Genomic DNA, 56,857 nt, shown 5'->3' with positions numbered 1-56,857 from the left:
ACCGCGCTCAGCTTCGAACCCGTGTCGGCCGCGCCGCCGGTGCCGGCCTGATAGCTCGCGGTCATGTCGCGCAGATTGATCGAGACCGTATCGCTGCTGGTCGCGCCGGTCTGGATCGAGACCGTGGAGGCCGCATTGAACAGCGCCGTGCCGTTGAACTTGGTGTTCTTCACGACCGAGCTGATCTGATCGGCGAGCGTCGTCTGCTCGTTGGTGATGTTCTTCTTGTCGTCGGCCGAATAGGTGCCGTTCGACGACTGGACCTTCAGCTCGCGCATGCGCTGCAGCATGTTGCTGACCTCGTTCAGCGCGCCTTCGGCCGTCTGCGCCATCGAGATGCCGTCATTGGCGTTGCGGATGCCCTGCGCCATGCCCTTGATCTGCGCGGTCATCGAGTTGCTGATCGCCAGACCGGCGGCGTCGTCCTTTGCCGAGTTGATGCGCTGGCCGGTCGACAGGCGCTCCATCGAGCTGCTGAGGGCCAAGGACGCCGAGGTCGACGCGGCGGTAGCACGCAATGCACTGATATTGCTGGCAATAACGGTCATGTGATGTCTCCAAATCTGCTCGGCGATCCGTCTGTGTCCCCTCTGGATCACCGAGCCGCCGAGTGGAGTAACGGCCGCTTTCCGGCAGGCTTTAGCCGGTGGCATGCAAATTTTTGCCGGTTGGCTTGCCGGTTTTGCCGGAACGGTCGCGCGCGCAGCCGGGCGTCGCGAGCACACATACGGGCGCGCGTCGCGCCCGGAAAAAACTTGCCGTTCGCGTTGCCGCATTAACCACGGTTTTACCAAAGAAGGGGCATTGGAGAGTCACGAAAGGACTCAAGCCCGATGTCGTCGATTTTCCCCTCCGCTGCGCTGGTTAAGCAGAAATACGCGCTGATTTCCGCGCTGCGTGCCCAGGGCCTGGCGATCGCCGAGTCGGGTGCTGTTCCCCAGGCCGGGGACATGTTCCTGCTGGCCGAGGGCGACCCGGTCGAGCATCCGGCACGCTCGGTCGTCGTCATCGACGGCCCGGTCCCCGCCATCGTCCCGGCAAGCGCCGGCCGCCCCGCCACCGTGACCTATTCGGCGGCAGAAGCGGGTGTGGGCAACAGCTTCGTGCGCGCACTGGTCGCCGGGCCGACCGTGCCGACCGCCGCCGACCCGGAGAGCCTGGCGCTGTTCACCCTGGCCGAGCGCGTCGCCCAGTCGGACATCACCGTCCTCATCAACGGCCCGACCGGCACCGGCAAGGAAGTGGTGGCCCGCGCCATCCACGCCCAGTCGGCCCGCGCGGCCAAGCCCTTCGTCGCGATCAATTGCGCGGCCCTGCCCGAGTCGATGCTCGAGGCACTGCTCTTCGGCCACCAGAAGGGCGCGTTCACCGGCGCGGCGCAGGCGGGCGAAGGCTTCTTCCGCGCGGCGGACGGCGGCACGCTGCTCCTCGACGAGATCGCCGAGATGCCGCTCCAGCTCCAGGCCAAGCTGCTCCGTGTCCTCCAGGAGCGCGAAGTGATCCCGCTCGGCGCGTCGATGCCGCAGTCGGTCGATGTCCGCGTCATCGCCTGCGCCAATCGCGACCTCCAGGCCGAAGTGGCGGCGGGCCGGTTCCGCGCCGACCTCTACTACCGCCTGTCGGTCTTCCCGCTGACCACCAAGGCGCTGGGCGAGCGCCGCATGGACATTCCCGCGCTCGCCGCGACGATGATCCTGCGCCACGCCGCGGGCCGCACCGTGATGCCCTGGCCCAGCACCGCCGCGATCGAGAAGCTGGCGATGCACAACTGGCCCGGCAATGTCCGCGAGCTGGAGAATGTGATCCAGCGCGCGCTGCTCTTCGCGGGCGGTGCGACGATCGAGGCCGAGCATATCGTGTTCGACCGCCCGATGGTCGCCAACGACACCGATGACATGCCGCTGACCGTGACGACCGCGGAAGCCACGCTGGGCAAGGTCGTGCAGATGAGCGAATTCGCCGCGATCCGCGAGATGCTGGCCGCGTGCGGCGGCAACCGGGTCGAGACCGCCAAGCGCCTGGGCATTTCCGAGCGCACGCTGCGCTACCGCCTCGCCAAGGCGCGCGAGCAGGGCGAGGAGATCATCCGTCCCTCTAGCCGGGCCATGATGGCATGAGCGTCGGCGGTGTCGGCGGCGCGATGAGCGTCGACCGGGTGATGGCGCTTCGTGCCCAGATCCTGGAACGCAATCAGGCGCTCAAGGCGGCAAGCCAGGCCGGTGCCAACCAGGCGGCACAGGCCGCCCAGACTCAAGCCCCGGCGGCGCCGGCGACCTTCGCCGACACGCTGGAGTCCGCGCTGAAGGGCGTGAACGAGGGCCAGCAACAGGCCGCCCGCCTGTCCGAATCCTACGAACGCGGCGAAACCGTCGACATCGCCAAGGTGATGATGGCCCGCCAGCAGGCGTCGGTCGGGTTCGAGGCGACGCTGCAGGTCCGCAACAAACTCCTGTCCGCCTACAAGGACATCATGAGCATGCCGGTGTAAGATGAGCACTGCCCTCACCCCCGCATCGACCAATCCCGCACCGGCCCTGCCGCCGCTGCCGGAAAAGTTCGCCAACCCGCTTCGCCAGATCAAGTCGGTGATGGCGCAGCCCGCCGTCCGCCGCTCCGCGCCGATGGCGCTGCTGATCGGGCTGATCGCGGCCGCCGCGCTCGCCTGGATGGCGCTGTCCAGCCCGACGCAGAAGACGCTGTTCGAGAATCTGTCGGACGCGGACAAGCAGGCGGTGACGACCGCGCTGTCGGCGGCGAACATCAAGAGCAAGATCAACGACGGCACCGGCGCGCTGACCGTCAACGAAGAGGATTATTCCCGGGCGCGGATGCTGCTGGCGGGTCAGGGGCTCCCGAAGCAGGCGCCCGGCGGCTATGCGATCCTCGACCAGTTGCCGATGGGCGTCAGCCGCGCGGTCGAGGGCGAACGGCTTCGCCAGGCGCGCGAGAGCGAACTGGCCCGCTCGATCGAGGAGATCGACGCGGTGGCCGAGGCGCGCGTGCACCTCGCCACGCCCGACGCCTCGCCCTTCATCCGCGACAAGTCCTCGCCTTCCGCCTCGGTGGTGCTCAAGCTGAACGCCGGGCGCTCGCTGTCGGAATCGCAGGTCCAGTCGATCGTCAACCTCGTCGCCTCGTCGGTGCCCGGCATGAAGCCCGAGGATGTGACCGTGGTCGACCAGATGGGTGGCCTGTTGTCCAAGAAGGGCGCCGACGGCGCGACCGGTGACGATCGCCGGATCGATTTCCAGCGCCGCATGGAAGAGAAATACCGCACCCAGCTGATCCAGCTGCTGACCCCGCTGGTCGGCGCGGGCAATTTCACCGCCGAGGTGCAGGCCGACGTCAATCTCGACGAGACCAGCGCCACGAGCGAGCGTTACGACAAGGACGGCGCGCTGCGGGCCGAAACCGGCAACTGGACCGGCAACCAGAAGGACCCGACCACCCCCGGCGGCATCCCCGGCGCGCTGTCCAACACGCCGCCGCCCGCCAGCACGCTGCAACAGCCCCAACCCGCGAACGGCGCGAGCGGCAACCCGCCCGCCGATGGCAAGCCGGTCGCCGGTGGTCCGGGCCTCAATCCGGAAAAGCAGTCCGACGCCTTCCAGCGCGCCTACGACCTGAACAAGGAGGTTTCGGTGACGCGGGCCACGCCGGGTTCGATCAAGCGGCTGACCGTCGCGGTCCTGCTGCGCGATCCCGCCACCGGCAAGCGCAGCCAGATGGAGATCAGCCAGATTTCCGACCTGGTGAAGTCGGCGGTCGGCTTCGACCAGCAGCGCAACGACAATGTCACCGTCATCAGCCGAAAGTTCGCCGACGCCAGCCTGGACGACAAGCGCGCCTGGTACGACAATAGCTGGCTGCCGATCGTCGCCCGCAATGCCACCGCGCTGGTCATCGCGCTGCTGGTCCTGCTGCTGGGCGTGCGTCCGCTGGTCAAGGCGATGACCCGCAAGAAGGCCGAAGCCGAGGCGGCCAAGGCGCTGCCCATGGGCGCCGCCGACGGCGCGGGCCAGGGTGTCGGCGAAGTGCTGATGGGCGCCGATGGCCAGCCGGTGATCGGCCCCAACGGCGAACCCGTGCGGATCGGTCCCGATGGCCAGCCGGTGTGGGTCGGCGCGGACGGCCAGCCCCTGCCCGGCATGATCGGCACGCAGCCGCCCGCCGTGACGCTCGACGAGATCGAGGACACGAACAATTTCAGCGATCGCATCACCAAGGTGCGCGGCTTCACCCGTGACAATCCGGCGCGCGCCGCGCTGGCCGTCCGCGACATGATCCGTTCGGAGGCGCAGCAATAATGGCTTCTGCCGAAGAAGGGCGCGTCTATTCGGGTGTCGAGCGCGCCGCGGTCCTGATGATGCTGGTAGGCGAGGAAGAAGCCGCCGCGATCCTCCAGAAGCTGGAGCCCGACGAGGTCCGCGAACTGGGCAAGGCGATGTATTCGATCGCCGATGTCAGCGAGCAGGATGTCGGCTTCGTCCTGGACGATTTCGTCGGCTGTGCCCGCGCCCGCGCCTCGATCGCGTTCCAGCCCAAGCCGATCGTCGAGAATCTGATGAACCGCGCGCTCGGCCCCGAACGCGCCGGCAGCGTGCTGTCGCGCATCGTGCCCGCCGAGGCGCAGTGCGAGATCGAGATGCTCGGCTGGCTCGATCCCGTCGACATCGCCAAGATCGTCGAGAAGGAACATCCGCAGATCGGCGCGGTCCTGATCGCCAATTGCGATCCCGCCGTCGCGGGCAAGGTGCTGGAACTGCTTCCCGACGTGATGCAGCCCGACATCCTCCACCGCGTCGCGCGGCTGGGGCCGGTGACGCCGCAGGCGATCGACACGCTGAACGAGATCCTCAAGCGCTGGAGCGAGGGCAGCGGCAGCGGCCAGGGTCTGGCGCTGGGCGGTTCGCGCGAGGCGGCCAAGATCCTGTCGAGCGCGCGCAAGGCGACCGAGCAGCGGGTCATGCCCAAGCTGTTCAAGATCGACCGCGACGTCGCCAAGCAGATCGAGGAGGCGCTGTTCATCTTCGAGAACCTGCTCGACATGGACGACAAGAATCTGGGCACGCTCATCCGCAACGTCGATGGCGAAATCCTCACCCGCGCGCTCAAGGGCGCCGAAGAGGCCGCCCGCGAACGCTTCCTGGGCTGCATGTCGGCGCGGGCGGCGGCGGGTATCCGTGACGAGATCGAGTCGCGCGGGCCGATGAAGCTGTCCGAGGTGCTCGAGGCGCAGAAGGCGATGATCACCGTCGCGCGCAATCTCGCCAAGGAAGGCACGATCATGATGGGCGGAGGCGAGGACGACTATGTCTGATTTCGTCGCGGGTTTCTCCGCACGCCAGAATGCCGCCGCAGCCGCGCTGCACCAGGCCTTCGCCCCGCCGGGCGGCTTCGCGCCGTCCAACATGGCGGGACTGGGCATCGACCTGGGTTCGGGGCCGATCTCCTTCCGGCCGCAGGGACCGGCGGGCACGGGCGCGGGCCAGACCGGCGGCGCGCCCCGGCAGGCCGACGGGCAACCGCGCCACTTCCACCCCGCCAATCGCGACCAGGACCCGACCGAGGGCTGGGACCCGTTCGCGGCGTGCGAGGACGCGGCGGCCCCTGCAATCGATCCGATCACCGCCGCGCACGACGCCGGTCATGCCGAGGGCTATGCCGCCGGGCTGGCCGCCGCCGCCGCGCAGTTCCAGGCGCGGGCCGAGGCCGAGGCGCGCGACGGCCGGATGGTCGATGCGATCGCGCAGGCGCTGTCCTCGCGCGTCGACCGGTCGATGATGGCCGAACAGCTGCGCCAGACCGTCCTCGCCCTGGTCGGCAAGCTGGTGGGCGAAATCGGCGTCGATGCCGACCGGCTGACCGGCCGGATCGAGGCCGCGATCGACCTGCTCGCCGATACGCAGGAAGCCGCGATGCTGCGCGTCCATCCGGACGATGTCGCGCTGCTCGAAGGGCGCCTGCCCCAGACCGTCTTCCCGGTCGGCGACCCCGCGGTGGAGCGCGGCGGCTTCGTCCTCGAAAGCGCGTCCACCATCGTCGAGGACGGCCCCTCGCTGTGGCTCGACCAGCTTTCCGCCGCGATCGACAAGGTGCCCGTTCCCCAATGCTGAACCGTTTCACCGCCGATTATCTCGATACGCTGGCCCAGGCCGATTTTGCGCCGCGTCCCGTGGTGGCGGGGCGGCTGGCCTCCTATGACGGGTTGCTGATGGAGGCGGTCGGCCTCTCGCTGCCGGTCGGCACGGTTTGCGCGATCGGCGAGAAGGGCGGATCGTGCGTCGAGGCCGAGGTGATCGGCTTCCGCAACGGCCGCACGCTGATGATGAATCTGGGCGGCCCCGCCCCCCTGCTCCCGCGCGCGCCGGTGCGCCCGCTCGGCCCCCCGGGCGAGGCGGAAGTGGGCGCGGCGATGCTCGGCCGCGTGGTCGACGGATCGGGCAAGCCGATCGACGGCCTGGGCCCCATTCGCGGCGCGGGCCGCTGGCCGCTGGCGGGCCGGATGCAGTCGCCGCTCGACCGGGGTCGCGTGCTGGAGCCGATGGATGTCGGCGTGCGCGCGATCAACGGCCTGCTGACCATCGGCCAAGGCCAGCGCGTCGGCATCATGGCGGGATCGGGTGTCGGCAAGTCGGTGCTGCTGGGCATGATGGTCCGCGCCGCGCGCGCCGACGTCATCGTCATCGGCCTGATCGGCGAGCGCAGCCGCGAGGTCGCCGACTTCCTGGAAACCAAGGTCGCGGGCGAGGCACGCGCGCGCTCGGTGGTGGTCGCGGTGCCCGCCAACCATTCGCCGGTGTTGCGTATTCGCGGCGCATTGCGGGCGACCGCCATTGCCGAGGCGTTCCGTGCCGAGGGCAAGAAGGTCCTCCTCATCATGGATTCGCTGACCCGCGTCGCGCATGCCGGGCGCGAGATCGGGTTGGCGCTGGGCGAACCCGCCTCGGCGCGCGGCTATCCGCCCTCGGCCATCGCGATGCTGCCCAATCTGATCGAGCGGGCGGGCGCCGATGCGCATGGGCCGGGATCGATCACCGCCATCTACACCGTGCTGGCGGACGGCGACGACGGCAACGACCCGGTGGTCGACTCGGCGCGCTCGATCCTGGACGGGCATATCGTGCTCAACCGCCATCTCGCCGAGCGCGGCGTCTATCCCGCGATCGACATCGGCCCCTCGGTCAGCCGCGTGATGACCGACATCGTCGGCAAGCCCCATGCCCAGGCCGCGCGGACGCTGCGTCGTCATCTGGCGACCTATGAGGAAAACCGCGATCTCGTCCTGATGGGCGCCTATCGCGCCGGCGCCGATCCCGCGATCGACGCCGCCATCGCCTGCCATCCGGCGGTGATGGAATATATCCGGCAGGACGCCGACGAGGTCGTGCCGCTCGACCATGCGGTCGAGGAACTGGTGGGCATTTTCGGCCAGCCGCTCGGCTGAGCCCGGTAAAGGGGGACATCCATGGCATCCCGGCAACAGACGATGCTGAACCGGCTCCACCGGGTCCGCACGCTGCAACTCAACCTGACGATGGCGGAGGAAGCGCGCGCGCAGGAACGCGTCGCCACCGAACAGCAACTCTCCCAGCGTATCGGCCAGTTGATCGAGGCGGTATCCCCCGCCCCGACCGCCAGCGCCTCGGCGGGGTCGCTGATGGCCAATGCGCATTTCCGCAACCGGCTGCTCGAATCGGCCGATGCCGCGACCATGCGCATCCAGGTCGCCGAACAGCGCGCCGCCCATGCGGGCGAACAGACCAAGGCCGCCAAGCGCGACCAGACGGCGGTCGAGAAGCTGCTCGACCGCGCGCGCCTCGCCGCGATCCGTGCCGAGATGCGCGCGCTGGAGGACATGCCGTCCAGCGGCGGCAACCGGCGCAATCGGCACGAACCTTGCTGACATGTCTGTCATGATGTCGCCCCTCGCCTCCGTCCCCGCTTCCGGCCCCTCCGCCGTCCGCTCGTCGCTGACGGCGGGCGCGGGCAATGCGATGAGCTCCGCCTTCGCGATGCTGTTCGCGCTGGTGCCCGGCATGGGCGGGGACGCCACGGCGGAGACGGGCGAGGCCGCGAAACAGGGCAAGGGCAAGACCGGCGGCGAGACCGCCGGGAGCGGCAGCGAGACGGACAAGGACGGCAAGCCCTTGCCGAGCGACGCCACCCTCTTGCCGATGGCGGTGCCCCCGCTCCCGATCCTTCCGGTCGAAGAGACGACCGTGGCGGCGCCGACCGATGCGGTACGCGCCTCGGCCGCCCCGATCACGACGCTGCTCGCCACCATGCCGGTTTCGCCGGAACAGGCGATGCCCGTGGCCGCCTCCACCGGCGACGGCACGGCACCCGCCGATGCGGTCGCGTCGAGCGGCACGACAGGCCTGGCGAAGGCGCCCCGCTTCCCGTCCGAAGCCCTGCCGGTCGCTGCGGACATACCGGCACGGGCGATGGCGACTTCCGGCGACGGGACGGTAACCGCCAATGCGGTCGCGTCGAGCGACACGACAGGCTTGGCGAAGGCGCCCCGCTTCCCGTCCAGAGTCCTGCCGGTCGCTGCGGACATACCGGCACAGGCGATGGCCGCTCCCGGCGATGGGCAGGCCCTTGCGACCACGGCATCCGCGACACGGACCACCGCCCCCCTGCCCTCCGGTACGGGGTCCACCCTCCGCTCGACGGGGGAAGCGGCGTTGGCGGCCATGTCGACCGATTCGACCGTGACCCAAGCCACTCGGGAGCAGGGCCCGGCGCTACGCTCGGACGTGCCGGCGCGCTTTGCCGCCACGGCGCAGGCGGTGCCGCTCGCCGCGCCGCCGACCGCCGAAGCCTCCGCCCCGATCCTGCAGACGGGCCAGACCGCGCCCGCCATCCAGCTGTTCGCCGGCGCCATGCGCGCGGCGCAGGACGAACCCGAGGAGCGGTCCGGCCGCCGCAAGGATACGGGGCTGGGCGCCATCGACCCCGCGACGCTGACCCGCGCCGATTCGCTGACCGCCGCGCCGGTCGCGGCGATGACGGGCGCCGAGCAGGCCCCGCTCGACATGACGCAAGGCCACTGGCCGCAGGGCATGATCGACCGGATCGAGCGGATGCGCGAGGACGCCGCCACTGCCGACACCCGAATCCAGCTGTCCCCCGACGCGCTGGGCGGCATCGCGGTCGCGCTGCGCCATGAGGACGGCGCGACGCATATCCACTTCACCGCCGACCAGGCGCAGACCGCGACGATGCTCGCCGATGCGCAGCCGACGCTCGCCCGGCTTGCCGAGGAAAAGGGCATGCGGCTGGGCCAGACGGCGGTCGATCTGGGCCAGTCGGGCGGCGGCGGCGGCGAGCGCCAGCCGCAGCGCCAGCCCGAACCCGTTCTGCCCACCCGCCCGGCGCTTGCCGGGGGGACGGCCTCCAGCGACGCCGGGGATGCCCCCGCCGACGCCACCACCCGAATCGCCTGAGGATTGAGACATGAGCGACGCCAAGGAAACCGAAGAGAAGGCGCCCAAGAAGAAGGGCAAGCTGGGCAAGATCATCGTGATGGTGGTCGGCGTGCTCGTCCTGCTGGGCGGGGGCGTCGGCGCGGGGCTCTATGCCGCCAATTCGGGCCTGATCGGCGGCGGCCATGCCAAGGAAGAGGACCATGGCGAGGCCGAGGCCGAGGCCAACCACCCCGGCCCCAAGCTGGTGCCCAAGTCCGAGCAGAAGCGCGCGGGTGAAGGCGGCGAGAGCGAAGGCGGCGAGGGCGGCGGCCATGGCGGCGGCGAGGGCGGCGAAGGCGGCGAGGCCAAGGAGCATGTCGGCATGCCGACCCCGGTCGGCGACGGCGGCGAACGCTATGCGTCCAACTATTACGAGATGCCCAAGGACTTCACCTCGAACCTGCGCGACTCGGTGCATGTCATCCAGGTCGGGCTGGCGGTGTCGACCCCCTATGACGACACGGTCATCAACAATCTGAAGACCAACGACCTGGCGGTCCGCTCGGCGATCCTGATGGCGCTGGGCGATGCCAATGAGGAACAGGTGTTCAGCAGCGAGGGCAAGCGCCAGCTGCAACGCAAGCTGGTCGACGCGATCAACGAGATTCTTCGGCAAAAGGAGGGATTCGGGGGTATCGCTAACGTCTACTTTACCAATTTCGTTGTTCAGTGAGGCATGGTTAACGCCCCCGCCCAGGCCGACGAACGCGAGCGTCTTCGTCCCCAAAGCGCCGATCACGGCGTGCTGGGGACGACGAAGCTCAATCCGTTCGGCGACCTGCACACGATGCAGCATCTGTCCGCGCGCCTCGCGCGGTCGCTGCGGGGGCTGTTCGAATCGCTTCTTCGCGAAGAGCTGCGCTGCTGGGCCGAGCCTTTGGTCGTCCAGCGTTTTTCCGACTATCGCGCGGAGCGCGGCGACGGCCTGAGCGCGTGGTTGCCGATGGCGATGGTGTCGGTCGGCGGCCCCGCGATCCAGGACAATGCCCATGCGCTGTGCGTGCTGGAGGGCGGGTTCAGCCTGTCGCTGATCGACCTGCTGTTCGGCGGGAACGGCACCGCGCCCGACACGCTGCCCGGCGAGTTCTCGCCCGCCGCCGACGCGATGATCCGCCGCCTGGGCGGCATGATGGCCGAGCCGCTGCGCCGCGCCTGGGAATCGCTCGCCCGGATCGAGTTCACCGCGGGCCCGCCCGAATCCTCGCCCGCGATGCTGCCGGGCCTGGAGGGCGAGGATGCGATGATCGTCACCCGCTTCGGCATTGCGGGGCATAACCGCCGCCCGACCATGCTCGACATCCTCTATCCGGTCGCCGCCCTGAAGCCGCACGGCTCGGCGCTGACCGGCAAGGTCGTCGACAAGCAGGCCGAGGCCGATCCGACCTGGCGCGGCGACCTGACCCGCGCGGTAATGACGGTGCGTTTCCCGGTCCGCTCGGTGCTGGCCGAACCCGTCGTCTCGCTCAGCCGCCTGATGGAGCTGAAGATCGGCGACGTGATCCCGATCAGCTTCGGCCCCGGAAGTGCCGGTGATGGTCGGCGGTGACCTGCTCGGCATGGGCACGGTCGGCACCGCCAATGGTCGCGCCGCCGTCCAGCTCACCTCGCTTGCCCGCTCGGCCGAAGGTCTGGCGCAGAATTTCCACGAAGGACCCGTAGAATGAACGATATGGCCGGGGGATTCCCCGTCGACACGTCGGTCGCCGCCAATTTCCGGCTGCTCCAGGATGTCGATGTCAAGCTGACCGTCGAGATCGGCTCGACCCAGCTGTCGCTCCGCGAGCTGCTGGCGCTGTCCGAATCGAGCGTGATCGAGCTGGACCGCCAGGCCAACGAACTGCTCGACGTGCTGGTCAACGGCACGCTGATCGGCCGTGGCGAGGTGGTGACGGTCGGCGACCGTTTCGGCGTGCGCATGACCGAGCTGGTCAACCCCGACAAGCGCGGCTGATCCCCCCGATGCTCTGGTCCTACATCCTGAAGCTCGCCGTCCTGCTGCCGCTGATCTGCGGGCTGATGATCGGGTGCCTGTATCTGTGGCGGCGGCTGGAGAGCCGGATGCCGGGCCGTCCCGCGACGCGGCTGATCCATGTCCGCGAGACGATGATGATCTCGCCCGGCCTGCGGCTGGCGGTCATCGAGTTCGAGGGGCGCAACCTGCTCGTCTCGGTCGGGCGCGGCGGCGTCCAGCTGGTCGACAAGGTGGAGGGCAAGGGCCAGGCCCCGATTGCCCCCGCGCCCGTGCCGCCCACGCCCCCGCGTCGCGGCGACTTCGTCTCGCGCTTCGCACCCAAGCCGACATCGTTCGACCAATGAGCATTTCCGTCACCCGTCGCGGCACCGGCCCCGCGCTGATCCGCGCCCATAGCCAGGGTGCGCCGCGCCGCAGCCTGAAGCCGCTATGGATCCTGCTCGCGCTGCTGCTGGCGCTGGTCATCGCGATGCCCGCCTTCGCCCAGGCGACACCCGCCGCCGCCCCCGCACCGGGGGTCGGCGACGCGGTCGACCGCGCGCTGGGCCAGCTGGGCGGCGGCGCCAATGGCGGTTCGGGCTCGCTGAGCCTGTCGCTCCAGGTCCTCATCATCATGGGCCTGCTGACGATCCTACCGGGCATCATCCTGATGATGACCAGCTTTACCCGGATCGTCATCGTGCTCGCCATCCTGCGCCAGGCGCTGGGCCTGCAACAGACCCCGCCCAACCAGGTGCTGATCGGCCTGTCGGTGTTCCTGTCGCTGTTCATCATGGCGCCGACCATCAGCCAGATCAACGCGAACGCGATCCAGCCCTATGCCGAGGGTCGCCTGCCCGGCACCGAGATGATCAAGACCGCTGGCGCCCCGCTCCACGCCTTCATGGCCAAGCAGACGCGGGTGAAGGACGTCACGATGTTCGCCGAAATGGCCAAGTCGGGTCCCTATGCCAGCCCCAACGACATTCCCTATGCCGTGCTGCTGCCCGCCTTCGTCACCTCGGAGTTGAAGACCGCGTTCCAGATCGGCTTTCTCATTTTCCTGCCCTTCATCGTCATCGATCTGGTGGTCGCCACCGTGCTGATGGCGCTGGGCATGATGATGCTGTCGCCCTCGATCATCTCGCTGCCGTTCAAGCTGCTGCTGTTCGTGCTGGTCGACGGATGGGCGCTGACCATGGGCAGTCTGGCGAACAGTTTCGCGACTTGAGGGGTGGGGCGTGGGCTTCGACTTCGCTCAGCTTGAACGGCTGCAGGGAAGAGCCCCCTCCCCTCATCGGCTCAGCCTGAATGGCCGCAGCGGAAGGCCTTCGTTAACCATTTTCGGACCATAACCCCGTTCAGCCTGAGCGAAGTCGAAGGCCATGGGAAACCCTGACCCACACGGGACAAAGACCGCATCATGGACGCCCAATATTTCCTGACGCTGGCCAACCAGACCATGTGGGTGCTGGCGCTCGCCGCCGCGCCGATCCTGCTGCCCGTGCTCGTCTCGGGTCTGGTGATCGGCATGATCCAGGCCGCGACCTCGATCAACGAGCAGACGCTGTCCTTCGTCCCCAAGCTGATCGTCGTCGCCGTCTCGATCCTGATCTTCGGCAGCCTGATCGTCGGGCTGCTGAGCGATTTCACCGTCAGCATGTTCGAGCGCATCCCGGATCTTGTAAAGTAACATGCTGGGCTTCGGCCTCTCGATCGAGCCGCAGGCCTGGGCGATCCTGTTCCTGATGATCCGCATCGGGGCGGCGTTCATCACCGCGCCCGTATTCGGTGCGGTGTCGATCCCCCTGCCCGTCCGGATCAGCCTGGCCGGGGCCATCGCCTTCCTCGTCCATTCGGTCCATCCGGTGGTGCCGCCGCCGGTCATCTTCTCGGTCCCCACCATCCTGTCGGTCGCGGCCGAGGCGATCGTCGGGCTGGCGCTGGGGCTGATCCTCCAGGTCGCGTTCACCGCCCCGCTGGTCGCCAGCGAGCTGATCGGCGGGTCGATGGGGATCAACTTCGCCGCGACCATCGATCCGCTCAACGGCCGTTCGACCCAGGCGCTGGGTCAGTTCTTCACCGTCATGCTGACCCTGTTGTTCCTGTCGGTCGACGGGCATCTGGTGCTCGTCGAGACGATCGTGAAAAGCTATGAGGCGCTGCCCCCCGGCCAGGCCTGGATGGCCCCGGCGCAGTTCAAGGCGATCGCGCTGTTCGGCGGCTATGCGTTCCTCGCCGGGCTGCTGCTGGCGTTGCCGGTCGGGTTCCTGCTGCTCTGCCTGAACCTGGTGGTCGGCATGATGAGCCGCGCCGCGCCTGCGCTCAACCTCTTCTCGGTGGGCCTGCCCGCCGCGCTCGGCGTCGGGGTGATCGCCATCGCCGTCGCCTTCCCCGCCATGGGCGATTACATGCTCGTGATCATCCGCGAGGCGCTGTCCGCCACCGAAACATTGGTGATCGGCTGATGTCGGAGGGCGGCGAGAAAACAGAAGCCCCAACCCAAAAGCGTCGCGACAAAGCGCGCGACGACGGGCAGGTGCTGCGCAGCCGCGATCTGGCGGCGGCCCTGGTGATGATGGCGGGTATCGCCTGGCTGATGTTCGCGGGGCCCACCTTGCTCGGCGCGTGCAAGGCGGTGATGGCGACCAGTTTCCAGTTCACCCATGCCGATGTCGAGGATTTCGAGCCGTTCCGCCCGCTGATGGAGGCGGGATGGAAGCTGCTGCCCTCGCTCGCCTCGCTGTTCGCGGTGACCATCGTCGCGACCATCGCGTCGCAGGCGGGGCTGGGCTCGCTCCACTTCAACGCCAAGGCGCTGGCGCCCAAGCCGTCCAAGCTCAACCCCGCCTCGGGGCTGAAGCGCATCTTCGGGATGCAGGGCTGGACCGAGCTGGGCAAGTCGCTGCTCAAGGTCGTGCTGCTCGGCGCGATCGGCGGCGTCCTGTTGTGGCGCTCGTCGCGCACCACCATGGGGCTGGCCCAGTCCGACCTGAACAGCGCGATCGGCTCGCTCGGCGGCACCTTCACCACCATCCTGCTGGTGATGGGCATGGGGCTGGTCCTGATCGCGGGCTTCGACGTGCCGATCCAGATCTTCCAGCTGATGTCCAAGCTCAAGATGACCAAGCAGGAGGTCAAGGACGAGCATAAGGAAAGCGAAGGCAACCCCGAGGCCAAGGCGCATATCCGCGGCAAGCAGCGCGAGATGTCGCGCCGGGCGGTGCGCGCGGCGGTGCAGGAGGCGCATGTCATCCTGACCAACCCGACCCATTTCGCGGTCGCGCTGCGCTACGAGCGGGGCCAAGACGAGGTGCCGGTCGTCGTCGCCAAGGGTCGCGGCGCCACCGCGCTGGCGATCCGCGAGCTCGCCGCCGAACTCGACACGCCGGTGCTGGAATATCCGCAGCTCGCCCGCGCGGTCTATTATACCAGCCGCGAGGGGCAGGAAGTGCGCGCCGACCTGTATCAGGCGATCGCGGTCGTCCTGGCCTTCGTCTTCGGGCTCAATGCGGGCGCGGGCGGCACCGCCCAGCCGCCGGTCGAAGTGCCGGAGGGCGCCCGCTTCGACGAAAACGGCGTGGCCCAGCCATGAGGGGCAAGGCCGTGATCGCCGCGCTCCATTCGCCGCATCCGCCTAAAGTTCGGACGCAGGCGGTCGTTAAGGATGTCGGGCGCGTGCCGAAGGATTGCCGATGACTGATGTTTCCGTGACCGCGTCGTCGACCAGTACGACGACCAGTACGACCGCCAGCACCACCAAGACGGCCGCCCAGGCGCTGTTCAACTCGCTGCAGACGGGATCGGGCATCGACCTGTCGTCGGTCGTCCCCGCGCTGATCGAGGCCCAGTTCGCCGCGAAGACGGCGGCGCTGAAGACCCAGTCGGACACGCTGACCTCGCAGATTTCGGACGTGTCCTCGATCAAGAGCAGCATCACCGATTTCGCCTCCGCCCTCGCCTCGCTGGCAAAGGGGGGGACGCTCGCGACGCAGGCGGTCAGTTCGGACCCCAACAGCCTGTCCGTCACCACCTCGGCGGGCGCCAAGCTGGCGGGCATGTCCAAGTCGATCACCATCAACGCGCTCGCGACCGCGCAGGTCTCCTCGACCAAGTCCTCCTACTCCTCGACCGCCTCGCTGGGCACGGGGAGCCTGTCGATCAAGGTCGGGTCGAAGGATGCGATTTCGGTCACCATCGACAGCGCCGATTCGACCCCGGCGGCGCTCGCGGCCAAGGTCAATGCCGCCAATACCGGCGTCAAAGCCGCGGTCATCACCGATTCGTCGGGCAACGCCTATCTGTCCTTCTCGGGCGCGACCGGCAAGGACAACAGCTTCACCATCACCGCGAGCGAAGGCGACACGGCCGGCCTGTCGCGGCTGAACGTGGGCAACAATGCGAGCGGCACCTCCACCTCGTCGACCGCGGCCAATGCCAGCATCACGATGGACGGCGTCACCGTGGAGCGCGCGTCGAACACCGTCAGCGATCTGGTCCAGGGCGTGACCATGACCCTGTCGGCGGTGACCAGCAAGGCGGTGTCGCTGACCGGTTCGTCGCCGACCGCCGCGCTCAGCAATGTCGTGTCCAACTTCGTGTCGACCTTCAACGACAATATGAAGGCGATCACCAAGGCGACCGATCCGATCACCGGCTCGCTGCGCGCCGACCCCGCCGCGCGTTCGCTGGCCCAGACGCTGCGGACCATCACCACGACCAAGCTGGTGCCGGGCGATTCGGCGGCGGGCGCCCCGCTCACCCTGGCCGATCTGGGCGTGAAGACCGAGAAGGACGGCACGCTGACCGTCGACCAGACCCGCCTGTCGCAGGCGCTCAGCAAATATCCCGACGTGGTCGAGAAGATGTTCCGGGCCAGCGACGACAATGTCATCGGCCTGTCGGCCCAGATGAACACGATCCAGATGTCGTCGACCAGCAGCATCTATGGCCTGACCGCCTCCTATAACAATCTGACCCAGCAGAAATCGGATACGGCCCTGGCGCAGACCAAGCTGGCGGACTCCCGCCAGACGGCCAGCGACGCGCTGACCGCGCGCTTCGCGCAGATGAACAGCCGGGTCACCGCCTATAAATCGGTGCAGAGTTTCATGGACCAGCAGGTGAAGATGTGGACGAAGGGCAATTGAGATGACGTACGCCTCCGCCCTTCTGACCGATCCTGCCGCCGTCTATCGCCAGATCGACGTGGTCGGCCGCACCGCCATGGCCGATGGCCCCGCGCTGGTCACGCTTCTCTACGAGGAACTGGTCGCCGCGCTCCGCTCCGCCGCCTGGGCGACCGAGCATGGCCAGCTGGCGCGCAAGAGCGAGCGGGTGACGCGCGCCACCGCGATCCTGTTCGCGCTGGAGGCGGGGCTCGATTTCGAGAATGGCGGCGAGATGTCGATCACCTTCGCCAAGCTCTATGGCGGCGCGCGCAAGCAGATCGTCGACGCCTCGCTGGGCCAGAACGCCCAGGTGTTCCGCAACGTCGCGGCCAGCATCGCCGACATCGCCGAGGCGTGGGAGACGGTGCGCAAGATGAACAACCCCAAGAAGGACAGCTGAGGCCCTTTCCCCCGCTTCTCCCCGGATCCCTTCCCTCCGTTCAGCCTGAGCGACGTCGAAGGCCACGGGATGACAGGGGGTTCCTGGCAAAACGCAGGACGTGCGCTTCGACTTCGCTCAGCGTGAACGGCCGTTGGGACCGTAAAGCGGTATGACCTACCGCCGGAACCAGTGCTTCTGCACGAAGTAGATCACGATCCCCGCCGCAATCAGCGCGCAGGCGCCCAGGATCGCGTCGAACGCCCAAGGCTCCTCGGCATAGGGCAGGTTCTTGACGTTCATCCCGTACAGCCCGGTGATGAAGGTCAGTGGCAGGAACACCATCGCCACGATCGAGATGACCAGCGCGCGATTGTCGATCTGTTCGGCGCGCAGGTCGGTCAGCGTCTCGTGGATCAGCGCCGAGCGTTCGCGGATCGACTCGAGCTCCTCGGCCATGCGCGCCGCGCGGTCGGCGGCGGCGGACAGGTGCAGCCGGTCGTCATCGGCCAGCCAGTCGCCGGGCAGCGCCGCCAGCTTCTCCAATGCCGCACGCTGCGGGTTGAGGAAGCGGCGATAGCCGATCGCGGCGACGCGCACCCGGCTGACCGTACGGCGAAGCTGAAAGACGCGGCGTTCGTCCAGCTGCTCCTCGCAATCGTCCAGATCGTCGCCCAGGCCCGCGACATCGGGGTCGAGATCGTTGGTGATCGCGGTGGCGAAGGCGGTGATCAGGTCGCCGGGATCGTCGATCGCGCCCTTCTCGACCTCCTGCCGCACCAGATCGACCGCCAGCAGCGGACGGCGCGTCACCGAATAGACCCGGCCCTTCACCGCCCAGATCCGCACCGAGGCGAGCATGTCGGAGCCGTCGAGCGGTTCGCTGCTCCGCCCGCGAAGATTGACGAACGCCCCCTCGCCCACCGCCTCGCACCGGGGGCGCGTCTCGGTCGCGGTCAGCGCGTCGACGACATAATCGGCGACATGCGCCGAATCGCTCAGCCAGCGCTGCGCGACCGCGTCGTTGGTCTCCAGATGCACCCAGACCAGCCGGGCCTGGGTCGCGACCGCCTCGCGGATCGGGATCGTCGTCGCCTGGCCCTGATCGACGCGATAGGCAAAGCCGGTCATGCCGGGATGGCCATCGCCAGATCGACCACCTGCCCCTCGCCCGGATCGGCGGGGGCGGTGTCGCTGGCGATCCGCACCGCATCGGCGCGCGCGCGGTCGAGGATCGCGCCCGGCACGTCGGCGCGGTGATAGACCCGGTCCGCCGCAGCGAGCGCGCGCGCCTGGCGCAGCGTCAGGTCGTCGGGATCGGTCGAGGTCAGCACGAACGCCTCGAACCGCGCCGCAGGCCGGTCGGCCCCCGCCAGCCAGGCGGCGACATCGCCCTCCGCCTTGAGCGGGTCGAGCGGCCCGCCCGGCGACAGCGCCGCCCCGATCGCCCGCCGCCGCTCCGCCCCGTCGGGAAAGCGCGCGCGCAAACCCGCCCGCGCCGCATAGAGTCCCTCGGCCAGCGCCCCCAGCCCGGCGGGCAGCAACGCCTCCAGCCGCTGGCGCAGCGCCGCCGCCAGTCCGGCCGACACGCCGCCGGTTCCGACCGCGACGATGACCGGCCCCCGCTCGACGATGGCGGGCAGGGTGAAGTCGCACGCCGCCGGGCGATCGACCGCATTGACCAGCACGCCGCGCGCCTTCAGCCGGGCGATGGCGGCCTGCGCTTCGTCCTCCTCCTCGATCGCGACGATGGCGAGCGCGGCCTGCGCCTCTTCACCGACGACCAGCGCGCCCGCCCGGTCGAGCAGGCGGCGCTTGGCCTCGGCGGGCTCGCCCTCGCCCAGCAGGATCACCGGACGGCCACCCAGCCGGACGAACAGCGGCAGGCTGGCGAGGCTCAACGCCCCGCCCCCGCACCGTCGCCCCAGCGCAGGCTGGGGCCTATGGCGACGGAGGCTCCGAAAGCAGTCAGAGATCCCAGCCTGCGCTGGGATGACGGCTGAGACGGCGACCCCGCCCGGCGCATCACTTCTTCAGCCACTCCGGCACGCGCTCGGCGGCGATGATCGTCTCGGCGGCGATGCGGTCGGCGACGACGGCGAAGCGGTCGCCCTCGACCATCACCTCGGGCACCAGCGGGCGGCTGTTATAGGTCGACGCCATGGTCGCGCCATAAGCGCCTGCGGTGCGGAATACGGCGAGGTCGCCCGACTTCACCACATCGATCTCGCGGTTCATCGCGAAGGTGTCGCCCGTCTCGCAGACCGGCCCCGCGATATTCGCCATCATCGTCTCGCCGGTCGGCCGGACCGCGACGAAGTCATGCCAGGCATCATAGAGCGCCGGGCGCGCCAGGTCGTTCATCGCCGCATCGACGATGACATAAGGGTTGGCGACGCCGGGCTTCACCCAGACGACCTCGGTCGCCAATACGCCCGCATTGCCCGCGATCACCCGGCCCGGCTCGAACATCAGCTCGACATCCCAGTCCTTGGTCACGCGCGCCACCATCTCGCCATAAGCGGCGGGGGCGGGCATCACGTCGCCGGGCTTGTAGGGGACGCCCAGACCACCGCCCAGATCGACCCGGGTGATGCGGTGCCCCGCCCCGCGCAGCTCGGCGACCAGCTCGCCGACGCGCTTATAGGCGGCCTCGAGCGGCGCGAGATCGCCCAGCTGGCTGCCGATGTGGCAGGCGACACCCTTCAGGTCGATGCCGGGCAGCCCCGCCAGACGGTCGAACATGCCCAGCGCCTGGTCGATCGGCACGCCGAACTTGTTCTCCTTGCGCCCGGTCGAGATCTTCGCGTGCGTCCCCGCATCCACGTCCGGGTTCACGCGCAGCGTGGCGGGGGCGACCAGCCCGCGCTCATGCGCCAGCTCGGCCAGGACCGCGCCTTCTTCCTCCAGCTCCAGGTTGAACTGGCCGATCCCGGCTTCCAGCGCGGCGACCAGCTCTCGCTTCGTCTTGCCGACGCCCGAGAAGACGATGTCCTCCGCCTTCATCCCCGCCGCCAGCGCGCGGCGCATCTCGCCGACCGAGACGACGTCGGCGCCATAGCCTTCATCGGCCAGCACGCGCAGCACGGCGAGATTGGGGTTCGCCTTGATCGCATAGGCCAGGTGGACGCGCGGCAGGCCCTTGAGCCCCTCGCGGAACACCTGCGCATGCCGCCGGAAGGTCGAGGCGGAATAGATATAGACCGGCGTACCGACTTCGGCGGCGATCCGGGACACGGCCACGTCCTCCACATGGAGTTCGCCGTCTTGGAAATGAAAATGGTCCATCAGCGGGGGGGCAAATCAAATTCGTCCGAACGCCGTTCCTGCGACTGGGTCATCAGTTCGTCGGAGCGTTGCGGGCGTTGTTGGGGGGTCGGCGTCAGCAATTGCTGCGCCGTGGGGCGGACGGTGGCGCCGCGCGGCGCGACGGGCAGTTGCTCGCCCTTGGGCGGTTGCAGCCGGTTGGCCGCGCCGCAAGCACTCAGGCCCAGCGCGACCAGCAGGACGAGCGCCCGCCTCATGCGGGAAGGCCCCGCGCGGTCGCGATGGCGGCGCGGACATTGGCGGGCGCGGTGCCGCCGAAGCTGACCCGGCTGGCGACCGAGGCGTCGACCGACAGCACGTCATAGATGCGCTCATCGATGCGCGCGTCGATGCCGGTCAGCTCGTCGATTCCCAACTGGTGCAGCATCAAGCCCTTCTCCTCGGCCAGCTTCACCGCGCGACCGGTGATGTGATGCGCCTCGCGGAAGGGGATGCCGCCGACGCGCACCAGCCAGTCGGCCAGGTCGGTCGCGGTCGAGAAGCCCGCCTCGGCGACGCCGCGCATCCGTTCCGTGCGGAAGGTCGCGCTCTGGATCATGCCCGTCATCGCCGCGATCGACAGCGCCAGCAGGTCGTGCGCCTCGAACACCGGCGGCTTGTCGTCCTGCATGTCCTTGGAATAGGCGAGCGGCAGGCCCTTCATCGTGACCATCAGGCTGGTCATGCAGCCCATGATCCGCCCGGCATGGCCGCGCACCAGTTCGGCCGCGTCGGGGTTGCGCTTCTGCGGCATGATCGAGCTGCCGGTCGACCACTGGTCGGACAGCGCCACGAAGCCGAAGGGCTGCGACGCCCAGAGCACGAATTCTTCCGCAAGCCGCGACAGGTGCAGCGAGCAGTTGGTCGCCGCCTGCAGATAGTCGATCGCGAAGTCCCGGTCGCTGACCGCATCGAGCGAGTTGCGCGTCGGCGCATCGAAGCCCAGCGCCGCCGCCGTCATGTGCCGATCGACCGGAAAGCCCGTCCCCGCCAGCGCCGCCGAGCCCAGCGGGCACTGGTTCATCCGCACACGCGCATCGGCGAAGCGGCTGGCGTCGCGCACGATCATCTCGTGATAGGCCATCAGGTGATGGCCCAAGGTCACCGGCTGCGCGGATTGCAGATGGGTGAAGCCGGGCATCACGCTGTCGGCATGCTCTTCCGCGCGGATCAGCAACGCCTCGCGCAGCGCGCCCAGCGCAGTCAGCGTCTCGTCGATCGCGTCGCGCACCCACAGGCGGAAATCGGTCGCCACCTGGTCGTTGCGCGACCGCGCGGTGTGCAGCCGCCCCGCGACCGGGCCGATCAGCGCGGCCAGCTTCGCCTCGGTCTGCATATGGATGTCTTCGAGGGTCAGGTCCTCGGCCACGCCGTTCGCGGCATAATCCTCGGCGACCCGGTCCAGCCCGGCGGAAATCGTCGCGGCGTCCTCGGCCGAGACGATGCCCTGTTTGCCCAGCATGGCGACATGCGCTTTCGACCCGGCGATGTCCTGTTTCCACAGTCGCTTGTCGAAGGGGATGGACGCGTTTATCTCGCGCATCACCGCGGCGGGACCTTCTGCGAAGCGCCCGCCCCACATTGCGTTGGAGCCGCCCATGTCGTCGCGTACCGTGATCGCCTGTCTCCTGGGGCTGATGGTCGCCGGGTGCGATAAGCAAAGCCCCGCGCCGGAGCAAGCCGCCAACACCGCCACCGGCGAAGTTTCGAGCGGCGAAGTGACCGGCGGGGAAGTGATCGGCGGCGAAGTCGCCTCGACGCCCGACGCGCCCAAGCCCGCCGGGGCGGTGAACCGCAGCCACAAGGGCGAAGCGGCTCCGACGCTGGGCTTCACCACGCTCGACGGCAAGCCGACGACGCTGGCCGATTTCCGGGGCAAGCCGGTGCTGGTCAATCTCTGGGCGACCTGGTGCGGGCCGTGCGTCGCCGAGATGCCGACGCTGGCCGCCACGGCCGAGCGGCTGAAGGGCAAGGTCGCGGTGATCGCGGTCGCGCAGGACGAGGCGGCCAAGGTGAAGCCGTTCCTGGCGGGCCGGACGCTCGACGCGCTGCCCGTCTATCTCGACCCCAAGCTGGGGTTGAGCGTCCATTACCAGGCCAATCTGCCGACCACGATCCTCTATGGCGCGGACGGCAAGGAGATCTGGCGGGTGACGGGCGGATTCGACTGGGCCGGGGCCGAGGCCCAGAAACTGCTGTCCGAGGCGAAATAACCGTCACAGCGACGGAAATATTTGATACCCGGCGGGGGAGCGCCGTTCGCGATACGCGAAAAAAGCCCCGCCCGGCACGAACCGGGCGGGACAGGCTGGGGTAAACGGTCGACGAAGCGGATCGCAAACGGCGCTCGCCCGCTTTCGTCCTGACAAGACAAACAGATGCCGCGCCAGCCATCGGCCGCCGAACAACATCGTCGGCGCATCGCAAGGATGCGCGACTTCATCATTGTCTGTTATGTAAGGGAACGCGACGGACGGATCGAACACAGGATCCGCCTGCACTTTTCGGTCATTCAAGAGCCCCCCTCTTGATTTGCCTTAGTCATAATCGATCCCGTCAGCCCGGTCAAATATATTATACTTTCCTTTGCTGCCGTTGGTTCGACAGTAACAGAGCAACCGATCATCGCATGCTGCGTTGCACCACGAGCCATGTCCCGCCAGCGAGGGACGGATGGATTCACCGATGGAGACGCCGAGCCGATGATGCAGGCCAATCGCCGTGAACTGGTCGCGGCCCTCGCCATTCTGGGCGTATCGCCACGCCTCGCCGCCCAGGCGCTTGCCCCCGGTGGCGCGACCGGCGCCCCCCAGCCCTTTTCCTGGACCGCGCTGCAAAGGCGGGCGGAAGAACTGGCGCGCCAGCCCTATCGCCCCCAGGTCAAGGTCGAGGCGGCGGCGGCGATCGACTATGACGCGGTGGGCACGATCCGGTATCGCGACGACCGCACGCTGGCGGGCGGCATCCGCCTGTTCCCGCTGGGCCGCTATGCCCCCAATCCGGTCGGCATCAACATCGTCGCGAACGGCCAGGCGCGCGCCGTGCCCTTCTCGCCCGCGCTGTTCACCGCCGAGGCGGGCCATGCGCCGCCGCTGGGCATCGCCGGGTTCCGCGCGATGACGGCCGACGGCAAGAGCGACTGGCTGGCCTTTCAGGGCGCCTCCTATTTCCGCACGGCGGGCGCGCAGGACCAATATGGCCTGTCGGCGCGGGGTATCGCGATCGACACCGGCATCGACGGGCGCGAGGAATTTCCCGCCTTCACCGACTTCTGGATCGAGCGGACCGGCGCGCAAGGCTATACCGTCCATGCACTGCTCGACGGGCCCAGCGTCGCGGGGGCGTATCGGATCGAGTCGCAAAAGGGTGCGGCGGGCGTCGAGCAGCGCGTCTCGGCGGTGCTGTTCTTCCGCCGCGATGTCGAGCGGCTGGGCATCGCGCCCGCGACCAGCATGTTCTGGTATGGCGAGGGCAACCGGGCGGCGGGCAGCGACTGGCGGCCCGAGATTCACGATTCGGACGGCCTCGCGCTGCTGACCGGCGCGGGCGAGCGGCTGTGGCGGCCTTTGGTCAATCCGCCGCGCCCGACGCTCGACAGCTTCGCCGACACCGATCCGCGCGGCTTCGGCCTGCTCCAGCGCGACCGGGACTTCGATCATTACCAGGACGACGGGGCCTTTTACGACCGCCGCGCGAATCTGTGGGTCCAGCCGCAGGGCGATTGGGGCCGGGGCCAGGTGATGCTCTATGCCTTTCCCACCGCATCGGAGACGGTCGACAATATCGTCGCCTTCTGGAACCCCGCTGATGCGCCCAAGGCGGGGCAGAAACGGCAGTTCGACTATCGCCTGAGCTGGGGATCGACCGATCCCACCATCGTCCCGGCCGTCGCCCATGCGGTGGACCTGTGGACCGGCGCGGCCGGGCGGCCCGGTGCGGAGCCGACGCCGGGCGCGCGCAAGCTGGTGGTCGACTTTACCGGCCCCGTGCTGGCCGGGCTCGACCGGCAGAGCGGCGTGACGGCCGATATTTCGGTCACGCGCGGCAAGCTGCTGACCCAGGCCGCCTATCCGGTGGTGGGACAGCCCAATCGCTGGCGCGTCACCGCCGACATCGCACCCGAAGGTCAGGGCCCCGCCGATGTCCGCCTGTTCCTGAAGCGCGGGACCAGGGCGCTGACCGAGACGGTGCTTACCCCGGTCTTCCTGCCGTGACCCATCCGCGCGCCATCATGCCGCCGCCCGCACCGCTGACCATGGCGGTGCAGCGTTTCGATGGCCCGCCGCCGCCGCACTCCGCGCCCGAGCCGCGCGCCGGGGTCAATCTGGCGCCCGACGATATCCTGACCCGCCGGCTCCTGCTGGTGCTGCTGACCGGGTTGCTGGCGACCGCCGCCTCGGCCGCGGTCAAGGAAGCCCTGTTGAGCGACGGGCTGAACCTGCTCGACGGGCTGTTGCTGCTGCTGTTCTTTCCGCTGTTCGCCTGGATCTCGTTCGGCTTCGTGACGGCGGCGATCGGTTTCGTCCTGCTGATCTCGCGCGCGCATCCGGGCATCACCCCCGCGCCGAAGGGGGCGGCGCCGCCGACCGCGCGGACTGCGGTGCTGGTGCCGGTGCATAACGAGGATGTCGATGCGGTGTTCGACCGGATCGCGCGCATGGCCGTCATGATCGACCGGGCGGGGGCGGCCGACCGTTTCGCCTTCTTCGTCCTGTCCGATTCGGGCGAAGCCGCCGAGGCCGAGGAGCGCGCCGCCTGGGAAAAGCTCGCCCCCTGGCTGGCGGTGCCGCTCTATTATCGCCGCCGGACCGAGAATGTCGGGCGCAAGCCCGGCAATGTGGCCGATTGGATCCGCAACCAGGGTGCGGCCTACGACTTCATGCTGATGCTCGATGCCGACAGCCTGATGGGCGGCGACACCATCGTCGGCATGGCGCAGATCATGGAGCAACGCCCCTCGATCGCGCTTCTCCAGACCGTGCCGATGATCATCGGCGCGACGACCTTCTTCCAGCGCTGGATGCAGTTCGCCAGCCGGTTCTACGGCCCGATCTCGACCGCCGGGCTGGTCTGGTGGTCGGGATCCGAATCGACCTTCTGGGGACATAACGCGCTGATCCGTATCCGCGCCTTTGCCGAGAGTTGCGGCCTGCCCGACCTGCCCGGCCGTCCGCCCTTCGGCGGCACGATCATGAGCCATGACATGGTCGAGGCGGCGTTGCTGCGGCGGCGCGGCTGGCGGCTGCACATGCTGATGGTCGAGGACAGTTTCGAGGAATATCCCCCCACGCTGATCGACCAGGCGGTGCGCGACCGGCGCTGGGCGCAGGGCAATACCCAGCATCTGAAACTGCTGGGCGCGAGCGGTTTCCACTGGATCAGCCGGTTGCAGCTGCTGATCGGCGCCTCGGCCTATCTGACCTCGCCCGCTTGGCTGATCCTGATCGCCACCTCGATCGCGCAGAGCCTGTCCGACGATGCCGCGACGGTGCGTGCGGTGACGTCGGCGCGGGTGCTGGTCGTGACGCTGATCCTGCTGTTCGGGCCGAAGCTGCTGAGTATCGTCTGGGCGATGGCCGACCGCGAACGCCGGGCCAGCTATGGCGGCGCGCGCGCAATCCTGGCCTCGGTGGCGCTCGACGTGCCGCTGTCGATCCTGACCGCGCCGGGAATCGCGCTGACCCAGACGATCGACCTCGTCAACATCATGCGCGGCAAGCCATCGGGCTGGAACCCGCAGAGCCGGGTGCGCGACGGGCTGGCGGCGGCGGATGCGATGCCGCGCTATCGCTGGCATCTGGCGCTGGGCGTGGTGTTCCTGGGGGTGTCGTTCCTGAACCCGGTGCTGGGCGCGTGGCTGTCGCCGGTGACGCTGGGGCTGCTGCTGGCGCCGTGGCTGGCGATGGAGACGGCCAAGGTCCGGCCCGGCGAGCGGTTGGCGAAGAAGGGCGTGTTCGCGGTGCCGGGGTCGGTGGTGGCGGATCCTGCCCGGCCTTTGGCCTTGGTGTGAGGGATTGCCTTGGGCTTCGACTTCGCTCAGCCTGAACGGGGTTAAGGGACAAATCTCCGTTCAGCCTGAGCGAAGTCGAAGGCCACGTTCCCGCCCCCTCAATCATCCTCATCCTCGAACCCCACCAGCGCCAGCGCCCGCGCCTTCATCTGACGCGTCTCGCACCAGTGGACCAGAGCCTCTTCGCGCCCATGCGTCACCCACACCTCGCGCGGGGCGATTTCGGTCAGCGTCCGGGTCAGTTCGTCCCAATCGGCATGGTCGGACAGGATCAGCGGCAGTTCGACATTCTTCTGCCGCGCGCGCTGGCGCACCCGCATCCAGCCGCTGGCCATGGCGGTGATGGGCTCTGGCAGCCGCCGCGACCAGCGATCGTTGAGCGCGCCGGGCGGGCACATGACCACATGCCCCGCCATTTCCGCCTTGGGCGTGTCGGCCACCATGCGCAGTTCGCCCAGATCGACCCCAAGCTCCTGATAGAGCGCACATAGCCGCGCCAGCGCGCCGTGGAGATAGATGGGCGCCTCATGCCCACGCACCCGCAACTCGGCGATCACCCGCTGCGCCTTGCCCAGCGCATAGGCGCCGACCAGCACGCAGCGCGTCGGATTGGCGTGGAGCCGCGCGATCAGCTTGTCGATCTCGTCCCCCGTCTCCGGGTGGCGAAAGACGGGCAGCGCGAAGGTCGCCTCGGTGACGAAGACGTCGCACTTTATCGGCTCGAAGGCCGCACAGGTCGGGTCGGAGCGGCGCTTGTAATCGCCCGACACCACCACCCGCTCGCCGCGATAATCCAGCACGATCTGCGCCGATCCCAGCACATGCCCCGCGGGCACGAAGCCGACCTCCACCTCGCCCAGCCGGATCGTTTCGCCGTAAGCGACCTCGACGCCGTTCTGCGGGCCATAGCGCGCCGCCATGATCGCCAGCGTCTCGGGCGTCGCCCAGACGGTGCCATGCCCGCCGCGCGCATGGTCGGCATGGCCGTGCGTCACCAGCGCCTTGGCCTCCGGTTCGGACGGGTCCACCCACACATCGGCGGGGGCCACGTAAATCCCATGTTTATGGGGCTGTATCCAGTCGCCGAGCTTGACCATGATACCTATATCCTTCGGGATGCTCCCCGGTTCCCTTCCGCCCGCCCTGACCGACTGGTTCGCCGCCAAGGGCTGGCACCCGCGCACCCATCAGTTGGCGATGCTGGAGGAAGCCCGCGCCGGCCGCCACGCGCTGCTGGTCGCCACCACGGGCGCGGGCAAGACGCTGGCGGGGTTCCTGCCGACGCTGACCGAGTTGATCGAGCAACCGAGCGAGGGGCTGCACACCCTCTACGTCTCGCCCCTGAAGGCGCTGGCGGTCGATATCCGCCGCAACCTCGTGACCCCGATCGAGGAGATGGGCCTCGACATCCGGGTCGAGACGCGGACCGGCGACACCTCGTCGGACAAGAAGGCGCGGCAACGGGTGAAGCCGCCGCACATCCTGCTGACGACGCCCGAATCGCTGTCGCTGCTGCTGAGCTATCCCGATGCCGCGACCATGTTCGCAGGACTCAAGACCATCGTGGTGGACGAGGTCCACGCCTTTGCCACCGGCAAGCGCGGCGACCTGCTGTCCTTGTGCATGGCGCGGTTGCAGCACCTGTCGCCCGGTCTGCGACGGGTCGCGCTGTCGGCGACGGTGGCGGACCCCGACGGCTATCGCGCCTGGCTCGCGCCCGATGGCGATATCGACGCGGTCGGCCTCGTCGCGGGCGAGCCCGGCGCGCCGCCGGACATAGCGATCCTGCTGCCCGAGGACCGCATTCCCTGGGCAGGCCATTCGGGCCGCTATGCCGCCGCGCAGGTCATGCGCGTCATCGAGGCGAACCGGACCACCATCGTCTTCTGCAACACCCGCAGCCTGGCCGAGCTGATCTTCCAGGATCTGTGGAAGGCGAACGACAAGAGCCTGCCGATCGGCGTCCATCACGGCTCGCTGTCCCTGGAAGCGCGGCAGAAGGTGGAAGGCGCGATGGCCGACGGGCAACTGCGCGCGCTGGTCGCGACCGCCAGCCTCGACCTGGGCGTCGACTGGGGTGATGTCGATTGCGTGATCCAGATGGGTGCGCCCAAGGGCTCGTCACGCCTGCTCCAACGGATCGGTCGCGCCAATCACCGGCTGGACGAATCGAGCCGCGCGATCCTGGTCCCCGGCAACCGCTTTGAATATCTGGAGGCGCGCGCCGCGCTCGACGCGGTGGAGGCGGGCGAGCTGGACCCCGACCTCTTCCGCCCCGGCGCGCTCGACGTGCTGGCGCAGCATGTCATGGCCTGCGCCTGTGCCGCGCCGTTCGAACAGGGCGCGCTGCTGGGCGAAATCCGCTCGGCCATGCCCTATTCGGCGTTGGACGATGAGACGTTCGACCGGGTGCTGCGCTTCATCGCGGACGGCGGCTATGCCCTGCGCGCCTATGACCGGTTCAAGCGGCTGGTGCAGCAGCCGGACGGGACGTGGCGCGTCACCCATCCGCAATTCGTCGCGCAGCACCGGCTGAACGCCGGGATCATCGTGGAAGCGACGATGCTGAAGGTCCGCTTCCGCAACGGCCGCCAGCTGGGCCGGGTGGAGGAAGGATTCGCCGCGACCCTGGCGCCGGGCGACACCTTCTTCTTCGCCGGGTTGAGCCTGGAGGTGGAATCGATCGACGGCGAGGACCTGATCGTCCGCGCCACCTCCCGCCCTGCGCGCATCCCGACCTATGGCGGCAGCCGGATGCCGCTGTCTACCAGCCTGGCCGACCGGGTCCGCGAATTCCTGGCCGACCGGCGCGAGTGGGATCGCTTCCCGGCGGACGTGCATGCCTGGCTGGAGATGCAGGACCGCCGCTCGGTCCTGCCCCGCCCCGGCCAGTTGCTGGTCGAGACCTTCCCGCGCGAGGGGCGGCATTATATGGTCGCCTACAGCTTCGAGGGGTGGAACGCGCACCAGTCGCTGGGGATGCTGATCACAAGGCGGATGGAGGCGCAGGGGCTGAAGCCGCTGGGCTTCGTCGCCAGCGACTATGCGCTGGCATGCTATGGGCTGGAGAAGGTGACCGACCCGGCCAGCCTCTTCTCGCCCGACATTCTGGAAAACGAGTTCGTCGACTGGGTCCAGCAATCGCACCTCCTCAAGCGCGCCTTTCGCGAGGTCGCGGTGATCGGCGGGCTGGTCGACCGCCAGCATCCCGGCAAGCGCAAGACCGGGCGGCAGGTGACCTTCTCGACCGACCTGATCTACGACGTGCTACGCAAGTACGAGCCCGGCCATCTGCTGCTCCAGGCGGCGTGGGACGATGCGCGGGCGCGGATGACCGATGTGGGGCGGCTGGCGAATTTGCTCGACCGGGCGGGCGGCACGATGCTGCATGTCGATCTGGAGCGGGTAAGCCCGCTGGCGGTGCCGGTGCTGGTGCTGATCGGGCGCGAGAAGGTGGCGACGGGGACTGCGGACGACGAGTTGCTGATCGAGGCGGAGGCTCTGGCGGCGGAGGCGATGGCGGGGTGATTCCCGTGGCCTTCGACTTCGCTCAGGCGGAACGGAGGTTGGTATAGGCCTTCCTCACCTCTAGCCGCTCCCCTCCCGCAGGCGGGAGGGGATGGGGGAGGGCACGGGGTCTCACAGAGACCAGCCCTCGTGGCTCTTGCCCCTCCCCAACCCCTCCCCCTGCCGGGAGAGGGGCTTGAAGAAGAAAGCGGCTTGAGAAGCCCACCCGATCACCCTGATCGCATCAAAAATGTTGCAATGGTCATCCCACCCACGCAAATCTGATCCCGTGCTCCGCCAGTATGAACTCGTCGACCGCGTGCTCGACTATGACCCCCAGGCCGATGAGGCGCTGCTGAACCGCGCTTACGTCTTCTCGATGAAGGCGCATGGCAGCCAGAAACGTGCCTCGGGCGATCCCTATTTCAGCCATCCGATCGAGGTGGCCGGCATCCTGACCGACCTGCATCTGGATGACGAGACGATCGCGACCGCCATCCTGCATGACACGATCGAGGACACGGTCGCCACCTATGACGAGATCGAACGGCTGTTCGGTCCCAATGTCGCGCGGCTGGTCGATGGCGTCACCAAGCTGTCCAAGATCGAGGCGCAGACCGAGAGCGAACGCGCCGCCGAGAATCTGCGCAAGTTCCTGCTCGCCATGTCGGACGATATCCGCGTCCTGCTGGTCAAGCTGGCCGATCGCCTCCACAATATGCGCACGCTCCATCACATCGCGAAGCCGGAGAAGCGCCGCCGCATCGCGAAGGAGACGATGGACATCTATGCCCCGCTCGCCGAGCGGATCGGCATGTACGAGTTCATGAAGGAGATGCAGATGCTCTCCTTCCAGCAGCTCGAACCCGAGGCGTATGAGTCGATCACGCTTCGCCTGGCGCAAATGAAGGAAGGCGGCGGCGACCGGATTTCCAAGATCGCCTCGGGACTGAAGCTGCTGATGTCGCGCGGCGGGGTGGAGGCCGAGGTGACGGGGCGCGAGAAATCGGCCTTTTCGATCTTCCGCAAGATGAACGAGCGGCACATCAGCTTCGAGCAGCTGTCCGACGTCATGGCGTTCCGCGCGATCGTGCCGACCGAGGAGGATTGCTACCGCGCGCTGGGGCTGATCCATCGCCGCTGGCCGATGGTGCCGGGGCGGTTCAAGGATTATATCTCGACGCCCAAGCGCAACGGATACCGCTCGCTCCACACCAGCGTCATCCACGCCGACAATGCGCGTATCGAAATCCAGATCCGCACGCCGGAAATGCATGCCGAGGCCGATTTCGGTCTGGCGGCGCACTGGACCTATAAACAGGCGACCCGCCACGATGCGCAGGTGAGCTGGATTCGCGACCTGGTCGAAATCCTCGACACCTCGGACAGCCCCGAGGAGCTGATCGAGCATACGAAGATGGCGATGTACCAGGATCGCATCTTCGCCTTCACGCCGAAGGGCGAGCTGATCCAGCTGCCCAAGGGCGCGACGCCGATCGACTTCGCCTATGCCGTGCACACCGATCTGGGCGACCAGGCGGTGGGGGCCAAGCTCAACGGGCGGGTGGTGCCGCTGTCGACCGTCATCTCCAATGGCGACCAGGTGCAGATCCTGCGCTCAGCCGGGCAGACGCCGCAGGCGAACTGGCTGAACCTGGCGATCACCGGCAAGGCGCTGGCCGCGATCCGCCGCCATCTGCGCCATGCCGAGCGCGCCGAGCAGGTGACGCTGGGCACCAAGCTGTACGAGGATATCGTCCGGCGTCTGCCCGCCCAGATCGGCGCGGACGCGCTGACCCATGCGCTGCAACGGCTGAAGATGCCCGACGAGGCGCATCTGATGATCGCGATCGCCAGGCGGACCGTGTCGGATGCCGCGGTGATGGAGGCGCTGATGCCGGGCTCGGCAGGCGCGGACGTCGCCGCGCTGCCGCCGCAGTCGAGCGCCATCTCGATCAAGGGGCTGACGCCCGGCGTCGCCTATGACCTGGCGCAATGCTGCCACCCGGTGCCGGGCGACCGCATCGTCGGGCTGCGGCGGCCGGATGCGGGGATCGAGGTGCACGCGATCCAGTGCCCGGTCCTCGCCGAGCTGGCCGACCGGACCGACGAGGAAACCGACTGGGTCGACGTGTCCTGGGGCGACGACAGCGAGGGCGCGACCGCGCGAATCTCGGTGATGGTCAAGAACGAACCCGGCGCGCTGGGCATCCTGGCGACGATCATCGGCCAGCATAAGGCGAACATCATCAACGTCCGGCTGGATACCCGCGACACGCGCTTCCACACGAACCTGATCGATGTGGAGGTGCATGACCTGCAACACCTGATGCGCCTGATCGCCGCCTTGCGCGCGGCGGATGTGGTGAGTTCGGTCGAGCGGGTTTAGGTTCGCGCAGAGGCGCGGAGAACGCAGAGAGGTCCGGCGCGCGGAACGCGCGTCCTGTCATCTTCGACGGTGCATGATGACCGTCGCCAAGGTGGTTGAACGAACCCCCTCTGCGTCCTCCGCGCCTCTGCGCGAACAGAATCTTCTTCGTTCCCCGGCGAAGGCCGGGGCCCAGTAGGGGTGAATGATCGAGAACGCGGGGCGTTTGCCTTCCCACGCATCGTTTCGCGCGCCTTTGGCCGCGAGGAAACTGGACCCCGGCCTTTGCCGGGGAACAATGCGGCATTGGATTTCCTGACATCCGGAGGACGCCTGCGTAACAAAAAGCTGGAACCCCCGACGCGCCTGCGCTTTGGAGACCCCAAACAGGGGAGCCTTAACATGCGTTTCGTCACCGCCGCCGCCATGCTCGCGCTCGTCGCGGCCCCCGTCATCGCCCAGCAGACCCGGTCGATCTCCGCCTCGGACAAGGCGCAGGGGGCACAGGCCAACCCGGAACTGGTGAAGCAATATGGCGGCCGCTACACCGGCCCGCAGGCCGCGTTCGTCGAACGGGTCGGCAAGCGGGTCGCGGTCCAGTCCGGCCTGTCCAACGCGCAGGGCGATTTCGTCGTGACGACGCTCAACTCGCCGGTCGAGAACGCCTTCGCCATTCCCGGCGGCTATATCTATGTCACCCGCCAGCTGCTCGCGCTGATGAATTCCGAGGCCGAGCTCGCCTCGGTGCTGGGCCATGAAGTCGGCCATGTCGCCGCGCGCCATTCGCAGAGCCGCAACACCCGCTCGACCATCGGCTCGATCCTGGCGGCGGGCGCGGGGCTGCTGACCGGCAGCAATATCGCCACCCAGCTGGTGGGCACCGGCGCACAACTCTACACGCTGAAATATGGCCGCGATCAGGAATATCAGGCCGATGGCCTCGGCATCCGTTACATGACCGCCGCCGGATATGATCCCTATGCCTCGGCGGACATGCTCGCCTCGCTGGCCGCGTCGAGCAATCTGGCCGCGCGCACATCCGGCAAGGACGCCAACGCCATTCCGACCTGGGCCTCGACCCATCCCAACAGCGCCGACCGGGTCCGCCGCGCCGCTTCGCTCGCCCAGCAAACCGGCCGCCCCGAAACCACCCCGCCGCAGGACACCGCCTTCCTGCGGATGCTCGACGGCCTGCCCTATGGCGACGATCCCAAGGAGGGCGTGGTCGACGGCCAGAGCTTCCGCCATCCCGGCCTGAAACTGAAATTCACCGCGCCCACCGGCTATGCCATCGCCAATGGCAGCGATGCGGTGACCATCGCCGGTCAGGGCGGCCAGGCCGAGATGCGTCTCGGTCAGGGCAGCGATCTGGGCCAGGCGATCGCGCAGCGCTTCGGCCAGCTCGGCACCGGCACCCCTTCGGGCCAGGTGCAGAACGGGACCGCCAACGGCATCCCCTATGCCTATGTCACCACCCGCGCCGCCGCCAACAACCGCGCGGTCGATGCGACGGTGGTCGCCTATCGCTTCCCCGCCGCGACCTATACCTTCACGCTCGTGACGCCGGCGGGCTCGGGCATCGGACCGTTCCAGCCGCTGCTCGCCTCGGTCGCGCCGCTCTCGACCGCCGAGGCCAACGCCATCCGCGGCAAGAAGATCAGCATCGTCACCGTCCGCCAGGGCGACACGATCGACAGCCTGTCGGCGCGCATGGCCTTTCCCGATTACAAGCGCGAGCGGTTCGTGACGCTGAACGGGCTCGATTCGGAACAAGCGCTGATGCCGGGTCGTTTGGTCAAGCTGGTCGTGAATGGGTGACGGACGCTTCGGACGCCGCTAAACCGGCGGCGTCATGAAGCGCCCTGCCCTGTCCGTCGTCGTCCCCTGCTATAACGAAGCCGCCTGTCTGGACGTGCTGCACGCGCGTATCTCGGGTGCCGCGCGCGCGGCGGTGGGCGAGGATTACGAGATCGTCCTGATCAACGACGGCTCGCGCGACGACAGCTGGCCGGTGATGCAGCGGCTCGCCGCCGCCGATCCGCATCTGGTCGCGATCAACCTGTCGCGCAACCACGGCCACCAGCTGGCGCTGACCGCGGGTCTCGACCTGTGCGCGGGCGAGCAGATCCTGATCATCGACGCCGATCTTCAAGACCCGCCCGAACTCCTCACCGACATGCGCGCGACCATGGCGGCGCAGGGGGCGGACGTGGTCTATGCGGTGCGCCGCAAGCGGGCCGGAGAAACGCTGTTCAAGAAGGCGACGGCGGCGATCTTCTACCGGATGCTCGACCGGCTGACCGACACGCCGATCCCGCTCGACACCGGCGATTTCCGCCTGATGAGCCGCCGTGCGCTCGACGCGTTGCAGTCGCTGCCCGAACAGGCGCGCTTCATTCGCGGCATGGTCGCCTGGGTCGGCTTCCGCCAGGTCCCCTTCCCCTATGACCGCGCCGAGCGGCATGCGGGCGAGACCCATTATCCGCTGGGCAAGATGATCGCGCTGGCCTTCGACGCGGTGACGGGCTTTTCGACCGCGCCGTTGCGCTGGGCCAGCCATATCGGCCTGGCGCTGACGGCGGCATCGCTGTTGCTGCTGGTCTATATCGCGATCGGCTGGCTGACCGGCTCGGCGGTGCAGGGCTGGACCTCGACCATGCTCGTCACCGTCATCCTGGGCGCGGTGCAGATGTTCGTGCTGGGCATGATCGGCGAATATCTGGGGCGGCTCTATATCGAATCGAAGCGGCGGCCGCTCTATCTGGTCGCCGATGTGGCGGGGCCGGTGCAGGGCCATGCCCGGCTGGGCTATAGCGCGCATGAGGGGGCCAAGGACCCCGCCTGACCGCCCTCGCGCGGGTCCGGCGCGGGCGCATCCGCTCCTGCGGGACTTACCCAGCGTTCGTCAGGGTGGTGGTAGCGGGCTGACTTTCGCACGGGAATCTTGACTCCGGAACGCACGCGGCGGGGGTCGGGGCGTGGCCTTCGACTTCGCTCAGGCTGAACGGATTTTCGTGTCCAGACCCATTCCCGAACGCCGTTCAGCCTGAGCGAAGTCGAAGGCCAAGGGAATCACCCACCCGCATTCGCCCCAAACGAAAAAGGGCCCGGGGTTTCCCCCGAGCCCTTTTCCTGCCTCATGGCAAAGGATCAGTCGCGATCGCCGGTCAGGAAGGCCGGAGCGGCGAATTCGGACGAACCGCCCTGCTCGCCGCCTTCGCGACGGGGACGGTCGCCACGGTCGCGACGCGGGCCGCTGCGGCCTTCGCCGCCACGGTCGCCGCCATCGCGACGCGGACCGCGACCGCCTTCACGGTCGCCGCGCGGACCACGGTCACCACGCTCGCCGCGCGGTTCGCGCGCCGGACGATTGTCCTCCAGCTCGGCACCGGTTTCCTGGTCGACGACGCGCATCGACAGGCGGACCTTGCCGCGCGGATCGATCTCGAGGACCTTGACCTTGACTTCCTGGCCTTCGCTCAGGACGTCCGAGACCTTCTCGACGCGCTCGTTCTTGATCTCCGAGACGTGGACCAGACCGTCCTTGCCGCCCATGAAGTTCACGAACGCACCGAAATCGACCAGGTTGACGACCTTGCCGTTGTAGATCTTGCCGACCTCGGCCTCTTCGACGATGCCCTTGATCCAGTTCATCGCGGCTTCGATCTGCGCGGAGTCGGACGAGCTGATCTTGATCACGCCCTCGTCGTCGATGTCGACCTTGGCGCCGGTGGTGGCGACGATCTCGCGGATCACCTTGCCGCCGGTGCCGATCACGTCGCGGATCTTCGACTTGTCGATCGTCATCGTCTCGATGCGCGGCGCATGCGCCGACAGTTCGGTGCGGGTCTCGCCCAGCGCCTTGTTCATCTCGGCCAGGATGTGCGCGCGGCCTTCCTTGGCCTGCGCCAGCGCGACCTTCATGATCTCCTCGGTGATACCGGCGATCTTGATGTCCATCTGGAGCGAGGTGATGCCCTCGGAGGTGCCGGCCACCTTGAAATCCATGTCGCCCAGGTGATCCTCGTCACCCAGGATGTCGGACAGGACGGCGAAGTCTTTGCCTTCCAGGATCAGGCCCATGGCGATGCCCGAGACGGGGCGCTTCAGCGGAACGCCCGCATCCATCAGCGACAGCGAGCCGCCGCAGACGGTGGCCATCGACGACGAGCCGTTCGACTCGGTGATGTCGCTGGTCACGCGGATGGTGTAGGGGAATTCCTCCTTCGACGGCAGCACCGGGTGCAGCGCGCGCCATGCCAGCTTGCCATGGCCGATCTCGCGACGGCCCGGCGCGCCGAAGCGGCCCACTTCGCCGACCGAATAGGGCGGGAAGTTATAGTGCAGCATGAAGTGCTGGTAGGACAGGCCGTTCAGACCGTCGATCATCTGCTCGGCATCCTTGGTGCCCAGCGTCGTGGTCGCGATCGTCTGGGTCTCGCCGCGGGTGAACAGCGCCGAGCCGTGCGAACGCGGCAGGAAGTGGACCTCGGCCTCGATCGGACGGATCTGCGTGGTCGAGCGACCGTCGATGCGGCGGCCGTCCTTCAGGATCGCGGTGCGGACGATCTCGGCTTCCAGCTTCTTGACGAGCTTGGCGGCGACCAGCTGCTCCTGCGGGGTGCGCTCGGCCATGGCGGCCTTCGCCTTGGCGCGGGCCTCGCCCAGCGCGGTCTGGCGCGCCTGCTTGTCGGTCAGCTTGTAGGCGGCGGTGATGTCCTTGCCGACCAGCTTCTTCAACTCGGCCTTCACGGTCTTCTGGTCGTCGCCGACCTTCAGTTCCCACGGGTCCTTGGCGGCCTGCTCGGCGAGATCGATGATCGCGTCGATGATCTGCTGCGACGCCTTGTGCGCGAACATGACCGCGCCCAGCATCACCTCTTCGGAGAGCTCCTTGGCTTCCGACTCGACCATCATCACCGCATTGTGGGTGGCGGCGACGACCAGGTCCAGGTCACCGGCCAGCGCCTCGGCGTCGGTCGGGTTCAGCTGATACTCGCCATCGACATAGCCGACGCGCGCCGCGCCGATCGGGCCCATGAAGGGCACGCCCGAGATGGTGAGCGCGGCCGACGCGGCGACCAGCGCCAGGATGTCGGGCTCGTTCTCGCCGTCATACGAGAGCACCTGGCAGATGCAGTTGATCTCGTTGTAGAAACCTTCGGGGAACAGCGGGCGGATCGGACGGTCGATCAGGCGGCTGATCAGCGTCTCACGCTCGGTCGCACCGCGCTCGCGCTTGAAGAAACCGCCGGGGATGCGGCCCGCCGACGAGAACTTCTCCTGATAGTGAACGGTCAGCGGGAAGAAATCCTGGCCTTCCTTCACATTCTTCGCGGCCGTCACGGCGCACAGCACCACCGTCTCGCCCAGCGTCGCGATCACCGCGCCGTCGGCCTGACGGGCCACCTTGCCGGTTTCGAGGGTCAGCGTCTTGCCGCCCCACTCGATGGCCACTTTCTTGGTATTGAACATGGAATATCCTTCACTCCGACGGGCCTATCCCGCCGGGGCCTATGGGTTGAGCCAAGATTGGCTCTGGAGGTCGACCGAATTGCCGATCCTCCGATCCTGCCCGACCCTATCGTCGGGTTTGATGACATAGAGGCTTTGGGGATGCGCCCTTGCGGCATCCGGTCGGCCCGGTGCTTCATACACCAGCCGATAAAAAAAGGGCACCCCCTGATGGGAGTGCCCTTTTTGGTCGCTTGGCGCGCCCCGCGTCTTACTTGCGCAGGCCGAGCTTGGCGATCAGCGCCAGATAGCGGTCGCCATCCTTGTGACGCAGATAGTCGAGCAGCGAGCGACGCTTGTTGACCAGCATCAGCAGACCGCGACGCGAATGATTGTCCTTCGCATGGGTCTTGAAGTGGCCGGTCAGGTTCTGGATCCGCTCGGTCAGGATCGCGACCTGGACTTCGGGCGAACCCGTGTCACCCTCGGCGCGGGCATGGTCCTTGATGATTTCCTGGCGGCGTTCAGCGGTGATCGACATCGTGGTCCTTTCTTAATCGAGGTTGAAACCGCGCACGACCCGGACGTCCCCGTCCAGCGCCTCCACCAGCGCCACCGGGCGGTCGCCCAGCATCGCGAAATATTGGCCATCGTCAGCGGCAATCCCGACCAGCACACGCCCCTGACGGAGCGCCCCTGCCTGGTCGGGGTCGAGCGCGAGAGCCGGGATGTCGTCCAGCCCCGCCCTCAGCGGCAGGAGTATCTCTTCAAGCCCGCGCGCCTGCCCCATTTCGTTCAATTTGTCCAGCGATATCGCCGAGGCCAGGGTGAACGGCCCCGCCTTGATCCGGCGGAGCATGGTGACATGGCCCACCGTACCCAGCGCCAGCGCGATGTCGCGCGCAAGGGAGCGGATATAGGTGCCCTTGGAGACATGCGCGGTGAGGGTGATGTCTTCCAATCCTCCCTGAGCTTGCTCGGGGAGGGGGACCGCGCCCGCAGGGCGTGGTGGAGGGGCATCGCCGGTCCGTCCCGCCCCTCCACCATCGCTGGCGCGATGGTCCCCCTCCCCAAGCGAGCTTGGGGAGGATTTGAGGGAGTGAATCGTAACGCTGCGACTCGCCAGCACCACCTCTTCCCCGGCCCGCGCCAGGTCATAGGCGCGCTCGCCATCCACCTTCAGCGCGGAATAGGCGGGGGGCACCTGTTCGATCGGGCCGGTGAAGCGCGGCAGCACCGCCTCCAGCGCCGCGCGAGTCGGGCGGACATCGCTCTCAGCGACCACCTCGCCCTCGGCATCCAGCGTCGATGTCTGCGCGCCGAAGCGGATGGTGAAGTCGTACACCTTGTCGCTGTCGAGCATCCGCCCGGCCAGCTTGGTCGCCTCGCCCACCGCGATCGGCAACACGCCGGTCGCCAGCGGGTCGAGCGTGCCGCCATGGCCGACCTTGATCCCCTTGCCATAGCCGCCCTGGCGCAGCACGCGCTTGACCGCGCTCACCCCTTGCGTCGAGCCGAGCCCCAGCGGCTTGTCGAGTATGATCCATCCATGCATCGGACGGGCGTTAGTCGGGCTTGGCCCCTATCTCAAGGACGGTGCCTCAAGCACCGTGCCGCCCGCCAGCGCCTCGCCGAAATGGCGGCGGCACAGCGCGATATAGCGGTCATTGCCGCCGATCTCGGTCTGCGCGCCCTCGGCGATCGCCTGGCCCTGGCCATCGACGCGCAGGTTCATCGTCGCCTTGGCCCCGCAGACGCAGACCGACTTGATCTCGCTGAGCGTGTCGGCCAGCGCCAGCAACCGCGCCGAGCCGGGGAAGAGCTGGCCCTTGAAATCGGTCCTCAGGCCATAGCAGAGCACGGGAATCCGGTGCCGGTCGGCCAGCCTCGCCAGCTGATCGACCTGTTCGGGCGTCAGGAACTGCGCCTCGTCGACCAGGATACAGGCCAGCGGCGTGCGTCCGTGCCGGTCGAGCGCGCAGGCCTCCAGATCGGTGGTCGCCTGGAACGGCGTCGCGGGCTGCGACAGGCCGATTCGCGAGGCGATGGTGCCATAGGCGAAGCGATCGTCGATCGCGGCGGTGAACAGCATCGTGTTCATCCCCCGCTCGCGATAGTTGAAATCGGCCTGCAGCAGCATGGTCGATTTCCCGGCATTCATGCTGGCATAGTAGAAATAGAGCTTGGCCATCCGCCGCCCTTATCGGAAGGGAGCCGCCATTTCGAGCATGGGACGAACCGGCATGTGGGTTGGCACGCGAATGGCGATGGCGGTGGTGGCCATAGGGATGGGTGGCGCCGGATCGGCAACCGCGCTCGGCTCGCTCGCCTATGGCATCGACCCCGCCCATGCGCACGTGCAGGCAAAGGTCGGCTTTTTCGGCCTGGGCAGCAAGACGGCGCGTTTTCCCCGGCTGGAGGGTCGCGTCGCCCTGTCGGACCGGGATGCGCAAGCGGTGACGCTGGACGTGCGGATCGATGCGCAGGCGCTGGAGGCTGGGGATTCGCTGACCCGGTCCCGCCTGCGCGGACCCGATTTCTTCGATGTCGAGCGATACCCCCGCGTGATCTTCCATGGCTCGACCATGACCCGGACCGGACCGCATGGCGCGCAGGTCGCAGGGACGATCACCGCGCGCGGCGTCACCCGTCCGGCGACACTGGCGGTCGACTTCTCACGCGACTTTGCCGCGATGACCGGGCGCGAGCCGGTGCATATCGCAGCGTCGACGCGGATCGACCGACGGGACTTCGGAATGACCGCCTATCCGCTGATCGTCGGGCGACAGGTGACGATCACGATCGACGCCGATCTGGTGCCGGGGCGGGGTTAGAGTTTCTCGCAACGACCGTTCCGGCTGACAGGGGTTCGCGCAGAGGCGCGGAGGACGCAGAGAAGTCTTCTCCGAATCGCCCCCAATGCCCCACCCCGGCGAAGGCCGGGGTCCAGTTGCCACGGGCAGGCGGCGGCGCAGGACGTTTGCCTCCCCCGCCTCGGCGCAACGCGCCATCTACGACAGGGAGACTGGGCCCCGGCCTTCGCCGGGGTGGGGCGAGGTTTGAACGTGGGGCGCTTCTTCTCTGCGCCCTCTGCGCCTCTGCGCGAACCTTTTCCCTTGGCCCCTTCGACTGCCTGCCAAGGCAGGCGCTCAGGACAGGCTTCGACTTCGCTCAGGCTGAACGGAGCGAGGGTCCTTTAGCCCTCGTCCCCCTCCTCCAGATCGCGCGCCACCTTCGGCGAGCGGAGGAGCGAGTCGATATGGCTTCCCTCGTCGAAGCTCTCGTCCGCCAGGAACTTCAGCTTGGCGGCATATTTCATCTTCACCCGGTGCGCGACCTCGCGCTGGAGATAGGCGGTGTTCGTGCGCAGCGCCTTGATGACCACCTCCTCGTCCTTGCCGAGCAGCGGCTTCACGAAGACGGTGGCGTGGCGCAGGTCAGGGGACATGCGCACCTCGGTCACGCTGACCATATGCTTGGCGAGCGTCTCGTCATGCACGTCGCCGCGCGCCAGGATTTCGGACAGGATGTGGCGCACCTGCTCGCCGACGCGGAGCAGGCGGACCGAGGGTTCGGCGGGGTTCTTGGCTTGGACCATGATAGTTCTTCTTCAAACGGAAATCGCGGCCGCCGGGCAGGCGACCGCGATCATGTCCGGCAGAGGCGGGCGGCAGGAGCGATCCCACCACCCTGCCCGCATCAGAGCGAACGCTCGCGCAGTTCGACCTCGAAGGTTTCGAGATAGTCGCCCGCCTTGATGTCGGTGAAGTTCTGCGTGAACGTCACACCACATTCCAGACCGGCGCGAACCTCGGCGACATCGTCCTTGAACCGGCGGAGCGAGTTGATCTCGCCCTGGTAGATGATGACGTCGTTGCGCGTGATGCGCGCCTTGAGCGCCTTGCGGATGACACCCTCGGTGACCAGCAGACCGGCGGCCTTGCCGATCTTGCCCGCCGAGAAGACCTCGCGGATTTCGGCGCGGCCGACGACCGTTTCGAACGCCTCGGGGCCCAGCTCGCCCGCCATGCCCGCCCGGATCTCGTCGATCAGGTCGTAGATGACGTCGTAATATTTCAGCGCCACCTTGTTCCGCTCGGCGATCTCGCGCGCCTTGGCGTTCGCACGGACGTTGAAGCCGATGATCGGCGCACCGCTGGCGGCGGCGAGCGTCACGTCCGACTCGGTGATGCCACCGACGCCCGAGTGCAGGATACGCGCCTTGATGAGGTCGGACGCGATCTTGTTGATCGACGCCACGATCGCCTCGACGGTGCCCTGCGTATCCGCCTTCACGACCAGCGGATATTCCTTGGCCTGGTTCGCCTTCAGCGCCGAGAACATCGACTCCAGGCTGGCCGGGGCCGAGGTGGTGCGCTTCTGGAGCAGCACGCTCTGGCGGTACTCGGCGACCTCGCGGGCGCGGGCCTCGTTCTCGACGACCTGGAGGAGGTCGCCCGCCTGCGGCACGCCCGACAGGCCGAGCACCTCGACCGGCATCGCCGGACCCGCTTCCTTCACCTGACGGCCCTTGTCGTCGACCAGCGCACGGACCTTGCCGCTTTCCGCACCGACGACGAACACGTCGCCGACCTTCAGCGTGCCGCGCGTGACGAGCACGGTCGCGACCGGACCACGGCCCTTGTCGAGCTTGGCCTCGACCACGCTGCCCTCGGCGGCGCGGTCCGGGTTGGCGGCCAGTTCGAGCAGTTCGGCCTGAAGCTGGATCTTCTCGATCAGCGTATCCAGACCGATCTTCTTGAGCGCCGACACCTCGACGTCCTGGGTCTCGCCGCCCATGTCCTCGACCTGCACGTCATGTTCGAGCAGGCGTTCGCGGACGCGCTGGGCATTGGCGTCGTGCTTGTCGATCTTGTTGATCGCCACGATCATCGGCTTGCCCGCCGCCTTGGTGTGGTTGATCGCCTCGATCGTCTGCGGCATCAGCCCGTCATCGGCCGCGACCACCAGCACCACGATATCCGTGACGTCGGCACCGCGCGCGCGCATCTGGGTGAAGGCCTCGTGGCCCGGCGTGTCGAGGAAGGTGATCTTCGACTTGTCCTTCAGCGTGACCTGATAGGCGCCGATATGCTGGGTGATGCCACCGGCCTCACCGCGCACCACATCGGTGCCGCGCAGCGCGTCGAGCAGCGAGGTCTTGCCATGGTCGACATGGCCCATGATCGTCACGACCGGCGGGCGCGGCTGCAGCGATTCCGCCGCATCCTCGCTGGTGTCGAGCGCCAGGTCGATGTCGCTGTCCGAGACGCGGACGATGTTGTGGCCGAATTCGGTCACCAGCAGCTCGGCCGTGTCCTGGTCGATGGTCTGCGTCATCGTGACGGGCATGCCCATCTTGAACAGCGCCTTGACCAGATCCGCGCCCTTTTCGGCCATGCGGTTGGCCAGTTCCTGGACGGTGATCGCCTCGGGCACCTGCACGTCGCGGACCTGCTTGACCTGCGGCTCGCGCGGGCCGCCAAAGCCACGCTTTTCCTTCTCGCGGGCACGCTTCAGCGCGGCAAGCGAGCGGGCGCGGGCGCCGTCCTCGTTCAGGGCGCGCGTGACGGTCAGCTTGCCGCCGCGACGCTCGTCGCCCTTGCGATCGCGCTGCTGCGGACGGCCCGGAGGCGCGTTGCGCGGCGTCGGCTGGCCCGAAGGCATGGAACGCGGCGCGCCACCCGACGGAGCGGAGGCGGTGGTGTTGGTCGGCGCGCTGGCGGCCGGAGTCGCGGCTGCGGCGGGCGCAGGCGCGGGCTTGGGCGCAGGCTTCGGAATCTCGGGACGCTGCACCGGCGAGAAGCGACGCGGCGCGGGCATCGAGGGATCGCGACCCAGGATCGGCGGCGTCGACACCACCGGAGCGGGCGCAGGCGCGGGCTTCGCCGCCACCGGAGCGGGGGCGGGCGTCGGGGCCGGCGCGGGGGTAGGAGCCGGGGCCGGGGCGGGTGCCTCGACCTTGGGCTCTTCCGCCTTGGGCTGCGGCGCCGGGATCACCGGGCGTTCGACCGGACGGAAGGGACGCGGCTGGACCGAGATGGTCGGCGCGGCCGGAGCCGGGGCGGGTTCCGCCGCCGCGACGGGCGCGGGCGCCGGGGTCGGCTCGGGCGCGGGCGCAGGCTCGGGTGCCGGTTCCGGCGCGGGCGGCGGGGCGGCGGCAGCCTCGGCGGCGGCACGCGCGCGCTCTTCGGCCCGCGCACGCTCGTCCTCGGCGCGCTGCTGACGCTCGGCGTCCTCGCGACGACGAATCTCTTCCTGCATGGCGAGGCGCTGTTCCTCGGCTTCACGCAGCAGGCGCGCCTGGCGCTCCTGTGCCGTCTCGTTCGACGGCACCGGGCGACGCGGTGCGACCGGCGCCGCGGCGACGGGCGCTGCGGGCACGGGTTCGGGGGCCTGCGCGGGGGCGGCCGTCTCCGGCGCTCCCCCCTGCGGGCCCAGGACGCGACGGCGCTTCGTCTCGACGATCACGGTGTTCGAGCGGCCGTGGCTGAAGCTCTGCTTCACCTTGCCGGTCTCGACCGTGCGCTTCAGCCCCAGGGGCTGGCGCATTCCGAGTTTCGGCTTGTCGTTGTCGGTCTCGCTCACTCAAAATCCTCGTGTACGGTCACGGCCGGTCGGTCACCAGTAAGGTCGGACGCCGATGCGCCTTGCGAGGCCGTTTCGCAAGGCGTTGCCACAGGGTCGGGTCCGATAAAATGCAGCCAGCGGTCGAGCGCTTCGCTCACCCGCTTTGCCGCGTTACGATCTGTCAGGCCGATGTGTACCACATTTTCGCGGCCCAACGCCAATGACAATATGGGGCGTGTGGCGGGCAACGCCAACCCCTTCAGATCGGAACCTTCACGGTCCGATCCGACGCGCCACGCCTGCGCCAGCTTGCGACAGCCATCCTCGCCCGCATCGGCGGCGTGATAGAGCGCGTGCAGCTGTCCCGAGCGCGCCGCCGTCGCGATCTTGTCCGATCCGGTCAGCAGCATCCCCGAGCGCGACTCGAGTCCCAGCCGATCGAGCGCATTGCGCTCCAGCGCGGCGGTGATCAGCGCGGGCAGGTCGTCGGGGATCGCAAACTCGCCCGTCTTGAACGCGCGCGCCAGTGCCCCCTTCAACCGCCCCTTCGCCATCGCGGCTTCCAGCTCGGTGCGGGTCACGCCGATCCAGCCGCCGCGCCCCGGCGCCTTCGCACGGACATCGGGCAGCACCCGTCCGTCGGGCGCCAGCGCCAGACGGATCAGATGCGGCCGCGCGTCATGCTCGCCGGACAGAATGCAGCGGCGGACCGGCCCGTCGATCGACTCACGGGCCGCCTTCGCGGCGTCTCTGGGGCCCCGGCCCTTCTTGGCCGGAGCATTATTTACGCCAGCGCGCTCATTGTCCCGGTTCCGCATGCGCGTCTCCCGGGGGTTTGGTGGTGGGCGCATCACGGTCGGCGATCAGCTGACCGCCCGCGCCGTAATTTTCGGTCGAGACCTCCTCGATCACGATCTGGACGGCGGCCGGGTTCTTGCCCAGCCGCTCCACCAGCGAACGAGTCACGTCGGCGACGATCTCGGCCTTTTGCTGCTTGGAGGCGGTGCCCGCCAGACGGATCGAGACGAACGGCATCAGGCTTCGTCGCCCTCCGCCTGCGCCGCCTCGACGGCGGGCTCGTCCTCGTCGCCGAACCAGTGCGCGCGCGCGGCCATGATGATCTCATTGCCCTGCTCGTCGCTCAGGCCATATTCGGCCAGGATGCCGCCCTTGGGCGCGGCACGCGGGGTATCGTCGCCGCGACGACGCGGCTCGGCGCGCTTCTTCTCGACCAGCTCGTCGGTCGCCAGGTCGGCGAGATCGTCGAGCGTCTTGATGCCCGCCTTGCCCAGCGTGACCAGCATCGCCTCGGTCAGATAGGGCATCTCGGCCAGCGCGTCCTCGACGCCCAGGCCACGACGCTCGTCGCGGGCGGCCTGTTCGCGGCGGTCCAGCGCTTCCTGCGCACGGCTCTGCAGCTCCTGCGCGAGATCCTCGTCAAAGCCCTCGATCGCGGCCAGCTCGTCCAGCTCGACATAGGCGACCTCTTCCAGCGCGCCGAAGCCCTCGGCGACCAGGAGCTGGGCCAGCGTCTCGTCCACGTCCAGTTCGTTCTGGAACATCTCGGAGTTGGCGACGAACTCCTTCTGGCGCTTCTCGGACGCGTCGGCCTCGGTCAGGATGTCGATCGCCTTGGCGGTCAGCTGGCTGGCCAGACGGACATTCTGGCCGCGACGGCCGATGGCGAGGCTGAGCTGATCGTCGGGGACGACGACCTCGATCCGGTCCTCTTCCTCGTCGATCACGACGCGGCTGACATTCGCGGGCTGGAGCGCGTTGACCACGAAGGTCGCGGTGTCGGGCGACCAGGGGATGATGTCGATCTTCTCGCCCTGCATTTCCTGCACGACGGCCTGGACGCGGCTGCCCTTCATGCCGACGCAGGCGCCGACCGGGTCGATGCTCGAGTCGTGCGAAATCACGCCGATCTTGGCGCGGCTGCCCGGATCGCGCGCGGCGGCCTTGATCTCGATGATGCCGTCATAGATTTCGGGCACTTCCTGCGCGAACAGCTTCTTCATGAAGTCCGGATGCGCGCGGGACAGGAAGATCTGCGGCCCGCGATTCTCGCGGCGCACGTTCAGGATCAGCGAGCGGATGCGGTCGTTCACGCGGACGACTTCGCGCGGGATCTGCTGGTCGCGACGGATCACGCCCTCGGCGCGGCCCAGGTCCACGACGATGTGACCGAACTCGACGCGCTTGACGACGCCGGTGATGATCTCGCCCTGGCGGTCCTTGAACTCGTCATATTGACGGTCGCGCTCGGCGTCGCGGACCTTCTGGAAGATGACCTGCTTGGCCGCCTGCGCCGCGATGCGGCCGAATTCGATCGGAGGCAGCGGATCGACGATGAAGTCGCCGACGCTCGCGCCCTTTTGCAGCTTCTCGGCCCCCTTCAGGTCGATCTGCTTGTAATAGTCGTCGACCTGCTCGACCACCTCGACGACGCGCCACAGGCGCAGGTCGCCCGAGTTCGGATCGAGCTTGGCGCGGATGTCGTTCTCGGCACCATAGCGGGCGCGGGCGGCGCGCTGGATCGCGTCCTCCATCGCCTCGATGACGATGCCCTTGTCGATCATCTTTTCCGAGGCGACCGCATTCGCGATCGCGATCAGTTCCGCCTTGTTGGCGGAAATGGCGGTAGCCATCAGTGCCGTCCTTCCGTGGTGGCGCCGTCCTGTTCGGGCGCGTCCTGATAATAAACCTCTTCCGCGCCCTCGAAGGACAGCGGCACCGTCGCGGCGATCAGCCGGTCGGTCATGACGAGCTTGGCGTCCTCGATCGCGGCGAAGGGCAGTTCGTGGCGAACCCCCTCGGCATCGGTGATCGCCACCGTCTCGCCCTCGACCCCGTTCAGGTCGCCCTTGAACTGCTTGCGGCCGTTCAGCTTCTCAGCCAGCGTGATCCGCGCCTCATGCCCCGCCCAGTCGGCGAAGTCCTTCAGCCGGGTCAGCGGGCGGTCGATACCGGGCGAGGAGACCTCCAGCCGGTACGCATGGTCGATCGGGTCGCGGCCCTCGGCCTCCAGCGCGTCCATCACGTCCGAGATGCGGCGCGACAGGTCGGCGCAATCGTCGATGTTCAACTGGCGCGTGTCGGGACGCTCGGCCATCACCTGGAGCGTGGGGTCCGACGTGCCGCCATACATCTTCACGCGCACGAGCTCGAAGCCGAGCGCTTTCGCCTCGGGTTCGATGAGTTGCGTCAGAAGGGCGATGTCCGCCATGAAAGCTCCAGATGTGCCGGTGCGCTGCCGCGGAACCCGTCCCGCAGCCTCTTTCACCCGACGATGTAAGAGAATGCCGCATTCTATACACATATCCCCCTGACGAAACAAGCATCCATGCCGAAGCGTTGGCGGCCCATCGGGCCGACAGGGCCAACCGGGAGAGTAGATCATGAAACTGCCGTTGCTCGCCGCCTTGCCGGTGGCGCTTCTCGCCTGTTCGGGCAACGGGCCGGGGCCCGACGAGACCGGAAACGCCCCGTCGGTCGCGGTGACGCCGGGCGGCACGCCGACCCCGACGCCCTCCCCCTCGGCCACTCCGCCCGCCACCGTGGTCGACGGCCAGCCCTTTGGCCGCACGGTCGTCGCCGATTTCGACGCGCCCTGGGCGATGACCTTCCTGCCCGACCGGCGGATGCTCGTCACCGAGAAGGACGGCCGGATGCTGCTGGTCGGCGCGGACGGGCAACAGCGCCAGACGATCGCGCGGATCGGCGTCGATTCGGCGGGCCAGGGCGGGTTGATGGACGTGGTCCTCGCCCCCGATTTCGCACAGAGCGGCCGCGTCTATTTCAGCTATTCGGCCGCGACCGAGGGCGGCAAGCATGTCGTGCTGGCGCGCGGCACGCTGCGTGAAACGAACGGCACCGCGCAGTTGGCGGGCATCGAGACCCTGTGGAGCGCCAGCCCCGCCGTCACCGGCGACGGCCATTATTCGGGCCGCATCGCCTTTTCGCCCGACGGCCAATATCTGTTCTTCACCGCTGGCGACCGGCAGAAATTCACCCCCGCCCAGGACCCCAAGGCGACGCTGGGCAAGGTCCTGCGCCTGACCCCGGACGGGAAGCCCGCGCCGGGCAATCCGTTGGCCGCCCAGGGTTTCGATCCGGCCGTCTGGTCCTATGGCCATCGCAACCTGCTCGGCCTCGCGTTCGACGCCTCGGGCAATCTGTGGGAACAGGAAATGGGGCCCAAGGGCGGCGACGAAGTCAATTTGATCCTGCCGGGCCGCAATTACGGCTGGCCCAATGCCTCCAACGGATCGCATTATGACGGGCGCGACATTCCCGACCACCGCGCGGGCGATGGCTATGAGGCGCCCAAGGTCTCGTGGAACCCGGTGATCTCGCCGGGCGGGCTGATGATCTATTCGGGATCGCTCTTCCCGCAGTGGCGCGGCGACGCGTTCATCGGCGGCCTGTCGAGCAAGGCGCTGGTCCGCGTCGACCTGAACGGCACCAGCGCGGCCAAGGGCGACCAATGGAACATGGGCGCGCGCATCCGCGAGGTCGAGCAGGGCCCCGACGGCGCCATCTATGTGCTGGAGGATGGCGGCGAATCGCAGGGGCGGCTGATCCGCCTGACACCCGCCGCCTGATCGCACCGACCCGCAAGGCGGGGTCGCCCGGACGCTGGCCGGGCGGCCCTGCGGCAATACCATTTGCGATATTCTACGATACCACTTGACCTCGACGGTCCATCCCGCCGATCCAAGCGTATAACAGGGAGCGGATGGGGGTCCGCTTCACAAGGGAGATGGATCATATGCGAGCGGTGCCGCTCCTGTCGCCAGAGCGCGGGCGACCTGCCGATGGGCATGCCCGCGACGCCCGCCTGTCGCGCGGTCTGTCGGGCACCAATCTGGAGCGGGCGGGCGACTATAATCTGCGCACCGTCCTGCAGGTCATCCGCTTCCACCGCGAAACCACGCGAGTCGCGATCGCCAACGAAACCGGGCTGACGCCGCCGACCATCGCCAACATCACCGGCCGCCTGACCGATATGGGGCTGGTCCGTACCGCCGGGCGGCTGCATGGCGGGCGCGGCCAGCCGGCGCTCAAGATCGAGCTGTGCCCCGAGGGCGCGTTCGGGATCGGGCTGACCATCGACCGCGATCATCTGTCGCTGGCGATCCTCGACCTGAGCGGCACGGTGCGCGCCCGCGCCACCCGTGAGATCGCCTTTGCCGGGCCGGAAGAGGTGGTCGCCTTCCTGCGCGAGACGCTGGACGCGGCGCTGGCCGAGGGGGCGGTCGACCGGGCGCGCATCCTGGGTGTCGGCGTCGCCATGCCCGACGGGCTCGGCCGCTCGCTGCCCGACCAGCCCGAGGATTATGCCCAGTGGGACGCGGTCGACCTCGACGCGCTGCTCGCCCCGGTGCTGCCCTGGCCGGTGCTGCGCGACAATGACGCCGCCACCGCCGCGCTGGGCGAGGCGCAATATGACGAGACTTTCTCCTGCCCCAGCTTCTTCTACCTGCTGATCACCGCGGGGCTAGGCGGCGGGCTGATCATCGACCGCTCCTATCATCGCGGCGCGCATCGCCGGTCGGGCGAGATCGGGCTGATCCCCGATCCCAGCGCCGGGCGCGCCGGGGCGATCGTGCAGGATACCGTGTCGCTGGCGGGCTTGCGCGTCCGGCTGGCGGCGGCGGGCCGCGCCTTCGGGTCGCCCGAGACGCTGGGCGAGCATGACGATCCGGTCGTCTGCGCGGTGATCGACCAATGGGTCCAGGACTCGGTCGCGGCGCTGACCCAGCCCTTCGTCGCGGTCACCACCCTGTTCGACCCCGACGCCATCCTGATCGGCGGACGCCTTCCCGGCTGGCTGATCGTCCGGCTGGCCGACGGGCTGAAACAGGCGCTGGCCGCGATCGAGCTGCCCGCCCGCCCCGAAATCCGCCCCGCCCGCATGGCGCAGGACGCCCCCGCCATCGGCGCGGCGATGCTGCCCTTCATGGACCGGCTGCTGCCCTCCGATTCGATCCTGATCCAGGCCGGGCGGGGCTGAGGGGCACACCCCTTCGTTCGGCCTGAGCGCAGTCGAAGGCCACGCCCCCAGCCTCTCCCCTGCCCCCTGGGATGAGGGATTCCCTTGGCCTTCGACTTCGCTCAGGCTGAACGGACGGGCGCGCGCATAGAAAAAGGCCCGCCCCCCCGGAGGGAGCGGGCCTCGCCAGGTCTGGGACCTGCGGATCAGCCCGCCATGTCTTCCAGTTCGCGACCACGGGTCTCGTTCACCATCGCCTTGACGAAGAAGAACGACGCCGCCGCGAAGAAGGCATAGCCGAAATAGGTGACGCTGAGCCCCGGCGACACCGCCAGCGCGGGGAAGCTGACCGAGATCGCGGCATTGGCGATCCACTGGGCAAAGCCCGACACCGCCAGGCCCGATCCGCGAATCTGGTTGGGGAACATTTCGCCCAGCATGACCCACATGACCGGGCCCCAGCTGGCGTTGAAGAAGATGACGTACAGATTCGCCGCGACCAGCGCGATCACGCCGTTGTTGCCCGGCAGGGTCACGCCGCCGTTCGCGCCGGTGACGGCGGTCGAAAAGGCATAGGCGACGATCGCCAGCGTCACCGCCATGCCCGCCGAACCGATCAGCAACAGCGGCTTGCGCCCGATCCTGTCGACGGTCGCGATGGTGAACAGGCAGGCGCCGATCGACAGCACGCCCGACAGGATGTTGGTCTGGAGCGCGTAATCCTCCGAGAAGCCGACCGCTTCCCACAGGGTCGCGCCGTAATAGAAGACGACGTTGATGCCGACGAGCTGCTGGAACACCGCCAGGCCGATGCCCGCCCACAGGATCGGGCGAATCCGGCCGGTCGCCTTGTCGACCAGGTCGGACAGCTTGGGCTTGTGCTGGTCGGCGGCCAGGCTGCCACGAATATCGGCGACCTTGAGGGTCGCCTCGGCCTCGCCGAACAGCTTGGTCAGCACGGCATGCGCCTCGGCATCGCGGCCCTTGGCGACCAGGAAGCGCGGGCTTTCGGGGATGATCGACAGCGCCGCGAAATAGATCGCCGCCGGGATCGCCTGGAGCCAGAACATCCAGCGCCAGGCGGGGAAGCCCAGCCAGAATTCGGCGGTCGAGCCACCGGCATAGCGGGCCAGCGCGAAATTGGCGACGAAGGCGCCGGTCAGGCCGGTGATGATCATCACCTGCTGCACGCTCGACAGGCGGCCGCGAATCGAGGCGGGGGTCACTTCGGAGATATAGACCGGCGAGATCACGCTGGCCGCGCCGACGCCCAGGCCGCCGATGATGCGCGCGAGGATGAAGATCGCCGAGCTGCCCGCCGCACCGGCCAGCAGCGCGCTGACCAGGAAGAGCCCCGCGGCCAGCATCATGACGTTGCGGCGGCCAATCGCGTCGGCCAGCCGCCCCGCGCCGAACGCGCCGATCGCCGAGCCGACCAGGATCGCGCCGACATTGACGCCGACGCCCAGGCGGCCGAGGTCGAACGCGGCCTCCAGCCCCTTCTGGGTGCCGTTGATGACGCCCGAGTCGTATCCGAACATGAAACCGCCGATCGTCGCGACGACGACGATGGCGGCGATGAATCCATGGTTGACGCTGCCTGCGGTCAACCCTCTCGCATTATCGGTCACTCGGGCCCTCTCCTCGTCGCTGCGTGGCGTCTTCGCCTATCCGCACGAACTCGTCCTGTCACCGGTCCAAGATGCGACCGGCCTTCCGTGGTAACGCTATCTTAAATCATCGCTTCGTCAAGCGGGCGCGCGCGCATCCTGTCCCATGCCGGACGGATTCGCGGCCGCCGCCCGCACCGTCGTCAGATTTCGCGCGGGCGGCGGCGCGGCGCGGCATCCGACTGGCGGCGAATCAGGCTGTAATCCAGCAGGCGATGGTCGACCGCCTCGGCGCTTTTCTGGCGGATCACGGTCGCGATCATCTCCACCGCCGCGCGGGCCATGTCGGCGATCGGCTGGTGGATGGTGGTCAGCTCGGGCCAGATGGTGGTCGACAGCGTGGTGTCGTCGAACCCGCAGACCGTCAGGTCGCTGGGCACGTCCAGCCCGCGCCGATGCGCCACCGCGACCGTCGCCGCCGCCATGTCGTCGTTCGACGCGATGATCGCGGTCGGCGGCTCGGCCAGGTCGAGCAGCCGCTCGGCGGCGTCCAGCCCCGAGCGATAGGTATAGAGGCCAGGCGCCACCAGCGCCTCGTCAAAGGGCACGCCCGCCGCCTCCAGCGCGGCGCGGAACCCCTCATACCGGCGCGCGCTGGCCGACAGATTGGGATTGCCGCAGATGAAGCCGATCCGGCGATGGCCCAGCGTCATGACGTGGCGCGTCATCTCCTCGGCGGCGGCGCGGTCGTCGATCTGGACCGCCATGGTCGTGCCGGGCATCTCCTCGGCGGGCACGCCGGTCGCCACGACGATGGCGGGCACCCCCGCCTCGCCCAGCAGCGACAGGACCGCATCCGCCTCGCACAGGGGCGGCGGCAGGATCACGCCGTCGATCCCGCCCGCGATCAGGTGCCGGGCGACCTCCACCTCATGCTCGCCGATCTCGCATTTCTCGACCACCATCTGGATGTCGAGGCGCGAGGCCTGGTCCAGCGTGCCGAGCAGGAATTCGCTGAGAAAGCCCTGGCTGGGGTTGCTGTACAGCATCCCCACCCGGATCTGCGCCGCGCCCGCCAGGCTGCGCGCGGCGGGGTTGGGCGCATAGTTCAGCTGGGCGATCGCCGCCTCGACCTTTTCGCGGGTGGCGGGGCGGACATTGGCCTCGTTGTTGATGACGCGCGATACGGTCATCAGCGACACGCCCGCCGCGCGCGCGACATCGCTGATCGTGGGAGCGCTGCTGCCGCGGCGCGAGGTCCTGATGCTCATAACGTTTACGCTTCCACCTTTCGGCGACGATACGCAATGCTTTGCGCTATTTTGGTCGGCTTAGTCCGATCCGGCCGCGCGGCTTGATTTCCCCCCGCCGCGCGGCTAGGGGCGACGCAGCATCAAGAGTCGGGCCGTCGCCCGGCACCAACCTGCCTCCCGGCAAGGTGGTGCCTCTCCCCTTCGGAGAGGGATGTGGCCAGACCGGCAACAACGGGACGATCAGCCACTTTCCTCATCCCGACTCGCCCATAGGCACGAAGGATTTGTGATGGACGCGGCCATTCCCCAACACCCTGCCCCCCAGCAATTCGCCAGCGACAATTATGCGGGCATCTGTCCGGAGGCCTGGGCGGCGATGGCCGAGGCGAACCAGGGCTATGTCCCCGCTTATGGCGAGGACCCGTTCACCGACCGCGCCGCCGACGCGTTCCGCACGCTGTTCCAGACCAAGTGCGAGGTGTTCTTCGCCTTCAACGGCACGGCGGCCAACTCGCTGGCGCTCGCCGCGCTGTGCCAGAGCTATCACAGCGTCATCTGCTCGGCCTCGGCGCATGTCGAGACCGACGAATGCGGCGCGCCGGAATTCTTCTCGAACGGCTCCAAGCTGCTGGTGGCGCAGACCGAGGACGGCAAGCTGACCCCCGACGCGGTGCGCGCGCTCGCCACCGGCCGGTCGGACATCCATTTCCCCAAGCCGCGCGCGGTGACGATCACCCAGCCCACCGAGACGGGGCAGGTCTATACGCTGGCCGAAATCCATGCGCTGTCGGCGACCTGTCGCGAACTGGGGCTGCGCCTGCACATGGACGGCGCCCGCTTCGCCAATGCCTGCGCCGCGCTCGGCTGTTCGCCCGCCGACATGACGTGGCGCGCCGGGGTCGACGTGCTGTGCTTCGGCGGCACCAAGAACGGCATGGCGGTGGGCGAGGCGATCCTGTTCTTCGACCCCGTGCTGGCCGAGGATTTCGACTATCGCTGCAAACAGGCGGGGCAGCTGGCGTCGAAGATGCGCTACCTCGCCGCGCCGTGGATCGGGATGCTCGACACCGGCGCCTGGCTGTCCAACGCGACCCATGCCAATGGCTGTGCCCGGCGGCTGGCCGACCGGGTGGCGGGCCTGCCCGGTATCGCGCCGATGTTCCCGGTCGAGGCCAATGCGGTGTTCCTGAGCGCGCCGCCCGCCGTCCTCGAAGCCTTACGCGCGCGCGGCTGGCGCTTCTATACCTTCATCGGCGGGGGCGCGCGGTTCATGTTCGCTTGGGACGCCGATCCAGCGCGGGTCGACCAGCTGGGCGACGATATCGCGGCGGTCGCGATGGAGGGGCTGGAGGCGGCGTAAGCCGCCCGCCGGTCATCCGTCGGTCAGAGGCGGGGCCGCCAGCAGGCGGTCGAGCCAGGCCTGCGCCTGCCGGGGTTCGCCGACCGCCTCGAGCCCGACCGGCCCCCGCGCGGCCAGGAACTCCGCATGAAGGCCGAACGGCGGCAGCCCCAGCTGCTCACGCGCGTCGTCGATGCTTTCGCCGATCTCGGTCAGTTGCGCGACGACCGGTGCCGCCGCCGCCCGCGCCGCGCGGTCCTTGCGATGATCGAACAGCCCCCATTTGCCCGCCGCCGTGGTGCGCAGCGCGGCGATCAGCGCCTCGCGATATTCGCCTTCCATATCCACGCGGTGCGCGTCGAGGCGAGCAAGTCGATCAGCCTTGGCCATGCCCATCCCCCTAAAGGGCGGCGCTCCGGTCCGCAATTCGGGGTGACCGGCGCGATTCCGTCGACGGTCAGGCGGCGGGGTCCATTTCGATCTCGACCCGGCGGTTACGCGCACGACCCGCGCTGTCGTCGCTGCCATCGGGCTTGGCATTGGGGGCGATGGGACGCGTCTCGCCGAGCGCAATCACCTCGATCCGCGTGGGCGCGATGCCCCGCGCCGCCAGATAGTCGCGCACCGCCTCCGCGCGCTTGCGCGACATGCGGCGATTGGAGTCGTCATCGCCCTCGCTGTCCGAATGGCCCCGCAGGACGATCCGCCCTTGCCCCGCCGCCCGGTCGCCGGCCAGCCGGTCGAGCGCGGCGCGGGCCTCGGCGTTCAGCGCCGCGCCGCCTTGGGGAAAGCCGATGGTCGGGCCGACCCGGCCCGCGACGGCGTCCGATCGCGGCTCCGCCGGACGGGCGGGTGAAGCGGGCTCGGGCACGGGCACTTCGATCACCGTTCCCCGGCTGGCCGTTGCGGACGTGCGCTCGCGGCATCCGCCCAGCACCACCGCGAGCCCGATGATCGCCATCCACCCGCCCGATCGCACCCTCATTACCGTCCCTTTGCCCCAGGCGCACCCCTGCCCCCGTGGCGGCGGACCATAGGGATCGGCTTGCTGCCGTGCAAACCGCGGCGGCGCGTGGTCAGGCCGCCGTTTCGGCAGCCGGGACCGCCCCGCGCTGCTCGCTCAGGATGCGCCATCCCGCCAGGAACAGCGCGGCGACCGCCGGTCCGACGACGATGCCGCTCAACCCCAGCAGCTCGATCCCGCCCAGCGTCGTCAGCAGCACGATCCAGTCGGGCAGCCCCGTGTCGCGCCCGACCAGGATCGGCCGCAGGATATTGTCGGCCAGCCCGATGACCAGCACGCCCGAAGCGACGACCACCGCCCCCTGCCAGACCGCGCCGGTCGCGAGCAGATAGATGGCGACCGGCCCCCAGATGATTGCGGGGCCGATCGCGGGCAGCAGCGCCGCGATCGCCATCAGCACGCCCCAGAGCAGCGCGGCGGGCACGCCGACGATCCAGAAGGTGATCGCGCCCAGCGCTCCCTGCACCAGCCCGACGATGACCGATCCTTTGATGGTGGCGCGCACCACCGCGACGAAGGTATCGACCAGCCGTGTCGCCACGCCCCGGTCCAGCGGCAGCGCGCGAACGAAATCGGGGCCCAGCCGGTCGCCGTCACGGATCAGGAAGAAGGTGACATAGAGCCCCACGCCAAAGGCCAGCGCAAAGGCGAAGGCGTTGCGCCCGATCGACAGCGCCTGGGTCGCGATCTGGCTGACGCTGCTGCTGAGCGTGCGCGAGACGCGCGCCTGAAGCCCCTCGAAACTGCCGACGCCCGAATTGTCCATCGCCTGGCGCAGCCGCTGGGGAAGCGCGTCGCGGACCTGCTGGAAATATTGTGCGAAGTCGATCTGGCCGCTGCGCATCTTCAGATAGACGCCCGACGCCTGGTCGACGACCATGCTGCCGATCAACAGGGTCGGCACCACCACGGCAAAGGTGATGATCAACATGGTCAGCCCGGCGGCGAGATTGCGCCGCCCGCCGGTCTTGGTCAGCAACCACTGGAACAGCGACCGAAACAGGATCGCCGCCAGCCCCGCCCAGAGCAGCGCGATCAAAAAGCCCGAAATCACCGCGATCAGGCCGATGGTGACGATCGCCAGGAAGAGGATGAATCCCCCTCGCTCGATCCGATGGCGGTCGATGGTCATGCTGCCGTCCCCTTTTGCATCGCGCCCCAACCGTCACGGCGACGGAACGGTTCCGTAATCGGGGTTGGCCAGGATGGGAGAACCTCCAATATTCGATCCAGCCCTACACCCCGTTCAGCCTGAGCGAAGTCGAAGGCCAAGGGAATCCGATGATCCCACGTTTGGAGAGCGATCCGCGTGGCCTTCGACTTCGCTCAGGCTGAACGGAGGTTTTGGCTATTCCTCCCTGCGAGGGGAGGTGGCAGCCCGAAGGGCTGACGGAGGGGTGTCGCGCTCTCGATCGGGTGACACCCCTCCACCATGCTGCGCATG

52 protein-coding genes and 1 riboswitch (1 of these 53 running past the window's edge) are annotated in these 56,857 nt (G+C 68.4%); of the genes, 30 read left to right on the top strand and 22 right to left on the bottom strand.

Annotated elements, in window-relative coordinates; all coding sequences use genetic code 11:
• A protein-coding gene (locus QE385_RS12020; RefSeq protein WP_307102118.1) for a flagellin crosses the window boundary here: on the bottom strand, positions 1-548 show its 5' portion. It extends 313 nt beyond the left edge of the window; 548 of the gene's 861 nt are visible here — the first part of the coding sequence; the start codon lies at positions 546-548; its stop codon lies beyond the left edge, outside the window.
• Between the two features lie 285 nt (positions 549-833).
• Between QE385_RS12020 and QE385_RS12015 the strand changes: the two genes are divergently transcribed.
• From QE385_RS12015 to QE385_RS11925, 19 genes are all read left to right on the top strand, one after another.
• Entirely contained in the window at positions 834-2,117 is a 1,284-nt protein-coding gene (locus QE385_RS12015) for a sigma-54-dependent Fis family transcriptional regulator (RefSeq protein WP_307102115.1), read from the top strand.
• A complete protein-coding gene (fliE, locus tag QE385_RS12010; protein ID WP_307102113.1) occupies positions 2,114-2,488 on the top strand; it encodes a flagellar hook-basal body complex protein FliE in 375 nt (124 codons plus the stop codon). Before QE385_RS12015 ends, fliE begins: the two co-directional genes overlap by 4 nt.
• 1 nt (position 2,489) lies before the next feature.
• Entirely contained in the window at positions 2,490-4,307 is a 1,818-nt protein-coding gene (gene fliF / locus QE385_RS12005; protein ID WP_307102111.1) for a flagellar basal-body MS-ring/collar protein FliF, read from the top strand.
• Positions 4,307-5,320: a flagellar motor switch protein FliG gene (gene fliG / locus QE385_RS12000; protein ID WP_307102109.1), complete on the top strand. Its 1,014-nt coding sequence runs from the start codon at positions 4,307-4,309 to the stop codon at positions 5,318-5,320. Before fliF ends, fliG begins: the two co-directional genes overlap by 1 nt.
• Positions 5,313-6,116 (top strand): FliH/SctL family protein, encoded by an 804-nt coding sequence (locus QE385_RS11995; protein WP_307102107.1) that lies wholly within the window; start codon positions 5,313-5,315, stop codon positions 6,114-6,116. Before fliG ends, QE385_RS11995 begins: the two co-directional genes overlap by 8 nt.
• Positions 6,110-7,447: a FliI/YscN family ATPase gene (locus tag QE385_RS11990; RefSeq protein WP_307102105.1), complete on the top strand. Its 1,338-nt coding sequence runs from the start codon at positions 6,110-6,112 to the stop codon at positions 7,445-7,447. The genes QE385_RS11995 and QE385_RS11990 overlap by 7 nt, the downstream gene beginning before the upstream one ends.
• A gap of 21 nt (positions 7,448-7,468) precedes the next feature.
• Positions 7,469-7,906 (top strand): hypothetical protein, encoded by a 438-nt coding sequence (locus QE385_RS11985; RefSeq protein ID WP_307102103.1) that lies wholly within the window; start codon positions 7,469-7,471, stop codon positions 7,904-7,906.
• A 10-nt stretch (positions 7,907-7,916) separates the two neighbouring features.
• Complete coding sequence (locus QE385_RS11980) at positions 7,917-9,452, top strand: flagellar hook-length control protein FliK (protein WP_307102101.1); 1,536 nt, start codon at positions 7,917-7,919, stop codon at positions 9,450-9,452.
• Positions 9,453-9,462: 10 nt separating this feature from the next.
• Entirely contained in the window at positions 9,463-10,146 is a 684-nt protein-coding gene (fliL, locus tag QE385_RS11975) for a flagellar basal body-associated protein FliL (RefSeq protein ID WP_307102099.1), read from the top strand.
• Between the two features lie 3 nt (positions 10,147-10,149).
• The gene (locus QE385_RS11970; RefSeq protein WP_307102096.1) at positions 10,150-11,019 is read left to right on the top strand and encodes a flagellar motor switch protein FliM; all 870 of its coding nucleotides are present in this window, start codon (positions 10,150-10,152) and stop codon (positions 11,017-11,019) included.
• A complete protein-coding gene (locus QE385_RS11965) occupies positions 11,003-11,137 on the top strand; it encodes a hypothetical protein (RefSeq protein WP_307102094.1) in 135 nt (44 codons plus the stop codon). The genes QE385_RS11970 and QE385_RS11965 overlap by 17 nt, the downstream gene beginning before the upstream one ends.
• The gene (fliN, locus tag QE385_RS11960; protein ID WP_007406148.1) at positions 11,134-11,424 is read left to right on the top strand and encodes a flagellar motor switch protein FliN; all 291 of its coding nucleotides are present in this window, start codon (positions 11,134-11,136) and stop codon (positions 11,422-11,424) included. Before QE385_RS11965 ends, fliN begins: the two co-directional genes overlap by 4 nt.
• Positions 11,425-11,432: 8 nt before the next feature.
• Positions 11,433-11,789: a flagellar biosynthetic protein FliO gene (locus QE385_RS11955; protein ID WP_307102093.1), complete on the top strand. Its 357-nt coding sequence runs from the start codon at positions 11,433-11,435 to the stop codon at positions 11,787-11,789.
• Complete coding sequence (fliP, locus tag QE385_RS11950) at positions 11,786-12,655, top strand: flagellar type III secretion system pore protein FliP (RefSeq protein ID WP_307102091.1); 870 nt, start codon at positions 11,786-11,788, stop codon at positions 12,653-12,655. Before QE385_RS11955 ends, fliP begins: the two co-directional genes overlap by 4 nt.
• Positions 12,656-12,847: 192 nt before the next feature.
• A complete protein-coding gene (gene fliQ, locus QE385_RS11945; RefSeq protein WP_307102089.1) occupies positions 12,848-13,117 on the top strand; it encodes a flagellar biosynthesis protein FliQ in 270 nt (89 codons plus the stop codon).
• A gap of 1 nt (position 13,118) precedes the next feature.
• Positions 13,119-13,892: a flagellar biosynthetic protein FliR gene (fliR, locus tag QE385_RS11940; protein WP_307102087.1), complete on the top strand. Its 774-nt coding sequence runs from the start codon at positions 13,119-13,121 to the stop codon at positions 13,890-13,892.
• Positions 13,892-15,019 (top strand): flagellar biosynthesis protein FlhB, encoded by a 1,128-nt coding sequence (gene flhB, locus QE385_RS11935; protein WP_307102086.1) that lies wholly within the window; start codon positions 13,892-13,894, stop codon positions 15,017-15,019. Before fliR ends, flhB begins: the two co-directional genes overlap by 1 nt.
• Before the next feature lie 100 nt (positions 15,020-15,119).
• A complete protein-coding gene (fliD, locus tag QE385_RS11930) occupies positions 15,120-16,574 on the top strand; it encodes a flagellar filament capping protein FliD (RefSeq protein WP_307102084.1) in 1,455 nt (484 codons plus the stop codon).
• Between the two features lies 1 nt (position 16,575).
• A complete protein-coding gene (locus tag QE385_RS11925; RefSeq protein WP_307102081.1) occupies positions 16,576-16,995 on the top strand; it encodes a flagellar protein FliS in 420 nt (139 codons plus the stop codon).
• A gap of 156 nt (positions 16,996-17,151) precedes the next feature.
• On the opposite strand, the gene QE385_RS11920 is transcribed toward QE385_RS11925, so the two are convergent.
• The 5 genes from QE385_RS11920 to argH all read right to left on the bottom strand — a co-directional run bounded on the left by QE385_RS11920 (position 17,152) and on the right by argH (position 21,862).
• Complete coding sequence (locus QE385_RS11920) at positions 17,152-18,105, bottom strand: zinc transporter ZntB (RefSeq protein ID WP_307102079.1); 954 nt, start codon at positions 18,103-18,105, stop codon at positions 17,152-17,154.
• A complete protein-coding gene (locus QE385_RS11915) occupies positions 18,102-18,875 on the bottom strand; it encodes a bifunctional precorrin-2 dehydrogenase/sirohydrochlorin ferrochelatase (protein WP_307102077.1) in 774 nt (257 codons plus the stop codon). The genes QE385_RS11920 and QE385_RS11915 overlap by 4 nt, the downstream gene beginning before the upstream one ends.
• Before the next feature lie 124 nt (positions 18,876-18,999).
• The gene (gene lysA / locus QE385_RS11910; RefSeq protein WP_307102076.1) at positions 19,000-20,262 is read right to left on the bottom strand and encodes a diaminopimelate decarboxylase; all 1,263 of its coding nucleotides are present in this window, start codon (positions 20,260-20,262) and stop codon (positions 19,000-19,002) included.
• Positions 20,262-20,498, bottom strand: coding sequence for a hypothetical protein (locus tag QE385_RS11905; protein WP_307102074.1), 237 nt, complete (start codon positions 20,496-20,498; stop codon positions 20,262-20,264). The genes lysA and QE385_RS11905 overlap by 1 nt, the downstream gene beginning before the upstream one ends.
• The gene (argH, locus tag QE385_RS11900) at positions 20,495-21,862 is read right to left on the bottom strand and encodes an argininosuccinate lyase (protein WP_307104706.1); all 1,368 of its coding nucleotides are present in this window, start codon (positions 21,860-21,862) and stop codon (positions 20,495-20,497) included. Before argH ends, QE385_RS11905 begins: the two co-directional genes overlap by 4 nt.
• A 16-nt stretch (positions 21,863-21,878) precedes the next feature.
• On the opposite strand from argH, the gene QE385_RS11895 reads away from it, so the two are divergent.
• The 3 genes from QE385_RS11895 to mdoH all read left to right on the top strand — a co-directional run bounded on the left by QE385_RS11895 (position 21,879) and on the right by mdoH (position 26,290).
• Positions 21,879-22,493 (top strand): TlpA disulfide reductase family protein, encoded by a 615-nt coding sequence (locus QE385_RS11895; RefSeq protein ID WP_307102072.1) that lies wholly within the window; start codon positions 21,879-21,881, stop codon positions 22,491-22,493.
• 489 nt (positions 22,494-22,982) lie between these two features.
• The gene (locus tag QE385_RS11890; RefSeq protein WP_307102070.1) at positions 22,983-24,494 is read left to right on the top strand and encodes a glucan biosynthesis protein; all 1,512 of its coding nucleotides are present in this window, start codon (positions 22,983-22,985) and stop codon (positions 24,492-24,494) included.
• Positions 24,491-26,290 (top strand): glucans biosynthesis glucosyltransferase MdoH, encoded by a 1,800-nt coding sequence (gene mdoH / locus QE385_RS11885; RefSeq protein WP_307102066.1) that lies wholly within the window; start codon positions 24,491-24,493, stop codon positions 26,288-26,290. The genes QE385_RS11890 and mdoH overlap by 4 nt, the downstream gene beginning before the upstream one ends.
• 98 nt (positions 26,291-26,388) lie before the next feature.
• Here the strand turns inward: mdoH and QE385_RS11880 are convergent, their stop codons facing one another.
• Positions 26,389-27,387, bottom strand: coding sequence for a ligase-associated DNA damage response exonuclease (locus QE385_RS11880; RefSeq protein ID WP_307102064.1), 999 nt, complete (start codon positions 27,385-27,387; stop codon positions 26,389-26,391).
• A gap of 19 nt (positions 27,388-27,406) precedes the next feature.
• Between QE385_RS11880 and QE385_RS11875 the strand changes: the two genes are divergently transcribed.
• The 4 genes from QE385_RS11875 (at position 27,407) to QE385_RS11860 (ending at position 35,010) form a co-directional block, all read left to right on the top strand.
• Entirely contained in the window at positions 27,407-29,818 is a 2,412-nt protein-coding gene (locus QE385_RS11875) for a ligase-associated DNA damage response DEXH box helicase (RefSeq protein WP_307102062.1), read from the top strand.
• Between the two features lie 268 nt (positions 29,819-30,086).
• Entirely contained in the window at positions 30,087-32,186 is a 2,100-nt protein-coding gene (locus QE385_RS11870) for a bifunctional (p)ppGpp synthetase/guanosine-3',5'-bis(diphosphate) 3'-pyrophosphohydrolase (protein WP_307102060.1), read from the top strand.
• Between the two features lie 381 nt (positions 32,187-32,567).
• Positions 32,568-33,983: a M48 family metalloprotease gene (locus QE385_RS11865; protein WP_307102058.1), complete on the top strand. Its 1,416-nt coding sequence runs from the start codon at positions 32,568-32,570 to the stop codon at positions 33,981-33,983.
• A 34-nt stretch (positions 33,984-34,017) separates the two neighbouring features.
• Positions 34,018-35,010, top strand: a complete 993-nt coding sequence (locus QE385_RS11860; protein WP_307102056.1) for a glycosyltransferase family 2 protein — start codon at positions 34,018-34,020, stop codon at positions 35,008-35,010.
• Between the two features lie 305 nt (positions 35,011-35,315).
• Here the strand turns inward: QE385_RS11860 and pnp are convergent, their stop codons facing one another.
• The 4 genes from pnp to QE385_RS11840 form a co-directional block, all read right to left on the bottom strand.
• Positions 35,316-37,640 carry a polyribonucleotide nucleotidyltransferase gene (pnp, locus tag QE385_RS11855; protein WP_307102054.1) on the bottom strand — a complete coding sequence of 775 codons (2,325 nt, stop codon included), beginning with the start codon at positions 37,638-37,640 and terminating at the stop codon, positions 35,316-35,318.
• Between the two features lie 250 nt (positions 37,641-37,890).
• On the bottom strand, positions 37,891-38,160 hold the full coding sequence (gene rpsO / locus QE385_RS11850; protein WP_261268525.1) for a 30S ribosomal protein S15: 270 nt from the start codon (positions 38,158-38,160) through the stop codon (positions 37,891-37,893).
• A gap of 12 nt (positions 38,161-38,172) precedes the next feature.
• Positions 38,173-39,174, bottom strand: a complete 1,002-nt coding sequence (truB, locus tag QE385_RS11845) for a tRNA pseudouridine(55) synthase TruB (protein ID WP_307102052.1) — start codon at positions 39,172-39,174, stop codon at positions 38,173-38,175.
• 27 nt (positions 39,175-39,201) lie between these two features.
• Positions 39,202-39,810 carry a thymidine kinase gene (locus QE385_RS11840; protein WP_307102050.1) on the bottom strand — a complete coding sequence of 203 codons (609 nt, stop codon included), beginning with the start codon at positions 39,808-39,810 and terminating at the stop codon, positions 39,202-39,204.
• Positions 39,811-39,862: 52 nt separating this feature from the next.
• Here QE385_RS11840 and QE385_RS11835 point away from each other — a divergent pair, with 52 nt between their 5' ends.
• Complete coding sequence (locus QE385_RS11835; protein ID WP_307102049.1) at positions 39,863-40,453, top strand: YceI family protein; 591 nt, start codon at positions 39,863-39,865, stop codon at positions 40,451-40,453.
• 362 nt (positions 40,454-40,815) lie between these two features.
• Here the strand turns inward: QE385_RS11835 and rbfA are convergent, their stop codons facing one another.
• The 6 genes from rbfA to rimP all read right to left on the bottom strand — a co-directional run bounded on the left by rbfA (position 40,816) and on the right by rimP (position 47,418).
• Positions 40,816-41,217 carry a 30S ribosome-binding factor RbfA gene (gene rbfA, locus QE385_RS11830; protein WP_307102046.1) on the bottom strand — a complete coding sequence of 134 codons (402 nt, stop codon included), beginning with the start codon at positions 41,215-41,217 and terminating at the stop codon, positions 40,816-40,818.
• A 101-nt stretch (positions 41,218-41,318) separates the two neighbouring features.
• The gene (gene infB / locus QE385_RS11825) at positions 41,319-44,207 is read right to left on the bottom strand and encodes a translation initiation factor IF-2 (RefSeq protein ID WP_307102044.1); all 2,889 of its coding nucleotides are present in this window, start codon (positions 44,205-44,207) and stop codon (positions 41,319-41,321) included.
• Positions 44,204-45,007 carry a DUF448 domain-containing protein gene (locus QE385_RS11820; protein WP_373424659.1) on the bottom strand — a complete coding sequence of 268 codons (804 nt, stop codon included), beginning with the start codon at positions 45,005-45,007 and terminating at the stop codon, positions 44,204-44,206. Before QE385_RS11820 ends, infB begins: the two co-directional genes overlap by 4 nt.
• Entirely contained in the window at positions 44,988-45,224 is a 237-nt protein-coding gene (locus QE385_RS11815) for a 4-oxalocrotonate tautomerase family protein (protein WP_307102042.1), read from the bottom strand. Before QE385_RS11815 ends, QE385_RS11820 begins: the two co-directional genes overlap by 20 nt.
• Positions 45,224-46,840: a transcription termination factor NusA gene (nusA, locus tag QE385_RS11810; RefSeq protein WP_307102040.1), complete on the bottom strand. Its 1,617-nt coding sequence runs from the start codon at positions 46,838-46,840 to the stop codon at positions 45,224-45,226. The genes QE385_RS11815 and nusA overlap by 1 nt, the downstream gene beginning before the upstream one ends.
• Positions 46,840-47,418: a ribosome maturation protein RimP gene (rimP, locus tag QE385_RS11805; RefSeq protein ID WP_307102038.1), complete on the bottom strand. Its 579-nt coding sequence runs from the start codon at positions 47,416-47,418 to the stop codon at positions 46,840-46,842. Before rimP ends, nusA begins: the two co-directional genes overlap by 1 nt.
• A gap of 172 nt (positions 47,419-47,590) precedes the next feature.
• Here rimP and QE385_RS11800 point away from each other — a divergent pair, with 172 nt between their 5' ends.
• Positions 47,591-48,796, top strand: coding sequence for a PQQ-dependent sugar dehydrogenase (locus tag QE385_RS11800; RefSeq protein ID WP_307102036.1), 1,206 nt, complete (start codon positions 47,591-47,593; stop codon positions 48,794-48,796).
• 158 nt (positions 48,797-48,954) lie between these two features.
• On the top strand, positions 48,955-50,208 hold the full coding sequence (locus tag QE385_RS11795) for an ROK family transcriptional regulator (protein WP_307102034.1): 1,254 nt from the start codon (positions 48,955-48,957) through the stop codon (positions 50,206-50,208).
• Positions 50,209-50,393: 185 nt separating this feature from the next.
• On the opposite strand, the gene QE385_RS11790 is transcribed toward QE385_RS11795, so the two are convergent.
• Both QE385_RS11790 and QE385_RS11785 read right to left on the bottom strand, forming a co-directional pair.
• On the bottom strand, positions 50,394-51,797 hold the full coding sequence (locus QE385_RS11790; RefSeq protein ID WP_307104702.1) for a sugar porter family MFS transporter: 1,404 nt from the start codon (positions 51,795-51,797) through the stop codon (positions 50,394-50,396).
• Between the two features lie 203 nt (positions 51,798-52,000).
• On the bottom strand, positions 52,001-53,068 hold the full coding sequence (locus QE385_RS11785; protein WP_307102032.1) for a LacI family DNA-binding transcriptional regulator: 1,068 nt from the start codon (positions 53,066-53,068) through the stop codon (positions 52,001-52,003).
• Between the two features lie 114 nt (positions 53,069-53,182).
• Positions 53,183-53,293: riboswitch (SAM-I-IV-variant riboswitch) on the top strand.
• A gap of 46 nt (positions 53,294-53,339) precedes the next feature.
• On the opposite strand from QE385_RS11785, the gene QE385_RS11780 reads away from it, so the two are divergent.
• The gene (locus QE385_RS11780; RefSeq protein WP_307102030.1) at positions 53,340-54,410 is read left to right on the top strand and encodes a low specificity L-threonine aldolase; all 1,071 of its coding nucleotides are present in this window, start codon (positions 53,340-53,342) and stop codon (positions 54,408-54,410) included.
• A gap of 12 nt (positions 54,411-54,422) precedes the next feature.
• Here the strand turns inward: QE385_RS11780 and QE385_RS11775 are convergent, their stop codons facing one another.
• The 3 genes from QE385_RS11775 to QE385_RS11765 form a co-directional block, all read right to left on the bottom strand.
• Entirely contained in the window at positions 54,423-54,779 is a 357-nt protein-coding gene (locus QE385_RS11775) for a hypothetical protein (protein WP_307102028.1), read from the bottom strand.
• 67 nt (positions 54,780-54,846) lie between these two features.
• On the bottom strand, positions 54,847-55,374 hold the full coding sequence (locus tag QE385_RS11770; RefSeq protein ID WP_307102027.1) for an OmpA family protein: 528 nt from the start codon (positions 55,372-55,374) through the stop codon (positions 54,847-54,849).
• A 91-nt stretch (positions 55,375-55,465) separates the two neighbouring features.
• A complete protein-coding gene (locus QE385_RS11765) occupies positions 55,466-56,545 on the bottom strand; it encodes an AI-2E family transporter (protein WP_307102025.1) in 1,080 nt (359 codons plus the stop codon).
• Positions 56,546-56,857 lie beyond the last annotated feature (312 nt).

This window comes from Sphingomonas sp. SORGH_AS_0950 (assembly GCF_030818415.1).
Lineage (GTDB): Bacteria > Pseudomonadota > Alphaproteobacteria > Sphingomonadales > Sphingomonadaceae > Sphingomonas.
The sequence above is the reverse complement of the archived record's forward strand: the minus strand, read 5'-3'. Positions and strand labels throughout refer to the sequence as shown.

Bases quoted from the DNA above. Each gene is read 5' to 3' on its own strand.
- QE385_RS12015 (WP_307102115.1), top strand. From the start codon at position 834: ATGTCGTCGATTTTCCCCTCCGCTGCGCTGGTTAAGCAGAAATACGCG.
- fliE (WP_307102113.1), top strand. From the start codon at position 2,114: ATGAGCGTCGGCGGTGTCGGCGGCGCGATGAGCGTCGACCGGGTGATG.
- fliF (WP_307102111.1), top strand. From the start codon at position 2,490: ATGAGCACTGCCCTCACCCCCGCATCGACCAATCCCGCACCGGCCCTG.
- fliG (WP_307102109.1), top strand. From the start codon at position 4,307: ATGGCTTCTGCCGAAGAAGGGCGCGTCTATTCGGGTGTCGAGCGCGCC.
- QE385_RS11995 (WP_307102107.1), top strand. From the start codon at position 5,313: ATGTCTGATTTCGTCGCGGGTTTCTCCGCACGCCAGAATGCCGCCGCA.
- QE385_RS11990 (WP_307102105.1), top strand. From the start codon at position 6,110: ATGCTGAACCGTTTCACCGCCGATTATCTCGATACGCTGGCCCAGGCC.
- QE385_RS11985 (WP_307102103.1), top strand. From the start codon at position 7,469: ATGGCATCCCGGCAACAGACGATGCTGAACCGGCTCCACCGGGTCCGC.
- QE385_RS11980 (WP_307102101.1), top strand. From the start codon at position 7,917: ATGATGTCGCCCCTCGCCTCCGTCCCCGCTTCCGGCCCCTCCGCCGTC.
- fliL (WP_307102099.1), top strand. From the start codon at position 9,463: ATGAGCGACGCCAAGGAAACCGAAGAGAAGGCGCCCAAGAAGAAGGGC.
- QE385_RS11970 (WP_307102096.1), top strand. From the start codon at position 10,150: ATGGTTAACGCCCCCGCCCAGGCCGACGAACGCGAGCGTCTTCGTCCC.
- fliN (WP_007406148.1), top strand. From the start codon at position 11,134: ATGAACGATATGGCCGGGGGATTCCCCGTCGACACGTCGGTCGCCGCC.
- QE385_RS11955 (WP_307102093.1), top strand. From the start codon at position 11,433: ATGCTCTGGTCCTACATCCTGAAGCTCGCCGTCCTGCTGCCGCTGATC.
- fliP (WP_307102091.1), top strand. From the start codon at position 11,786: ATGAGCATTTCCGTCACCCGTCGCGGCACCGGCCCCGCGCTGATCCGC.
- fliQ (WP_307102089.1), top strand. From the start codon at position 12,848: ATGGACGCCCAATATTTCCTGACGCTGGCCAACCAGACCATGTGGGTG.
- fliR (WP_307102087.1), top strand. From the start codon at position 13,119: ATGCTGGGCTTCGGCCTCTCGATCGAGCCGCAGGCCTGGGCGATCCTG.
- flhB (WP_307102086.1), top strand. From the start codon at position 13,892: ATGTCGGAGGGCGGCGAGAAAACAGAAGCCCCAACCCAAAAGCGTCGC.
- fliD (WP_307102084.1), top strand. From the start codon at position 15,120: ATGACTGATGTTTCCGTGACCGCGTCGTCGACCAGTACGACGACCAGT.
- QE385_RS11925 (WP_307102081.1), top strand. From the start codon at position 16,576: ATGACGTACGCCTCCGCCCTTCTGACCGATCCTGCCGCCGTCTATCGC.
- QE385_RS11920 (WP_307102079.1), bottom strand. From the start codon at position 18,105: ATGACCGGCTTTGCCTATCGCGTCGATCAGGGCCAGGCGACGACGATC.
- lysA (WP_307102076.1), bottom strand. From the start codon at position 20,262: ATGGACCATTTTCATTTCCAAGACGGCGAACTCCATGTGGAGGACGTG.
- QE385_RS11905 (WP_307102074.1), bottom strand. From the start codon at position 20,498: ATGAGGCGGGCGCTCGTCCTGCTGGTCGCGCTGGGCCTGAGTGCTTGC.
- argH (WP_307104706.1), bottom strand. From the start codon at position 21,862: ATGTGGGGCGGGCGCTTCGCAGAAGGTCCCGCCGCGGTGATGCGCGAG.
- QE385_RS11895 (WP_307102072.1), top strand. From the start codon at position 21,879: ATGTCGTCGCGTACCGTGATCGCCTGTCTCCTGGGGCTGATGGTCGCC.
- QE385_RS11890 (WP_307102070.1), top strand. From the start codon at position 22,983: ATGATGCAGGCCAATCGCCGTGAACTGGTCGCGGCCCTCGCCATTCTG.
- QE385_RS11880 (WP_307102064.1), bottom strand. From the start codon at position 27,387: ATGGTCAAGCTCGGCGACTGGATACAGCCCCATAAACATGGGATTTAC.
- QE385_RS11875 (WP_307102062.1), top strand. From the start codon at position 27,407: ATGCTCCCCGGTTCCCTTCCGCCCGCCCTGACCGACTGGTTCGCCGCC.
- QE385_RS11865 (WP_307102058.1), top strand. From the start codon at position 32,568: ATGCGTTTCGTCACCGCCGCCGCCATGCTCGCGCTCGTCGCGGCCCCC.
- QE385_RS11860 (WP_307102056.1), top strand. From the start codon at position 34,018: ATGAAGCGCCCTGCCCTGTCCGTCGTCGTCCCCTGCTATAACGAAGCC.
- pnp (WP_307102054.1), bottom strand. From the start codon at position 37,640: ATGTTCAATACCAAGAAAGTGGCCATCGAGTGGGGCGGCAAGACGCTG.
- rpsO (WP_261268525.1), bottom strand. From the start codon at position 38,160: ATGTCGATCACCGCTGAACGCCGCCAGGAAATCATCAAGGACCATGCC.
- truB (WP_307102052.1), bottom strand. From the start codon at position 39,174: ATGCATGGATGGATCATACTCGACAAGCCGCTGGGGCTCGGCTCGACG.
- QE385_RS11840 (WP_307102050.1), bottom strand. From the start codon at position 39,810: ATGGCCAAGCTCTATTTCTACTATGCCAGCATGAATGCCGGGAAATCG.
- QE385_RS11835 (WP_307102049.1), top strand. From the start codon at position 39,863: ATGTGGGTTGGCACGCGAATGGCGATGGCGGTGGTGGCCATAGGGATG.
- rbfA (WP_307102046.1), bottom strand. From the start codon at position 41,217: ATGGTCCAAGCCAAGAACCCCGCCGAACCCTCGGTCCGCCTGCTCCGC.
- QE385_RS11820 (WP_373424659.1), bottom strand. From the start codon at position 45,007: ATGCGGAACCGGGACAATGAGCGCGCTGGCGTAAATAATGCTCCGGCC.
- QE385_RS11815 (WP_307102042.1), bottom strand. From the start codon at position 45,224: ATGCCGTTCGTCTCGATCCGTCTGGCGGGCACCGCCTCCAAGCAGCAA.
- nusA (WP_307102040.1), bottom strand. From the start codon at position 46,840: ATGGCTACCGCCATTTCCGCCAACAAGGCGGAACTGATCGCGATCGCG.
- rimP (WP_307102038.1), bottom strand. From the start codon at position 47,418: ATGGCGGACATCGCCCTTCTGACGCAACTCATCGAACCCGAGGCGAAA.
- QE385_RS11800 (WP_307102036.1), top strand. From the start codon at position 47,591: ATGAAACTGCCGTTGCTCGCCGCCTTGCCGGTGGCGCTTCTCGCCTGT.
- QE385_RS11795 (WP_307102034.1), top strand. From the start codon at position 48,955: ATGGATCATATGCGAGCGGTGCCGCTCCTGTCGCCAGAGCGCGGGCGA.
- QE385_RS11785 (WP_307102032.1), bottom strand. From the start codon at position 53,068: ATGAGCATCAGGACCTCGCGCCGCGGCAGCAGCGCTCCCACGATCAGC.
- QE385_RS11780 (WP_307102030.1), top strand. From the start codon at position 53,340: ATGGACGCGGCCATTCCCCAACACCCTGCCCCCCAGCAATTCGCCAGC.
- QE385_RS11775 (WP_307102028.1), bottom strand. From the start codon at position 54,779: ATGGCCAAGGCTGATCGACTTGCTCGCCTCGACGCGCACCGCGTGGAT.
- QE385_RS11770 (WP_307102027.1), bottom strand. From the start codon at position 55,374: ATGAGGGTGCGATCGGGCGGGTGGATGGCGATCATCGGGCTCGCGGTG.
- QE385_RS11765 (WP_307102025.1), bottom strand. From the start codon at position 56,545: ATGACCATCGACCGCCATCGGATCGAGCGAGGGGGATTCATCCTCTTC.